Here is a 57,671-nt window from a genome sequence, read left to right on the forward strand (position 1 = left end):
AGTTTTCTGGCGAGATCAACGCCACCATATCAGCATCGACAGTGCACAACCTGCCCCGCTCAGCTCGATTAACTGGACCAGATATCACCATCACGATTCAAGAAAAATGGTGGAACCCGGCCTCCATTGAAGTCGAATATCAGAATGAAACCTTCACCATCGAGCACCCAATTCAAGGCAATGGGTTCGAATATCAAATCGAACACTTCTCACAGCTGGTGCTAGAGGGAAAAACGTACTCTGATATCCTAAGCTCAAATGTAAGTGCTCAGGTACTGGATACCATGGAACAAGCACTCATTGACTCTGGCTATCCACATTTAACTCAACCTCATCGTTAGGAAAAGAAAATTGGGCAACCTTAAGCGCAAGCTTGAACTGTATGAAAAGATATTTCAGGCTTTTGGGCCTGGAGTATCGCATTGTCAGGTCAATCAACTGGCCACACTGCTGCACGTGAGTGAACGTCACGTTCAGACCTTACTCAAAGCGATGACAGCGCAAGGTTGGATTGAGTGGCAAGCTAGTTCAGGCCGCAGCAAGAAGGCACAACTCACGTGTCTGGTTGAACCCATTAAGGCGTGTTACCAATACGCACAAAGCCAAGCAGATTCAGGCAATATTGAGCAGGTGTTTAACACCTTAAGCTTCAATGGCCGAAACGCTGGCACTGAGCTGCAAGCCTTTCTGAGCAGCAACAATCATTCAACACAGAACGTAGCATTCATTCCCTTTCACCGAGAACTTGAAGCACTCCATCCTCAGCGTGTGCTAAGGCGTACTGAACGTTTCTTAGTGATGCAGATTTGCCAACGCCTCACTGCAATTCGACAAGAAAAGCTGAGCGGTGATTTAGCTTATCATTGGCAGCATAATGAAGATGCTACCGTTTGGCATTTCCAAGTTCGTAATGGCGCTCAATTCCATAACGGTCGATCGCTTGAAACCCAAGACATAGTGCGCTGTCTCTCCTCACTCTCTAGGAGCAAATTCTGGCGTCGTTGCTATCAACATATTGTTGACGTGTCGGCTGTCACTGGCGATGTGATCAAAGTGACTCTGAGTGAGCCTGATTGGCATTTGCCTCGATTACTGGCTAGACCTGAGGCTTCGATATTTAAGCACACATCAGACTATAAGCTAATTGGCTCAGGCGCTTTCGCGTTGGAGATTTTCTCAAGCAAGATGCTGAGGTTAAACCGCAATAATGCCTATTCACACAGCACACCGGTTCTCAATCGAGTTGAGCTTTGGGTTTACCCTGACTGGTCGCAAACTAAGGCATGTGCGCAAAACCAAGTGTGCGTCAAAATGCCAGAGAAAACGGTCACGGTGAATGGAGCGAGCGATTCAGCTCTACAGAATTTCGGTTCAACCTTCTTCAAGGTTCAAAACCCGAAGTTGTCGAAAGCCGCTCGTGAGTTCACCATTGAAGACACCTCAGAATGCCAAGCGCTTTTCGAGCAATTATCAGTATCTGACGATCAAAAAACCAATATCGAATATGGACACTACACAGTGACCAAAGACATCGCGCTGTGCAGCATTATTGATGAAAACGATACCTTCTCCTCATGGTTAAGTTTCTTTACTCGTTTCCCTTTTGAAGACTTATCGCTAGCCGCAAAGATGCTAAATAGGATTGAGCAAGGGATAGCCTCAATTCGACGCGAGCCAAACCTCGACCTGGCAATGAATAAGCTGTTAGAACTTAGACATTGGCTCGATGAAACTGGGATTGTGGTTGAGCTCAAGCAAGAAGCGTTCAACTTAGAGGTTTCTCAAAAGATACACGGCGCGCAAGTGAATGGCTTCGGTTGGTGTGAGCTCGACAAGCTATGGATTAGCCATTTGTAAGCAAATTTCGTAGCTGAACTGTATTTCACAACCTAGCCCAACCAAGCTGCAACCAATCATAATGTTCAGTCACAGCGTAGGTCGAATAGGCTAAGGGTTAGCTCACTAGCGATAACTCAGATTCTTTATAGATACGGTTAGCCACTTTGAATGCCGCTGGAGATAAGAGTGTCTCTTTACATCGAGTCTTAAACTGCTCTGCTTCAATCACCTGCTCTTCCAATAAGTATTTCAGCTCACTTAGGTAGTTAGCTTCAAACACAGCTTGACCAAGTGGTGTGCATTCGTATCGACTAGACTCTTGGTAACCAAGTGCAGTCAACACAGATTCTGGCAGTTCCCAGAACTTAGCAATGGTGTAAGTCAGGCGAATAGAGTAACTGTTCATCAGGCGCTTCAATGCTAACGAGTTAGGCGGAACAGAGGGATCTACATGCTTGAAGGCTTCTACCATCATTTGGAAAATAATCATCTTGCCTAAGTTGCGAATCAACCCAACAAAGTACGCCGCTGCCTGATCTTCTTGGGATGAAGAGTCTTTCATCAACTCCTTAGAAAAAGACGCGGTTTGAACACTGTGATTCCAAATTTTCTCACCGAAGTGACGCCAGTAAATATTGTTCCCCGGCGTGAAGTTCTTCATGTAGCTATTCACTACTCCTTCAACAAGCCCTTGAGAACCCATATTTAAGAATGCTGTTTTTAGGTCAGTAACCTGTTTTTCACCACGCTTATAAAAAGCACTGTTAGCCAGTTTAATCACATCGGCAGCCATACTCGGCTCGCGCTCAATCACTCTTAACAATGCATCGATATCAAACTCGTCGATCTGCAATTCAGCCATTAACGTGGTCACAGAGGCTGGCATCACTGGCAGTTCATTAAGCAAAGCTTTTGGAGAGCGAATCAAACGTTCTATCTGACAAGCGCCAAAATCGCTAAATGGATCTGACTCCGTTCGAAGGCGAGACTCTCCAAACAAATAATCAAGGAATTCACCATCGTGAAGGCTAAACGTCTTGTCGACGATTAATGATGATGGCTGAGCGGGCGACGGCGGAACAAAGATTGAAGGCTGAACAGAATCAGTAGCAACGGTTTGTTGTTGCTCCTGTTGGACAGGCTCTGCAGAGGGTTTGTTTTTTGAATCAACAAAAGGTGAGAATAGTGCCTGCAATACCCTTTTAAACATCAATACGGCTCCTAGATGAATACAACATAGATAGGGATATATAACGGCGGTGATTATCGCACAGGCAACTCATAAACCATACAGTGATAAATGAATCATTAATTTTTCTGCTGTATAGGATATGTTACTTAGCCGTTTGCTAGGCCAAGCCTCCGGTATTCGCCAGAAACAAAAAAGCGAGCAAATAACACTTGCTCGCTCTTCCATCAATCTGAATCCTGAAGCTGACTAAATTAGCGCTCTGCTACTTCTAACACAATCTTGCCCATAAACCTCAGTCAAACAAGGCTCAATCAGAACACGTTCGCCAATACGCTCAGCCGATACTTCGTTACCAACGGTTACGAATCAATAAAATGAAAAATTCCGCACCCAATAGAATGCGGAATTTATAGATATAGATGAGAGACTTACCGTTAAATCTAGAGTCGGCTGCGTATCGTCACCAACACAGATAACGCACCACAAAGCACCAACACCACACCTAAATCTTGAATCATTCCCGCTAAAGCTAGCCCTGAACCAATCAAGGTGTAATACATCAAACCAAACAGTGCTCCTGCACTTCCTGCTTGAGATTGGTAACGCACCAACGCACGGCTCAATACATTAGGAATCGCAATGCCAAACGCCATAACCACCAACATCATCGGAAGCAAGAACCAGATCGTGTGTTGTGAAAAATACACACCCACCGCGCCTAATGTTTGAAGCCCTGCCGCTAAGCCAATCAGAGAGATAGATGACACTTGTCGCTTCAATAACGCTTTATTAACCAAGCTTCCCAACAAGGTTCCGAACCCAAGCACGACGCCGCTATAACCAAACTGCTCGATGCTGAATCCAAGCTGTAAGAAGGTGAATGAACCCAGTTGGTAATACGAAAACAGCGCAATGTTGAACGAGGCGACAAGCAGTGCCGATACCCAAATACCACCGTCTTTGATCATGTGGATACTGAGCGATTTTAATTGCAACGGCTGCTTAGACTGCTGTGTTTCAGGCAAAGACCATAAGCTATGTGCCAGCAGCGCTAACACCATAATAAACAAAGCAATAAACACATATTGATGCCCGCCTGCTTGGCTTAATTGACCACCAAGTAGCAACCCGATAATTGGGCTAATAGACAATCCCATGCCCATGTAACTAAATACCTTAGCTAGCTCAGTACCGCTAAAGGCATCTCGAAGCATGGTTTGAGTGACGACAGAGCCAACAGCAAGTCCGAAAGCGCCCATCGCTCTTGCTATCATCAACCACGTAAAACTGTCGGTTTGCATGGCAATAAGTGAAGAACAGGCGAATAACCCCATCCCCAATAACATGGTGGGACGACGTCCCCATTTATCCGCGAATACACCCCATACCACCACACCCACAGCAAATGCAGAGAAGTAAATCGATAGGGTTTGAGCAGCTTGTGTGTAGCTGACATCAAAGGATTTCGATATTGAATCCAGAGTCGGGCTATAGATGGTTTCTGCGATTTGAGGGAACATCAACAGCAGCACCATTTGCCATAAAGAAGGTTTTGTTTTCATCATTTTTCCAAGACCAGTGAACTTGACGCGAAGTCTAGAGGAAACTAACCTTGGCTCGTTAACAACATTAAAACCAAAAACAACAAGATTGGGACAAATGGCATTAATTAGTGAAACCATTGAGTTTGATGCAGACAGCTTACCTGCGCCTGTAATTGGAATTGCCGCAGAGCTAGGTCAGCATGACTCAGGAATACATCACCATGTAAAAGGACAGCTACTGTATGCTCCGCAGGGCTGCATCACCTTGACCTTAGAAAACGCCCTTTGCATTTTACCGCCGACCAAAGCCGTGTGGATCCCGCCCTATACCAAACATCGCGCGCAGATGACCAATGTGGTTGCTTATCGGTCGCTCTATTTTGATAGCAGTATTTACACCTGCCCAGAAGCGGTTGAAATTGTGGAAGTGAATGATCTTTTAAAAGCCCTGATCAATAAGATGGCCTTTTGGGATTGGAACATTGCGCCAGAGCAAATCACCAATACCGCCAACCTATTCTGGGAAGAGTTTTACAGCGCTAACCAGCACTCGTTTATCTTGCCGCTACCCACAGATCGCCGCTTTAAAAGCTTTTGCAAACAAGTCCGAACCGCCTCTTTTATTGCCCCTGCATTATCGACATTAGCGAATTCGGTTGGCGCAAGTACCAAGACGATTACTCGATTATTCAAAGCCGAAACAGGCATGACTTATCAAGAGTGGCGACAACAATGGCGCTTGTTTAAAGCGATTGAACTGCTCTCAGAAAACCGACAAGTCGGTGATGTGGCTCATCTGTTAGAGTTCTCATCCAACAGTGCGTTTATCGCTTTTTTCAAACAGCAAACCGGACAAACCCCGTTGGCGTTTACCAAGTTAGGGACGTGATCGTAGTAATCCAAACTCTTAGGTTGTACTTAGTTCAGATAAAAAAAACCAGAACATGAGTTCTGGTTTTTAGAAGTATTTTAAAGCTAGATACCGTCATTACTTGGTATAGAAAGCGCGCTTCAATGCCATTTCTAGACCACGAACTTCAGCTAAACCTTTCAAGCGACCAATCGCCGAATAACCTGGGTTAGTGGTTTTCTTCAGGTCATCCAGCATTTGATGACCGTGATCTGGACGCATTGGAATTAAGCGGTGATCGCCCACTTCTGAACGACGATTTTCTTCATCCAAAATGGCCATCACAACGTTGTACATGTCCACATCACCATCTAAGTGCGCTGCTTCGTGGAATGTCATTGGGTTACTCTCTTCACGCTTAGTTGAACGCAGGTGCGTAAAGTAAATTCGGTCACCGTGCTTTTTGATCATGTTAACCAGATCATTGTCGCCACGAACACCGTATGACCCCGTACACATCGTCAAACCATTCATTTTGCTCGGTACATGTTCGGTCAACCAATCAATGTCTTCGATCGTTGAAACGATGCGAGGCAAGCCTAGAATTGGACGCGGTGGATCGTCTGGGTGAACCGCCATCTTCAAGCCATTCGCATCACAGATAGGCATCAGCTCAGCGAGGAAGTAAGACATGTGCTCACGTAGCTTGTCTTTGTCGATGCCCGCATAGCGATCTAGCTGTGCTTGAAACGCTTCTAGCGTGTAACCTTCTTCAGCGCCTGGCAGGCCAGCGATGATGTTATTAGTCAGTTGCTGAATTTGCTCTGGCGTCATGTTGTTGAAGTAATCCAACGCTTGCGCTTGCTCTGATTCTGAATAGTCCGATTCTGCACCCGGGCGCTTCAAGATATGCAGCTCAAATGCTGCAAATGCGATTTGGTCAAAACGCAGTGCGCGAGAACCATCAGGCATTTCAAATTCTAAATCGGTACGCGTCCAATCCAACACGGGCATGAAGTTATAACAAACTGTATCGATGCCACACTCAGCAAGGTTAGACAGAGTTTGCTTATAGTTATCAATCCACAGCTGGTAGTTGCCAGTTTGAGTTTTGATCTCTTCGTGCACAGGCACGCTTTCTACGACCGACCACGTTAAACCTTTCTCTTCGATAATGGCTTTACGCTTCAGGATTTCTTCTTTCGTCCAAACTTCACCATTTGGAATATGGTGCAGTGCATTCACAATACCAGTTGCACCCGCTTGACGAATATCGTCTAGCGAAACTTGATCATTAGGGCCGTACCAACGCCACGTTTGTTCCATGAGACTTACCTTTCTTTAAGACGCACTTAGCCGGCTCGAATTAATCAAGCTAAATGCAATAACGACTTCTTAATGGCAGCAATGACAATTACTGCCCGAGATAGCACCGGTCTACGCCGGTCTAAAGACGATTACCTATCTACAACCTAGTGAATGAATCAGCTTTCAAGAGGAGCCTTGTCGCTGAATTCAACATTAGCTTTCAGGACTAACTTTCCGTGCTAAGTAGCACCACTGGGTTTGAGCTAAATAAGTAACCATCAAAGTTTGGGTCATCAATGTCTGACAGCGCTAATAAACGCTGTTTAACATTCTCAAGGTGTTGCCACATTGCGTTCTTAGCAGCGACAGGGTCTTTGCGCTGTAAGGCGGCGAGGATACGAGCGTGATCATCTAACCATTCTTCACGGTAATCTTGACCACTGATGTGAGAGTGGAGTTTATTCCACATTGGACTCTTTTCGCGTCGATCCCAGGATTGTTTCAACATATCTACCAATACAGAGTTTTGAGTGGCCTCTGCAATACACATGTGAAATCTTTCATCTCCGCTGCAATCGGTAGTGCCGCTTGCAAGCTCTTCGCGCTCGAGTTCGAGTGCAGAGCGCATCTTAATAATGTCGCCCGGAGTGACCTGAGTTGCCGCAAACTCCGCGATATTACTTTCCAGTAATTGGCGGGCCTGCAGCATCTCGAATGGACCAGCGTCATCGCTGACCACATTCTCGCGAGAATGAGTTGGAATGTTCAGGACATAAACACCCGACCCTTTTTTCACCTCAACCAAGTTTTCAAGCTCCAGCATGATGATTGCTTCACGCACTACCGTGCGACTGACGTCTAAACGTTCAGCAATATCGCGTTCTGGTGGCAACCTATCTCCGACCTTATACAGACCTTCAATCAGTTCTCTTCTTAGTACTAACCCTATCTCCTGATAAGGTCTTTTCGGCTCGAAAGGCATCATGATGATATTGTCACTTCTTTCCATTGTATTTCTCTCGCCATCATAATGACCAAATATAATTGGTCAACCTCTATATCCTAAAATGCAGTAACACCTTGTTTTTGTATTACTATTTTTTCTATATTTGCTAGTTATTCAACAGCCTGAATGCGGTCAATCAATGCGCTCAATTCTGGGTCCGCTTTATCTAGCGCGTCATACATAGGTTGAACCGCTAGTGCGAACGCAGCCTTGTCTGGTTCCACAAAAGTCACGCCCATTTTCTCGGCTTTAGCACGCTCTTTTGCTTCCGATTCAGCCCACAATTTTTTCATCAATTCAGATGAATCACTTGCCGCTTTCATTAGCGCATCTTGTTGTTCTGTAGTCAGTTTATCGTATGCTTTGGTTGAGATAACCAACACATCCGGAACCATCGTGTGCTCATCTAAGCTGAAGTATTTAGACACTTCACTGTGACGGCTCAAGCTGAATGAAGGAATGTTATTTTCAGCCGCATCCACCACACCTTGCTGCAGTGCTGTGTACAACTCACCGTAAGCTAGTGGCGTTGGGTTACCGCCTAACGCTTTCACCATCGCAATTGCTGTTGGGCTTGGTTGAACACGAACTTTCAAACCTTTCAGATCTTCTGGCGTGTTAATTGGCTTATTGGTATAGAAGCTACGCGCACCAGCGTCGTAGTAAGTAACACCAATAAAGCCGCTATCACGAGAAGAGTTAAGAATGTCACGGCCTACTTCACCATCAGTCACACTGTAGTAGTGTGCTTGATCGCGGAATAAGTAAGGCATGTTGAATGATGAATAAGCAGGAGAAAAAGCTTCTAGCTCAGCAGCATTACTTTTCACCATATCTAAAGCGCCGTTCTGCATCAGCTCCATAGATTCACGCTGTGTACCCAATTGAGCATCAGGGTAAATACGAATACGCACCTCACCGTCAGTCAATTCACGTACTTCTTTAGCCATAAACGTCATCGCTTCATGTACTGCATGGTCACGAGGGTGGTTATGGCTCAGTTTCAATGTTGTCGCTGCATAAGCAGAAGCTGTTGCTCCAAAAGTGAAAGCAGCACCGACAACCGCACTAATCAAAGTTTTACGCGTCATCATCATTCTTATTCTCCGTGGATTGGTTATCCAAAATGTAGGGTGTTTTTTGTTATGGGCTCATATTGGGGTTCAAAAAAGGAACCGTCAAAGCTGAAATTAAAATTGATTGACCAATATCACAATAAAAACCCATGAATTGGTTAACCAAAATCATTTGTGAAGTTGCTCACGCCAACCAAAAAATGAATAGCTTATGATTCAGCCAGATTTTTGAACATCCCATCCCTACATAGAAACAGTTTCTTACATTGGTAAACCAATTGTTATGAGATACGCAATTTTGTTGAAAGGAAATAAACATGAATAAACTGGTCAGTTACATAAATAGAGGGTTGGCCGCCTTTACAGTGTCTCTATCGTCTTTCTTAGTACTGTGTGTGATATGGCAGGTTTTATCCCGCTATGTTATTGGCAAGCCAAGTACTGTTACCGACGAGCTCGCGCGTTATCTCTTTATGTGGGTAGCCTTAATTGGTGCTGCTTACACTACAGGTTTGAAACGCCACCTTGCCATCGACCTGCTTACGATGAAGCTGACTGGCAAACGCAAATTAATCAACGAAATCGTTATCCAAATAGCCATCGCCTCTTTCTCTTATATCGTTCTGGTACACGGTGGAAGCCAACTTGCAGCTAAAACACTTGCGATGGGACAACTGACTCCCGCTCTAGGTTTAGAAATGGGCTACATCTACTTCTGCTTACCGATTAGTGGCGCTTTGATGATTTTTTACTCCGTCGTATTTACCTACGAACGCGTTAAACAATTAATGTCAGGTGACGATTTGATCACCGACTCACAACTTGATTGATAGAAGGATTTCACAATGGAATGGCAAGTAATACTGACCTTATTCGGTAGTTTCGCTGTACTGCTTACAATCGGTGTACCGGTCTCTTTTGCGATTGGTTTATCGTCACTAGCAACCATTTTAATGAGCTTACCGCTTGAGCCTGCAATCGCTGTAGTTGCTCAACGTATGGCCGCTGGCCTTGATAACTTTGCACTATTGGCAATCCCGTTCTTCATTTTGGCGGGCAACATCATGAACCAAGGCGGCATCGCGCTGCGTTTGATCAACTTCGCGAAAGTGTTGGGTGGTCGTCTACCGGGTTCATTGGCACACGTAAACGTGATGGCAAACATGATGTTTGGTTCTATCTCAGGCTCAGCGGTTGCATCGGCGGCTGCAGTTGGTGGCACCATGTCTCCTCTGCAAAAGAAAGATGGCTACGACGAAAACTTCTCTGCTGCAGTAAACATTACTTCGTGCCCTACTGGTCTATTGATTCCGCCAAGCAATACGCTGATCGTTTTCTCATTGGTTTCGGGTGGTACTTCAATTGCGGCGCTGTTCTTGGCGGGCTACATCCCAGGTATTTTGATGGGGTTAAGTATCATGATTGTGGCGGGTATCATTGCGAAACGTCGCGGTTACCCAGTGGCAGCGCGTCCTTCATTATCAATGGTTTGGGATACCTTCTTAAAAGCGGCACCTTCTTTAGCACTGATCGGCATCATCATGGGCGGCATCATTGGCGGTATCTTTACTGCAACTGAGGCTTCTGCAATTGCTGTGGTATACACCTTCGTTCTCGCGGTACTTGTCTACCGTGAAGTGAAATGGGGTGATATTCCAAAGATCATCCTTGAGTCTGCAGTAACAACATCTATCGTTCTATTACTTGTTGGCGCATCAATGGGGATGTCTTGGGCAATGGCGAACGCCGATGTGCCTTACATGATTGCTGATGCATTATTGGCGGTTTCTGATAACCCGCTAATGATTCTACTGATTATCAACGTGATTCTGCTGATTGTGGGTATCTTCATGGATATGACACCAGCGGTACTGATCTTCACACCAATCTTCCTACCAATCGCGCTAGACCTAGGCATCGACCCTGTGCACTTCGGCATCATGATGACCTTCAACCTAGCTATCGGTATCTGTACGCCGCCAGTGGGTAGTGCTCTATTCATCGGTTGCTCGGTTGCCAACATTGCCATCGACAAAGTCATCAAACCTTTGTTGCCATTCTATGCTGCGCTGATTGCAGCCCTAATGGCCGTTACTTTTATCCCAGAGCTGAGCTTGTTCCTACCTGAATTAGTACTGGGCTACGGTTCGTAATTAGGTCGCAGATACATTCTAAGACTGCTAAACACTCAAACGCTTTATCAAATAATAAAATCCCGCTGGTTCGCTGGCGGGAAAAGGAACTGAATAATGAAGACTGTTGCTAACTCTACGCTGCCAAACACTGTATTACGACCTGACTACGACCGTTCAACACTCCAGAGCCGTATCGTGCACCTTGGTTTTGGTGCCTTTCATCGTGCGCACCAAGCGCTGTTCACCAATGAAATGCTCAGCAAGAGCAACACTGATTGGGGCATTTGTGAAATAAACCTATTCGGCGGCGAAGACTTGATTGAATCACTTCGCGCGCAAGACCACCTTTACACCGTTGCTGAAAAAGGCGCTGAGTCCACAGACGTGAAAGTGATCGGTTCAGTGACCGAATCTCTTCATCCAAGCTTAGACGGCATCGAAACCGTATTAGAAAAAATGGCTGAGCCTCAAGTGGCTATCGTTTCTATGACCATCACAGAGAAAGGCTACTGCGCTGATCCAGCGACAGGAAAGCTCGACAAAAATAACCCATTAGTCATCGCTGACCTAGCTAACCCAAGCGAACCTAAATCAGCATTAGGTTACATTGTCCAAGCCCTCAAAATTCGACGAGAACGTGGCTTAACACCATTCACGGTCATGTCTTGCGATAACGTGCAAGAAAACGGTCATGTAGCAAAAGCAGCGATCATTGAGTTTGCTCAACTGCTTGACCCAGAATTACGTGATTGGATTGAAACCAATGTCACTTTCCCATGCACCATGGTTGACCGCATCGTACCTGCAGCAACAGAAGAAACACTAACAGAAATTGCAGAACTGCTAGGTTGTGAAGACCCATGTGGCATCGCCTGTGAACCCTTCCGCCAATGGGTAATTGAAGATAATTTTGTTGCGGGTCGTCCAGACTGGAATGTTGCTGGTGCAGAGTTCGTAGAAGATGTAGTGCCTTACGAAGAAATGAAACTGCGCATGCTCAATGGCAGTCACTCTTTCCTTGCTTACCTTGGATATCTTGGTGGCTACGACCATATTTCCGACACCATGACAGATGCAGGCTACCGAAAAGCCGCTTTTGACATGATGATGAAATCACAAGCACCTTCGCTAACGATGCCTGAAGGGACTGATTTGGAAGGTTACGCGACCTTGCTGATCAACCGCTTCACCAACCCAAGCTTGAAACATAAAACCTGGCAAATCGCGATGGATGGCAGCCAGAAGATCCCTCAACGTATGGGTGGCAGCTTACGATTCCATTTAGAGCAAGGCTCAGATTTCTCGTGGCTTGCAACCGCCATCGCTGGCTGGATGCGTTATGTATCTGGCATTGATGAGCAAGGCAATGAGATCGATGTGCGCGACCCAATGGTAGATACACTTCGCCAGATCTGCGACCAGCATGGGCTCAATGTTTCCGTAGTTCCGGCATTGCTTGCTGTTGAAGCGATTTTCCCTGCCGAGCTAGGTCAAAACCCGCAGGTCATTGATGCAGTAAGTTCAGCGTACCAATCACTAATTGAACACGGTGCCGTTGCGACCGTGGCTGCGTTATAAGGAGTACTAACAATGAAGAATTTCTTATGTGAAGACTTTTTACTGTCGAATGAGACTGCACGCCGTTTGTACCACGAACATGCAAGCCACCAGCCGATTTATGACTATCACTGCCATCTAAACCCGGCAGAAGTGGCTCAAGATCGTCAGTTCGAAAACATGTCTAAGATTTGGCTTGAAGGTGACCACTACAAATGGCGTGGTATGCGTTCAGCAGGGATTGATGAGCGTCTGATTACTGGAGGGGCAAGCGATTATGATAAGTTCATGGCATGGGCTAGAACCGTCCCTCAAACCTTAGGTAACCCACTCTACCACTGGACTCATTTAGAACTACGCCGCCCATTTGGTATTACTGGCACTCTATTTGGCCCAGAGACAGCCGACCAAATTTGGCATGAAGGCAACGAGCTATTAGCGACACCGGAATTTAGTGCTCGTGGCATCATGAAGCAAATGAATGTGGTGATGGCAGGTACGACAGACGATCCGATTGATTCTCTTGAACACCATAAAACGATCGCTCAAGACAGTTCATTTGATGTGAAGGTTCTACCAAGCTGGCGCCCAGATAAAGCGTTCAAAATTGAACTTGATGGCTTTGCTGATTACCTACAAAAATTAAGCATGGTTGCTGACGTTGAAATCACTCGCTTCCATCATCTATTGAGTGCTTTAGACAGCCGCCTAGCGCATTTCAACGACCATGGTTGCCGTGCAGCAGACCATGGTATCGAAGTGGTTCGCTACGCGCCGATTCCATCAGAATCCGATTTAGATGCTCTGTTAGCTAGACGCCTCAATGGCGAAACGCTCACCGATTTAGAATGTGCACAGTTCTCAACAGCGGTTCAAGTGTGGTTAGGCAAGCGTTACGCTGCAATGGGTTGGGTAATGCAGCTTCATATTGGTGCTCAGCGCAATAACAACACGCGTATGTTCCAACTGTTAGGCGCTGATGCCGGGTTTGACTCGATTAGCGACAAGACGTTTGCATTCGAATTGGCTCACCTATTAGACGAGATGGATCAAAGCAATGAGTTACCTCGCACCATCCTTTATTGCTTAAACCCTCGCGATAACGAGATGATGGCAACCATGATTGGTAACTTCCAAGGTGGCGGCATCGCGGGCAAAGTTCAGTTTGGTTCTGGTTGGTGGTTCAACGATCAGAAAGACGGCATGCAACGCCAAATGGAGCAACTATCTCAGCTTGGTCTGCTTAGCCAGTTTGTCGGAATGCTGACTGACTCTCGCAGCTTCTTGTCTTACACACGCCACGAATACTTCCGCAGAATTCTGTGTGACATGCTTGGTCGTTGGGCTGAAAACGGCGAGGTGCCAAACGACATGTCACTGCTTGGCCCTATGGTCGAAGACATCTGCTTTGGTAACGCAAAACGCTACTTCGAAGAGAGGGCGTAACCCATGAAACATATCGCCATCATTGGTGAGTGCATGATCGAGCTTAACGGCAAACCGTTCGGCTCAATGCACCAAACGTTTGGCGGAGACACTCTCAATGCTGCGGTTTATTTAAGCCGCGGCTGTGAAGCCAACCTCAATCAAGATAACATCAAAGTGTCCTACGTCACGGCTTTAGGCGCAGACCCGATTAGCAAGGAAATGTTAGAACGCTGGCAACAAGAAGGGGTGTCGACGGACCTAGTTCTACAAGACAACCAACGTACGCCAGGCCTATACCTAATTCAGCTTGATGACGCAGGTGAACGTACCTTTCTGTATTGGAGAAATCAGTCGGCTGCACGCTACCTACTGCAGCACCCAGATTTCAATCAGATAAAGCAGGCACTGCGCAATGTCGATATGGTCTTTCTCAGCGGTATCACATTAGCGATTCTGCCTGAACAAGATCGTATCGAGCTATTAACCATCTTGGTTGAGTTGAAAACACAAGGTGTTGAGATCGCCTTCGATAGTAACTTCCGCCCTGCACTTTGGCCACAGGACGAAAACCAAACCGTCAAAAATAGCTACCAAGCCATGTATACATTGACGGATTTAGCCTTGGTTACATTCGATGATGAACAGTTAATTTGGGGAGATACTTCACCTGAACAAACCATTGAACGTCTAACTTCACTGGGTGTTAAGCGATGCATCGTCAAATTGGGGGCAGATGGTTGTCTCATTCAAGGTGCCACAATTCAAAGTGACATAAATTCAGATTCTGGTACCGCTTCGGCTCCACGGGCGGTGCCGACCCTACCTGTTGAACACGTCGTTGATACGACCTCAGCAGGAGACTCATTCAATGGCGGATTTTTATCTGCTTACCTTGCAGGCGAAGACTTAATTACGTCATGCCAGCGCGGTAACACCATGGCAGGCGTCGTTATCCAACATCATGGTGCCATTATTGCAAAAGAACTAACTCAAGCGGCCATCACAGCCATTTAAGGAATACCAATGTCTAACATCAAACAACAACTGAAAACACTGAAAGTTATCCCTGTGATCGCTATCGACAACGCTGAAGACATCATCCCTCTGGGAAAAGTGTTAGCTGAAAATGGTTTACCTGCAGCAGAGATTACGTTCCGCTCTGAGGCTGCAGTGGAAGCTATTCGTCTACTTCGTGAATCACAACCTGAGATGTTGATCGGCGCCGGCACTGTGCTCAATCGTGAGCAAGCTATCGCGGCCAAAGAAGCGGGCGCAACGTTCGTCGTCTCTCCTGGCTTTAACCCAAACACAGTAAGAGCTTGCCAAGAGATTGGTATTGACATCATTCCTGGGGTCAACAACCCAAGTACAGTAGAAGCCGCTCTAGAAATGGGCTTAACCACATTGAAGTTCTTCCCAGCTGAAGCATCGGGTGGCATCAACATGGTTAAGTCACTTCTCGCGCCTTACACGGATATTGAGATCATGCCGACAGGTGGCATTAACCCAAATAACATTAAAGACTACCTAGCGATACCTCGAGTACTCGCATGTGGTGGTACTTGGATGGTGGATAAGAAGCTGATTGAAGAAGGTAATTGGGAAGAACTGGCTCATTTAACTCGTGAAGCCGTTGCTTTAGTGAATCAATAATCACATTCATCGAACAATAATAAGCTTTACGTAGTCAATTAAAGCATTAACCAGCCCTCTAATTAGAGGGCTGAATTTTTGTTCATAAACTTAAATTGACTGATGGAACGAGTATGGAAAACGCAATAGCACAAGGTATTGGCGGAATTGCATTCCTAGTTGGCGTGATGGCCTTTTGGCAAAAAGACGACATGCGATTTCGTTATCAGATGATGATGTTCTGTCTGATCATGGGAATTCACTTCACCTTAATGGGAGCTACAGTTGCTGCCATTGGCGTGATGATTAACGCACTTCGTAGTTATGCTTCCATCAAAACTCAATCACGCAAAGTGATGTGGTTTTTCATTGGTTTAATGTGGGTAATGACATTACCTAACATCACACACTTCTTTGAATTCATAACCGTTTTAGGTTCTTCAGTTGCCACTTGGGCATTATTTACCAAACAAGGTGTAACACTGAGATCCTTTATTCTGTTCAACTCACTTTGTTGGATTAGCCACAATATTTGGCTTGGTTCTATCGGTGGATCTTTGGTCGAAGGAGCATTTATTACCACCAATCTATTCACAATCTACCGTTTACACAAACGCAGCTTGTTAATTGAAAATAGGACATAATTACTGGAATAAAATCTATGATTTAAACCTAGAACTAATTAATTCATTGCACTCTAAAGACCATAAAGGCCAACGTTCACGCGCTGGCCTTGCTGCTATCTGTCACGGTTCAAAATTAAGCACTAATCAATCAACACCAGCGAATCGAGAATCCCTTTTCCACTGTGGATCCCGCCTTCGTTTTCGCTGGCTGGCTTACTGCGGATTAAGTAGCCAGCATAACCGTCCAGCTCTGTTACTGGTTCTCCTTGATAGTAAGCGGTGAATAAACCTACTTCGCTGACTAAGTCTGTCACGAGCGTTTGTTGTGTATCGCGCACTGCGATGGTCGGTACGTCACGTTCATGAGGGTACAAGCGCTGCATCAGTGCCCACGCGTCGTACTCTTCTGGCTCAAGTTGGCTCAGCTGTTCACTGATATCGTCACCAAAGACGCAGTGGCCACCGCCCTCTCCTTGGTTTTTCAGCACCCATTCTTGCTTATCAGCTTGTGTATTAAACCATTCAATTTCTTCACTGCCGATGGGCTTCATGTCAGCTAATACACTCTTGACCAGTTCGGCTTCTTGTAACGTTAAACCCCAACGTGCGTATTCAGCTGCTGGCATCATGGTCAGCAACATTTGCATGGTTTTACTGGTCGCTAATTGCTGGTTGATGGTCGCGTTCATTGCGACATGGTGTTGCTCCATAAACAAGCGAGTCTGACTTAACGTATGGCAACAAACCGATTCGTTGAGTTCTGGAGCCCAGTAATCTGAATACTGATAGCCAGCTCTTAGGTACACCACATCGACAGCGCCCACATCTTTCAATAACAAGCGTTGATTATCGCCCGATGAAAGCTGGCAGCTCAATTGTTCAAAGGTACGACGAACCGTGCGAATGCCCTGTTTTTGCAGCTCAACTTCAAGCAAATGTTGGTCATATACGTTGTCTTCGTTCTTCTGCACCACCATCAAGAAAACCGGTTTATCTTGCTCGTTGAAGTCGGCTTTTACTTGCCTTGCAGCATTAGCGATACCATAAGCCAACTGGGTTAAACCTTGGTTTTCAGCCGGTGTTGCTGACGGGTCTTCCAACCAATTGTTATAAACGTTTGCCCATTGGTTTTGCATGAACGAGTGGAACTCTGTAGCGCGTTGACCAAACGGGGCCATCCCTGCCGCAATGCCATTAAACTCAATCACTTTTGCACCGTGTCGGCGATCGTCCATAAAATCAGTACGCATCAACAACAAAGGTTGTCGAGCTGGATTCAAGCGCTCATCGGCACTGCCATGAGCCTGTTGATGAAGCTCCATCAAGCGACCAAAAAACGGATCGGCTTTCGCCATATCGCTCAATGATGACTGTAAAAAGTCATGGTCTTCCGAAACATTGTTGATGAGCTTGGTGATAAGCGGTGTCACCCTCAACAGGTGTTCAAATACCTTACGCTCAATACTCATTGGAGCAAGGCTAAAAGGGCAATGTCTCGCGGTATTGTCAGACTGACGAAAAGCGACACCATGCATAATGGCCCACTCACAAGCATCTTCAATGACTTGTTGCGGAATCGATGGCATTGGATTCATTTAGATATCTCATTCTTGGCGGGCATTTGGCACCCGTAGTAAGACGATGCTCATTCGAAAAAGACGAAATAAATTTTAAAAAAGTTATTTCGCCGTTTTGATCATCGTAGCTCGCAGTTTACAGCTGAGGTTCTTGGGTCTTATTGACGATTAGGTCGCGAAGCCATTTGTGACTTGGTTCAGAGTCAAAATAACGATGCCAAAGCAAAAACAAACCACCGGGAACCAACTCAATGGGAATCGGTTTCATCACCAGTTCGCCACTCTCAATATAGTCACAAACCGAGTTGTACGGATAACACATTAACAAATCGCTTTGCTTGCACAGCTTTACTGCGCTGGTGATGTCCGACACGTTGGCGGCTTTGTTAATTTGAAGCTGTTTGGCTTGCAAGATCTCCAGAAGCAACCAGTCGCCAACGCCACCAGTGACTAACTGAATATGACGGTATTTAAGGAAGGCTTGCAGGTTCCAATCTTCCTGAAGCACCGGGTGATCATTACGCATCAAACACACAGAGTAATCTTGCAGCAATTCGACATGGTTTAACTCAGCAGGGATATTTTGAATGTGAGTACTCGCTCTTTCATCGAGCTCAAAAATTCCAATCCCAAAATCGACCTCACGCTTTAGTAGGCGCTTAAAGGTTTCGCTACTCCAAGTAGTACTGTTTACCGTAATGTTCGGCGCATCTGCCAACGCGTTAGGCATAAATTTAGGGTAGATCGCGGTATAAGCGGTTTCAACAAGATCGATATTAAAAGTGCGCTCGCTGTCTTTCGGCTCAAAAATGTCCGGCACGGTTAGCTGTTCAACTTGCAAAAGGATCTGATGAATCTTAGGCGCTAAAGAAGTAGCTTTCGGGGTTGGAAACAGACCTTTAGATTCGCGCTCAAATAGCGGGTCATCAAACAAAGTTCGCAGCTTGGTGAGTTGCTTACTCACCGCGGACTGACTAAGGAATAATCGCTCTGCTGTTTTGCTCACACTGCGCTCTTCAAGCAAAACGTGTAAACACAGCAGTAAATTCATATCACATTTGAGTAAGCTCTTAACATCTACCATGATATTCCTTAGATTCAGATTAATGATGACTTTATGTCACTTTAAATCATATCACAAACTTGTTAATTTAAGCCCATGTAACCTATGAGTTAATAACTCAAAAAATAATAGACCTAAGGAATACTCATGAATTTTCTAGCACTCCCTAAGATTGATCTGCACTGCCACCTTGACGGAAGTGTTCGTCCAGACACCATTATTGATTTGGCGAAACAGTACGGAATCGAACTGCCTGAAGATCGCGATGCGGTTGTTCAATCTCTAACTGTGCCAGAAGATTGTAAAAACCTAGATGAGTATTTGTCTTGTTTCAGCCTGCCGCTACAAGTGATGCAGACTGAAGAAGCAATTGAGCGTATCTCTTTTGAGCTTTACGAAGACGCTGCACTAGAAAACGTTAAGTACCTAGAAGTTCGTTTTGCACCGATTCTTCACGTAAACAAGGGCTTGTCTCTTGATGCGATCATCGCAAGTGCGGTGAAAGGCATGAAACGTGCGGAAGAGAAGTACGACATCAAAGGCAACTACATCATGTCTGTACTGCGTATGTTCCCGAAAGATTCAATCAAAGATGTTATCGACGCTGGTAAGCCATACCTTGGTAAAGGTGTAGTTGCGTTTGATATCGCAGGTGGTGAAAAGCCAGGCTTCTGTGTTGAATTCCCTGAATACACGCAATACGCTATCGAGCAAGGCTACCGTGTGACAGTTCACGCTGGTGAGCAATGGCATGGTCAGAACGTTTACGATGCAGTAACACTGCTTGACGCTGAACGTATCGGCCACGGTGTTCACATCCAAGGTAATGAAGACGCATACAACATCGTTAAAGAGAAGCAAGTTGCGCTTGAAACTTGCCCAACAAGTAACGTTCAAACTAAGTGTATTCACAAATTCGGCGACCACCCAATTGCTGAATTCAAAAAAGACGGCATCGTTGTAACGATCAACACAGATAACCGCACTGTGTCGAACACAACCATGACCAACGAAGTGAAACGTGTGTGTGAAACGTTCGGTCTAACAAAAGAAGATTACGCAGAGATCTACAAGTACTCTGTCGAAAGCGCTTTTGCTTCAGACGAGGTAAAACAGCACCTAATGGGTTTCGTTGAGCAAATCTAATTTGCCACCAAAGTAAGTCTTTTGCTGAATAGCTGGGCTCACTTAACGTCAGAGCTTAACGGTACAAAATAGGAAGAGAAAGGCTGAGGCTTTTCTCTTTTTTTATGTCCAAAAATCGCTAATCTTACAGTATTCGTCATTTATACCAATCACAGTAAGTAAGTGATCATAAATAGCGCAGGAAAAAGGCTTAAGAACAAGGCAGAAATTTTCGATAAGTAGTTATTCTACAATCAAAATTTCTAACGCAGTTATTGAGCGTTTTAACCAGCTAGGATGACCAGTTATTTACTACGATTGGTATTAAACCGAGACTCTCGGAAAGTAGGCAAGCATGAGTAATACAAACGATAAAACTGAACTAGAAAAGATGCTATCTGGGCAAGTATATGATGGTGCAGACCAAGAAATTGATACTATGCGTTCCAATGCCAGAAAAGCGCTAATGGCTTTCAACAACCATCAAGACCCAGACCAGCAACACACATTGCAAGAGCAACTATTTGGGAAGGTCGGGAGTAGCAGCTTAATCCAGCCCCCTTTTCATTGTGAGTTTGGCAAAACCATCGAGATTGGCGACGACACCTTCATTAATATGAACGTAGTAATGCTAGACGGTGCGAGAATCAAAGTCGGCAAAAATGTTTTAATTGGACCAAGCGTTCAATTCTATACGCCATCACACTCCCTTGATTATCGTAGCCGCCGTAAATGGGAAACCTTCTGTTTACCCATAACAATCGAAGATGATGTGTGGGTTGGTGGCAACTCAGTGATCAACCAAGGTGTAACGATTGGCGCTCGCTCGGTTATCGCAGCGAACTCAGTAGTCAACAATGATGTACCACCAGATTGCCTATACGGTGGTACGCCGGCAAAATTGATTAGATATTTGAATACTGAACAGCCAACTGACGACAGCAAGTAAACGCGAACTAAAAGTAAATGACAAAAGAGGTGATATTTTTAATTAAACATCACCTCTTTTTTGATTAGTTTACCGTGTCTCTTCTATCGAATGGGCTTCGTTCCATGGCTTTTTCATACTCACTTTTCGGGCCACTCAAATACGTAGTTTTGACGAATTTTTCCCAATCATAAAACAGCGATTCTATTGGCTGATCGGTAAGCTGTGAGGGGTCACCATTGCTCTTAATAAGATCAACAAACGCCCCTTCTCCCCATGAACGTTCAATAAACTCACCGACCGTATACCCAAGCTCATAAACCGCCGAGCTACTGTTCGGCTTATTGTATAAGTCCTGAACAAGCCCATCAAAGCGGCCTTTGATGGCGCTCCTGTTATTCATGTGGAACCAATAATCTTCAGATTTATAGATGGCTACGGCTTCCCACAACCAACGAGGGTTGTTCGCGAAATTGGGGTTGATTTGAAGTGTCAGTAAATGCACAAATTCATGCAATGCCGTTCGTTGGATTTCACCACCAAAATAAAGCAGCCTGATTTCATTACTTTTAGGCTCGATGTAGCCTGTAGAAAACGCATATCGCTGTCCAATGCTACGCTCTTGCTCATCTAAGTACGCCTTTTGGCTTTGCCATACTCTCACCGTTATGACCGGTATTGAGTCCAGGCCGAAGCTCTTCATCAAAGGCGCCTGTTTAAGTAATAGCTCGTTATAAATACTGGGAATTATCGCAGGTGAAGTTCCATCATAAAGGACAAACTTGAACTGTCCTTTATCTGATTCATAGCAACTATCACATGCTTGCTCACCGCGAATTTGAAGCACGAAAGCCACGACTAAAACCAGCACCGACATAGTCAAAAACAAGAATGTAACGATAGACTTAGGTGGGTATCTTTTCATTTTCTACATCCTCAAATTTAACTCATTCGCCAAGGTGTCAATCTATTAAATTAACGCCAAGCGCCTGCAAGCTGTTTTCACACTGAGCGGCATCGGTAAACTGAATACCAGCTATGCCTACAGCCTTTGCCCCTTCAACGTTATAGGGCATATCATCGATGAAGACGGTTTCTGAAGCTTCAAGCCCATTATTAGATAACAGCGCTTGGTAGATTTCAGGTTGTGGCTTAAGCATGCCCAATTCAGCAGATACTGCCGCACCATCAAACAACGCCCAAAACTGATAGGTATTTTTTAAATATTCAACAATTTCGACCACATTGTCAGTAAGCGCGTACACATCATAGCCCGATCGCTTTACTCGCTCGATGAGTTCAACTGAACCGTGCAGTAAGATCTGCGTTTGCTTAACGTAATAGAACAGGCGATCGCACTCTAACGGGGACAAGTTGAGTTCTTGTTGATAACGAAGCTTGGCCTCACTTTCGGTCAAGAATCCTTTGTTCAAATCCAACCAAATCGTACTTTGAAAAATAGAACGAGCTCGAGACTCCAATTCTTCAGTATCACCAAAAGTAAGCCGGGCAATTTCCAGAGGTGCCCAACGCACAATGACATTGCCTACATCAAACACCACATTTTTGATTTCATTAGAACTCATACACACTCCCGTTATCACCATGTCATTGATGGAAAAGCGACACAAAGTGCCGCACATCAAGATTCATAGCGAACGTTTATAAATTAAAAGCCTTGGGTAGAATATACAATCAATAGAGTACAAAAAAGGCCATCATTACGACGGCCTTCTCAATATCAATAAACTAAGAAATAACTAACACAAATCGGCTTCTGAAGAGAATATGGTTGGTGCTTTAGAAGCGCTATACACCTATACCTTTATTGATCTTTTTCCATTGAAGTGGTGTTATTCCGTTCGCTCGCTTAAACGCTCTTATAAATTGTGAGGCATCTGCGTATCCCAAGTGAAGCGCAATATCTGAGATCGAATAGTCTTGCTCAGTCATAACGCGCTTGGCGAACTTAAAAGACAGGGCCATCTAAAAGCACTCACCAAGTTAAGAAATGAAAACTTAGCTATGTAGCTTGCAACTAACAAAGCTCAAACACTCAAAGCACATCCTATTGGGCGTGCTTTTTTATTCTCAGCTTGCAGACAATTTCGCCCTTCCACCCTTCCGCCTATCAAGCCAAGAGAGAGCAAGGTGAGATACCAAGTAAATTAAAGATCGAGTAATAAATAGGACAAATATATAGGAAGTTTAAGAAATAACTATATAATATGATTACGCTTCAATAATTACACTCCCCATTTAACTAACCTCCTTACTCCTTATAACAATATTTTCACTGGTCACCTCCTCAATAAAATACCAGTCAATCACGAATACTTTGTGATATCAATCTAAACTAAATTCCCAAGTACAACTTATTGATACTGCCCACCCAACAAATTAATCTCTCGTAAGAAAATTTTTACTAAAAACCACCATTAACTTAATTTTACGCATCAAAACAATTATACTCCCCCCATACTGATAATGAGTTAAACGTTAGTAACATTGAGTAAAACTTGTTCAATAAACAACAAGTAAAATTCTCAAATTTGCAAAACTCAACTCATAGTTAATATTGAAAATATTTGGAACCAAAATCACAAGAGTAGGATTCTCTTGAATTTATTATCAAGGATACTGACGAAAATAGAACAGGCATTGTTAGATGAATAATTCTGCAACGTATTTACTTGCTGCTTTACGAGAAAAAATCAAAGAGAAAGGGATTTGTTATTCCGATCTCTCTGCCGGGATGGGAATTCCTCTCTCAACCATTAAAAGACAACTACACAACACGTCTTTAGGGCTGGATAAAATACTCTCGTACGCAACTCATTTAGATACTGACTTAGTAGAATTATCTATGCGAGGCAAACAGTTACAGCAAGAGAACGAACAGTTTATTACGGATATAAATAGTGAAATATTCCATCAATATCCGTACTTGTTTGATTTTTTGTATCTATTGCGACGAAAAAAATGGTCACCACAAGATATTGCCAATAAATATCAACTGAGTCATACGTCAGTAGCCATATATTTTCGAGCATTAGAAATGATGGACTACGTTGAATTAAAAGGCGAAGACCAATACCGCTTCAAAGATCAAGGCCGTTTTATTTTTGAAGAAGGATCTAAGCTTGATACGTTGTTTGCTAAGCGCTTTAGAGATGAAGTATTCAGCCATGACGTGCGCCCTCCGATCTGTATAGGACGCATTGCTATTACTGAAGAACAAGAAGAGAAGCTGGCTAACGAAGTGTACAACAAACTGATTGAATTTGATGTACAAAACAAGAATGGAGAAGGCAGTGAACGACTCAGAAATGTGTTAATGACCTACACTCCAGGCAATCAGATATTTCTTTCTGATACGATCCCAAATATTGACGGTGAATTATTAAAATCCATATCGATGGCAAACGAATAATGATTAACACGCACTAATAATAATTTATATTTGATTGATAAGGAATCTAGTCGTAATCCATCAAGGCACAATATTGTTCAATAATTAATAACTTGTTATTTAAACAAGTTGAATAAAGAAAGAATAGACGCAAATAGCGCTCTTTTCTCATACCAATAAGTGAAATAAATAAGGTTGAATCTTCTTCACGAAACTCGGCAGGGCATGTCTCGACCTTTTTTCGCCTGATCAGATTCAAAAATCAATAAAGAAGGATATAACATGCAGTTTAAAACGTCTTTATGTGCGGTTGCTGTCGGGGTTGCTCTAACACTAAGCGGGTGCAACAGTAGTGATAATAGCTCGAATGTGGATGCTCCACTTAAAGCAACCGAATTCCACAACACCATCGATCGTGCAGGTGTACCTGTGGCATTGCGTGATTTACACGGCGGCCACCTGCGCTACATTCCAATGTTCGATAACGGCTCATGGCATGGCCACACGTTAGACACCAAAGGTGGTGAAATCACACTAGGTGGTACAGCGCTATTGACCGAAGAATACGTATCATTCATGGCTGCACGTTTCGACCGTTTGACTCTGGCTGTCGACGGCCAGCCAATGCCGCTAGAATTGACAAACGCATACTCACAACCAGGTGCGTTGATTCAAACGTATACAGGCGAGAACGGTATCGAAGCCGAGCTAGAAATGCGTTTTGTGACTAATCGTACTTCTCTTGCAAAAACCACCATCAAAAACCCCAATAAGCTAGATATTCAAGGTGAATGGGATGGTGAGTTGATGCAAAACTATCGTGCGGATGATGGCACGGCATACAAGAATGAAGACAGCACAGTCCGTAGTGTTGAAGAAGCTTACCCAACTTACTCCCGTGAAATTACAGCGACAGACAGTGGTGTAGAAGTCTCTTTTGGCGCAGTTCGTGATTCATGGTCATTGTTGACATCTGGCGATTCAAAGTTCGAAGTGACGCGTTCTATCAAACCAGAAACTTCTACCATCAATGATGACAAGAAAGGTTTCGTGCAAACAGCCTCTCTAGGTGATGGCGAAGAGATCACGTTATACACGGCTTACACTCACGTTCAAAACACCAAAGAACAAGCGTCTGAGTTTGCAAAACTAGATAAAGTAATGGCCGATCCAAAAGGTTACATGCACGATTCAGCAATGCGTTGGGAAGAGTACCTAGAAAACGGTCTCACCAACGATGCGGCTTCAAAAGAGCATGAGTTCGTTGCAGTAAAAGCAATGGAAACATTGAACGCGAACTGGCGTGGAGCTGCGGGTGCGATTGACCACGACACGGTAACCCCTTCCGTTACGGCTCCTTACTTCTCAGGCAACATGACATGGCCGTGGGATACATGGAAGCAAGCTTACGCAATGTCACACTTCAACCCAGATGTAGCGATGGAAAACATTCGTACTGTATTCCAATACCAAGTGCAGTCTGATGATCCAGTGCGCCCTTGGGATGAAGGTTACCTGCTTGATGTTGTGACTTACAACCTGCCAGCAGAACGCTGGGAAGGCATGTCTACTGAATACAAAAAAGTGTTCCCTCAAGCGACAGATGGCTTGAACTGGAACGAGCGTAATACTAAGCCATCACTGGCAGCATGGGCGGTATGGGAAGTGTATACCGCACTGAAAGATGAGCATAACCGTCCAGAAGAAGCGCAAAAGTGGTTAGAAGAAATGTATCCGAAGCTAGTGGCATTCCACGATTGGTGGTTACGCGCTCGTGATACCAACAAGAACGGAATACCGGAATATGGCGCAGCGAAAGATCCAATCCATACCGTTTTCGAAGATGATGTGAATAACGGTTCTTGGGGACCAGACGCGTCTGTAGACGACATGAAGTTCCAATATAAAGACGAAGCGAATGGCGATACGTGGATCAAAGAAACGAGTATCGAGAAGTACAATGAATTGCTGACTTCTGGTGATTACACAGCAATGAGTATCCCAGCGAAAGTCGCAGCCGGTTGGGAATCGGGTCGTGATAACGCGGGCGTGTTCGGTTTTATCGACACCATCGACAACCTACAAGGATTAACTGAACAACCGACTCAAGAAAAAGCGGAAGTGATAGACCAAATGGGTCGTTACGCTCATGACACTAATGGTTTCGACAATACGTATGACATCACTATGGACACAGACAGTTCAGTGGTGACTTACCTCGATGATTCAGTTGAGAACATGAACAAATTGGCTCAAGCGAAGAAAGATTGGGAAGTGAAGTTCAACGAGAACACTGACGATTCAAGCAACCTCTCAGGTTACTCATTGATGCAAGAGTCGGTAGACCAAGCATCTTACTGGTACTCAGATAACCTATACCTATCGCAAATCGCCGACGTACTGGGTAAAGCAGACAAAGCGGCCGAGTTTGCAGAAAAAGCAGCGGACACCAAAGAGTACATCAACCGTTGTATGTACGATGAGTCAACAGGCTTCTACTACGATATCGAAGTGGTACCAAATGGACTCCCTAACCAATGTGCAGGGCCGGTGTTGGTGAAACGCGGTATGGGCCCTGAAGGTTGGTCACCGCTATTCAACAATGCAGCGACGCAAGAACACGCGGACAAAGTCGTGGAGAACATGCTGAATACCAGCAAGTTTAACTCACCTAAGATTCCGCTAGGTACGGCATCAATGGACAACCCGGCTTACGGCCCAGACATTTACTGGCGTGGTCGCGTGTGGCTAGATCAGTTCTACTTTGGTGTGCGCGGTATGGACAACTATGGCTACGGTGTAGAAGCGCGTCAAATGGTCGACAAGCTATTCCAAAATGCACAAGGCCTAACAGAATCTACCCCGATTCAGGAAAACTACAACCCAGAAACGGGTGAGGTTCAGGGCGCGAATAACTTCTCTTGGAGTGCAGCGCACCTTTACATGTTGTACAACGGTTTCGTGGGTAAATAGCAGCCACACTCATTAGATATTAGGCGTAGCGGATGACCCCCCTAGCATCTGCAACCGCTTAAACCTCTTAAACCTCTTAAACCTCTTCAAATCAGGTTAGATTCAAAAGTCACAGTAAATGCTGTGGCTTTTTTATTGTCTGCTTGCATGTAACCTCGCCTTCACGCTTATCTAATCAAGAAAGAGAATAAAGTCACCTCCCCAGAAGTAACCCTCTAATTCACCCTCCAAAACACCCTATTTCCCATCATCTAATTGGCCTTCTATGTTAGAATTACCGGCTAGCTCGGAATGCGCTGAGTATCTGATTTAGTTAACTATAATTTAATCACCATGAGTGCTTTTTTAAGTTTTTAGAATGAAAAAATATGAATTAGTTGTTCAAGATATTGTGAGCAAAATTTGCCAAAACAGTATCAGCCATAAGCTTCCTGCTGAAAGAGAACTGTCTGAAATATATGGATTATCTCGTTTCACGATTCGTAAAGCACTAGCCAAGCTAGAGGCTATTGGCATGGTGAAATCTAAAGTGGGTTCTGGTTACTTCGTCAACACTTCTCTCATTGGTACACCACTGGTGTACAACTCCATCACTGAAAACAGTTTTGAAGAGATCTCTTATAAAAAACTCCAGCTGAATAAAGCGCTACCCGATAACCACGAACAGCAGATTTTTTCTTTAGACGACAATGACTACATTTGGAAAATTAGACGGCTTCGATTGATTAACAACAAAGTAGTTCAGATAGAAGAAGCCAAGATACCTGTCAGCGTCTTCCCAGAGATGAATGCCGAGATCATTGAAAGCTCAATCCAGAAGCATGCGCTAGCGAAAGGTCTTCAGATCGATAGCTACTTAACAACGTACCAAGCGATCAACGTATCTAAAGAAGATGCAGAGTTGCTCGGCTGCAAAAAAAATGCGGCAGCGATGAATATCACCAACCGAGGTTTCTTAGCATCGGGGGAACTGTTCATCGTCAGTGATATCATCGACATCAACTACCAATGCACCTACCACACGCCTTTTAACAGTGAGAGCATGAGCTTCCGAGATAAGAAGTAACCTTTAAATTCGATTTAATATGGTTAATTTTTATAGATATAAGTTAATTACGCTATAGATTAGCCACTAATACTATTTCACATCTAGTATCATTAATTTAGTGATACTAGAAATATAATTTTTGATAATACGTAATATCTGGTAAATATATTAAATAAGAAAATGGCCGCTTATAGCGACCATTTGATATTAAAAATACGAGTTAAGGGGTATGAATCGCGCCATCAGGAAGGCGACTTTGAGTCCACTCATGGGGGCGATACATAACAGGGAACTCTGCTGCAACTTCTCGGTCGATTTCAACACCAATACCTGCGATTTCAGAAGCGTATAAGTAGCCATTGATTGGCTCTGCAGCGTTCGGGAATACCTTGTTCGTATTCTCGTTGTACTCGACATGTTCTTGAATGGCGGCATTGTGTAAATGCACATTCAAATGCGTGTTTACCGCTGCGCCAATTGGCGTCATATCTGGTGGGCAATGCCATGCAATACGAACACCGAAGTTCTGACATAGATGACCTAGTTTCAGAGCTGGCGTAATACCACCGATTTGTGAAACATGACAACGGATGAAGTCGATTCGACGATTCGCGATTAGAGACTTCCACTCTTCAGGGTTATTAAATAACTCCCCTAAACCTAATGAAACTGAGCTTTGGCTACGAATATTATCCAACCATTCCGTTTGATTTGGCGGCAGAATATCTTCAATGAAGTAAGGCTTATATTGCTCGACTTCTTTGGCAAATTGTATCGCTTGGTTCGGGAATAGGCGCTCATGAACATCATGAAGAATATGGAATTGGTTACCATATTTCTCTCTCAGCGACTTAAACATCGTTAGAGTATTATCCATGTACTGATCTTGATCGTAGTACGAACCTTCCGTCGGGTTTTGAGTAGTATGTAAATCGGTTGGAACGCCGCCATAGAAACCAAGCTGACAACGAATGTGCTTGTAGCCTTTGTCTAAGAAAGATTCCACCAGTTCATAAATACCTTCCATTGTGTCGCTAGTCGCGTGTGTGTATACAGGAATAGCATCACGAGACTTACCACCAAATACCTGGTGTAACGGCATACCCGCCAATTTGGCTTTAATATCCCACAGTGCCATATCAACACCGGAAATTGCATTATTGATAACAGGGCCATTTCGCCAATAAGCGTTGACCATCATCATTTGCCATAAGTCTTCAATATTGTTGGCGTTTTTACCAATAAGAATAGGTTTTAAATATTCATCGACCATTGTTTTTACAGCAAGCGGTCTTTGTTGGAATGTCGCACAACCAAACCCAGTCACTCCTTTATTCGTTTCAACTACCACAGTAATGAGATTGTGCCTGTCTGGTTTAGTAATAATACAATGGATATCAGATATAATAGTTTCTTTCACAATTAAATAACCTAAACTTAAGTCAACTCCTATTATCTAACCGCTTTAAAAATCACATTTCAAGCGCTAATTTTCGCCTAAAAATAATTGGTACGTTAAGTGTTTTTTTTTGATAAACAAAACATACCAATTGGCCAAAAACGGTGAAAAATTAATTTTTCAGATTTTAAATGTGATTGAGATCTCTTTTTACTCCGTTGGATTTAAATTGGTTGTCGTTATGATTTCTCGAGTTAAATATATTCCAATAACAGGTGTAGTATGCAAATGGTAGAAAAGAGTGATGCCGTTATTAATAACTCGAAGTCATCATCGAAGAAGAAAAGTTTCAAAGAAAATATACAGTTATTAATCACTGCACTTGGTGGTGAAGACAATATCGTGAGTATCACGCACTGTATGACAAGGCTGAGATTCAAATTATCAGACGAGTCACTGGTAGACGAAGAAGCGATCAAGCAGATCGCAGATGTGAAAGGTGTGGTACTTCAACAAGGTCAAACTCAAGTCATCATCGGTGTTGAGGTAGAGAAGTGGTTCAACGCGCTATCAAACACTCAACAAGCTGACGCTAATCCGGCTGATGAGCTAGAGAAAGGCAAGCTGTTCCAAGGCGTGATGCGCATTGTCGCGGGCATCTTTGGTCCAGTTGTACCCGCAATCGCTGGCGCTGGTATGTTGATGGGCCTGTTGTCTGGCCTTATTGCAACCAATGTTATCTCTGAAACCTCAGACACGGTTTATTTCTTCCGCTCTATCTCTGTTGCTGTGTTCTTCTTCTTACCTATGCTGGTCTCTTTCTCTGCAGCCAAAGTATTTAAGGTGAACGAATACATTGCGCTTGCTGTTTCCTCTGCAATGTTAGCCCCCAAGCTAGTAGATAAAGCGGTGATGCTAAAAGACGCTGGCGCTGCACCTGAGCTGACGGTGCTAGGCGTGGTTCCTATTGAACTGCTTAACTACGGCGGCGCGATTGTTCCTGCGATTCTCGCTATCTGGTTATTGTCTAAGGTGACTCCGTTAGTTGACCGTCTAGTTCCTTCTTCTGCGAAGCCTGTATTTACACCACTGCTTGCCTTTACGGTGACTTCAACCATCACACTATCATTTGTTGGCCCTGCGGGTATCTGGCTAAGTAATGGCGCGGGTTGGGTAATGAGTTCACTACTGGAAATATCTCCGACGTTAACAGGCTTTGTTTTCGGTCTGACTCGCCCGATTACCATCGTATTTGGTATTCACCACAGCATGACACCAATCAGCCTCAACAACTTTGCACTGTATGGTAAGGATTTACTTATGCCGATCATGTGCTTAGGTAACATAGCAATTGCTGGTGCGACAATGGCAATCTGGCACAAGCAACGCAAGACAGTTTCTAAAGAGCAATCTTCAATCACGATGGGCTCAAGCGTTACCGCTATCTTAGGCATCACAGAACCAGCTCTATTTGGTGTCCTAACAAAATACACCAAAGCGATGATGACCGCGAGTTTAGCAGCAGGTGTGTTCGGTGCTATCTCGGTAACGATCGATACCCATTTAACCAGCTACATTCTTTCTTCTGTATTCAGCTTACCGGCTTACCTTGCAGGCGGTACGCAAAACTTCATTCAAGCACTAATGGGCGTGGTTGGTGTGTTCGCACTGTCTTATGTTCTAACGCTGTTGTTCGTGAAACTAGACAACAAGTAATCGGCTAGTCTCACTCCCGTAAGATTAGAATCGAAAAAGCATGACCGTATCTCGTTATGGTCATGCTTTCTTCATACGAACCAATCCAACCTTTCCTTTCTAAGGCTATATTATGACCCACATCGCAATCATCGGTGAGTGCATGATTGAACTGAATGGCGCGCCATTTGGCAACATGCAACAAAGCTATGGTGGAGACACATTAAACGCGGCAATCTACTTGAACCGCAGCGCTGCGGTTAGCAATCCCATGAGTAGCAATAATACTGCGAATCCAGCGATACAAACAAGCTATGTCACGGCGCTTGGCTCAGACGCTATCAGCCAAGAGATGCTTAACCGATGGCAGGATGAAGGGCTATCAACTGATTTCGTGCTGATTGACGAGCAGCGCTCGCCAGGCCTGTATCTGATTCAATTAGATGACGTTGGTGAACGCACATTTCTGTATTGGCGTAATGACTCGGCTGCTCGCTACATGGTACAGCACCCAGATTTCGACAAAATAACCGCCCAACTTGAAGATGTCGATATGGTGTTTTTGAGTGGAATCTCTCTGGCGATCTTGCCTCATGGCGATCAGCTAAAGTTGCTCACTATCATCCAAGGTCTACGTGAACGTGGCGTGGCCATCGCCTTTGACAGTAACTACCGACCAAAGTTGTGGGACTCACAAGACGCAACCAAAGAAGCTTATCAGCTTGCCTATAAAGCGACAGATATCGCCTTGGTCACCTTCGACGATGAGCAACTTTTATGGCAAGACGCCCAGCCACAAGACACCATAAAAAGACTGCATGCACTCGGCGTCAAAACTGTTGTTGTAAAGCTTGGTGCTGAAGGCTGCTTGATCAGTGAAAGCCCCAAAGATGTGCCAATAAAAGTCACAACAACACCTGTCGAAACTGTGGTTGATAGCACCTCTGCAGGCGACTCTTTTAACGGTGGTTTCTTATCTTGTTACCTCGCTGGAGGTTCTGTTTCAGAAGCCTGCCACCAAGGGAATGCATTAGCCGGATTGGTGATTCAACATCATGGCGCAATCATCCCAAAATACATCACCGACACCCTTTCAAACTGATATTAAGAAGCAAACATGTCTACAATTAACGAACAACTAAAAGCACTTAAAGTTATCCCTGTTATCGCCATTGATAACGCAGAGGATATTATCCCTCTAGGCAAAGTATTGGCTGAGAATGGGTTGCCAGCGGCTGAGATTACGTTCCGTTCAGACGCCGCTGTTGAAGCTATCCGACTGCTTCGCCAAGCACAGCCTGACATGCTAATCGGCGCGGGCACCATCTTGAACCATGAGCAAGCACTTGCAGCAAAAGAAGCGGGCGCGACCTTTGTGGTATCACCGGGCTTTAATCCGAACACAGTTAAAGCATGCCAAGAGATCGGCATCGATATCATTCCAGGTGTGAACAATCCAAGCACCGTTGAAGCAGCACTTGAGATGGGACTAACGACTCTCAAGTTTTTCCCTGCCGAAGCTTCAGGTGGAATCAGGATGGTTAAGTCACTCGTTGGTCCATACGGCGACATTAGACTCATGCCTACAGGCGGTATCACGCCATCAAACATCGATAACTACTTAGCGGTGCCTCAAGTATTAGCCTGTGGTGGCACTTGGATGGTGGATAAGAAGCTCGTTGAAAACGGAGAGTGGGATGAGATTGCCCGCCTAACACGCGAGATTGTTGAACAGGTGAATCGCTAAGCACATAAGTAGCTAATCTAAACTGTTCGCAGATTTGGAAATTCGTTACATACAAAAAGAGCGAGAGGCTGGCCTCTCGCTCTTTTTTGTTCAAATCCAGAAATTATCCACCAGCCCCTTAATTAAGTAACCAATAGCTCACCGGATTATCCGGGCACTGATAAGGACCACATTCGACAAATGTAGCAATAGCATTCAATGCCACGACGACAATCGCCAGTAGACACACAATGCGCCCGAAATTGCTCATTTTATAGGGTTCATGGGACTCGGCCTTATTGGTCAGCATCAAGATCACGGCAACACCCAATATGGTTGCAGCGAACAACACGAAGGCCCAAGTGTAATAATGCATCCCAAATATCGGGCTACCGTAACCAGGAGTACCCGGAATCACGTGTAGGGAAACTTGTCTTAACGATGTGGCGACACCATACAAAGCGCCAATTAGCACAACCCCATAGTGACGAGGTTGAGGCCCATAAACCACATTCAGCATGAAGCCAAACGCGACCATCACAAAGCCAATTCGTTGCAGTAAACACAATGGGCAAGGAAGCTCATTGAGGACAAACTGAAGAATAAAGCCGATCAACAAAACAGCTGTCATACCCAGTAAGCCAAGCGTATTCAGAAGAGTTAACTGATTTCGATTCATGCTAGGTCCTTACAATAAGATTGATAGAGGGTCAGTCGCATGGTGATTAAACCAATACAAACCAAGGATCACTGAGCCAGCGAAAAAGCCATACGCGGCGGTCTTATTGCCGAAAAACCCGCACACCATCGCCACAAGTAACAACAAAAATAATAAAGACATCATAAGAGGCATCCTCTCCTTATTTATCGAGTTCACTCAAGGTGAACGTCATAAAAATATCCACACGTACGCCCTTAATCATGCAACTTCGGTAAATCTATGGATTACGGATTTAAAATCATCAACTTAATAGTTGTTAGTAACCTCTAAGCTGTCAAGTTAGAGACGATAAGTTCTTTGACAGGGTTTGCTACGCTTATATTGCTCAGAGAACATTTTGTTATTTTTGCTTTAGCGAGTCCCCGGTATTTATTGACCACTACAAGGTGGCTCCCATCGTAGCTAGGAAGCTTCATGAAAAAACACTGTACCTCGTTATTGTCACTCCTATCCTTTATCAGCCTCGCACTTCCAAATGCCAGTTTAGCCAACTACGCCATTGTGCTGCCCGGCCAGCATGAGCAAGGGAACAACTTGCAAGGCTCTGCTGTATCAGCAGACAACGTGATTGATTGGGAGATAGATAACAGTGATTTAGTATTTGGGGCTTACGGCAATAAAAGTGACAACGAAAAAGCCAATAGCATCGGTTATATGTACAACCAAAAGTTAGAACTAAATTCGGGAGCGTTGGAAGACGAAATTAGAAACACGGCAGAGAAAAACAACATTGATTACGAAGACTTCTTCTTACACTTTTCAGAAGATACTATTCTTGCAGAGCTGGATACAACGCACGGTGAAAATACGCTTTTAAACCGCAAGCCTATGATCGTTGGCTATACCGCAGACGAAAAACATGCGGGCTATGCACTTTATCAGCAGCCGCCTTGGGATGCTGATGTGTTTGAACATTTCGAACGTGGCGGAGCACTCTACGTTTACCATTCGGAGAAGTTCGATAGCTTAACATTCGAATTTTCACGCTTTGCACAAGGCGGAGAATTCCATATTGAATATCCAACATCGACGAATGTTCTAGGCCAATCTACGGCATGGGCTCGCTTAGAAATAATAAACGATCACACACAGAATATGACTCAAAACCAAGCGGTAAACTGGCGATTGCCCTCGAATTGGGTCAGAGCAACGACTCACGATGGCAGCGGCCAGAGCTACGGTGGCGGGCAGTATTTTGGTTCTACATTTGTGCGAGGTGGCGGCCGTTTATACGTTATCAGAATCCGCTGGCAAGGTAGTTCAAGCGATATTCGACCTCGCTTAAATCAAGTTCAATTAAAAGACAGTTTCCCTAAGTTCGATATCAAGAACCTACCGTTTCCCATTTCAAGTACAGATCCGAAGTCATCCGGCAAAGCCAAACATTGGCGGAAAATTCACGGCTTTGACCAAGCCGCGGATCTAAATAGAGATAACTACTTATCACCTTCTGAGTATCAGAATCGAACCAACAAATCGGCCAAGGCGCGCTTTCGTTGGGAATCTCGCGTCATTCCTTTTGGACGAATGTGGAACCAAAATTCATCATGGGCGCTGACCAACCTAACTAATCCACAGTTATTAAGTGCAATACAAGCTTACTATTCCAAACATTGGGCTCAGCAAGGCCTGCGCGGGGCGTATAACGACGACACCAATAAGCTCATGGGCAACAATCAGTTTGAGGTGTATATGGGTGGAAAAATCAGTGAAATGGAGCTTATTGTAGGCTCAGATGACGCCGACCAAGTTTACCAAACTCAATTCACCTCTTTCCTACAGAACCTAACAGCGCACGACAGTAATCCGATCGTTGGGCTCAATATTGGAACGGCCAACCTTTATGGTCGGCATGGCCAATCACACCTAATCAAAGCAGGAAATGTCTATCTGAGAGAGCATTATTTATTCCCGTCGACAGGATTCAGTGGTTATGCAGGGCTGTCTAAATTTTGGGATAATTCTGCGCTGGCACACGGCAAGAAAAATGTGATATTTCAAGCAACCACGCATTTTGGCCGAGTTGAATATTTTGGAAACAACGAAGAAAACTGGAAACAAGACCAGTACTCAACACTCGCTATTTTTTACCTCAACTACCACCCCAAACACAGTTACTTCAACCAGTGGAACAGCGGCTACGTATATGGGAGCAACAATACAACCAAAGACAACTTCTGGAAAAGTGGTATACCAAAGAACATAGCTTATCGGCCAACCGCATTACTCGCCGTTGATTTAGGATCCCCTACTCATTCGATACCTCAAGGTTTTGAAGCCATCCCTTTGATGCTTTCAACGAGTAGCCCACAACCAGCCGATTACACGATTGTTGGAAACGCAGCCCAAGACCACATTGAACATGCTGATCTGCCGAACGGTAAGGTTCAATTACTGCCAACTCATAGTTACTTTGTTTATCAATCGGATCACTACGCGGTAGAAGGTGGCCCAGAAGAGATGGTGCTCGCGAGAGAGTTTGAGCATGGCCGTGTCCTTTATCGCACCGACTTTCATGGACAGAACTCAGACTTTTACTCGGCACCGAAACTCAGCATTCCATTAAAAAAACCAATGAGGCCAGTCGATGCAAACGGCGATATTGGCGACTATGTAAACGAAGTTAAGCTTGGGGGATATCAAGGGCTATTTCTGCTTTATTAACTCCTTAACCCCTTAACCCCTTAACCCCTAGTTCAGGGTATTAGCCATCTTTACGCAACGGAATAAACACTTACCACTTTTCCTTTAAATTATCGGTGACCGTTAGCGGCCTTTTACCATCACACGCGCCTTTCTCAAGGTCGTAGACAGGACTGGCTCCATGACTACTCCACCGGTGATCTTCCCTCGCTATTTTTCGATATTGCGTCGGCGTGGCGCCAATGTACGTTTGGAAGGTTTCATAGAATCGGCTACTCGAATTGAAGCCCACCGTGAGTGAGATATCGAGAATGGTTCTGTCCGTATCACTCAGTAAAGCGCGAGCATGATTAATACGCATCGCAGTAATATACTGCTTAATGGTCATCTGCATCGTTCGTTGAAATACGTTCATTGCATAGTTGGCATGTAATCCAATATGTTCTGCGATATCTTTCACGGTTAATGGCTGGTTATGATGCGAGGCGATGTATTCCAACATTTGGCTGACATAGAATTGAGAGTGTTTCGACACCCCTTTTGAAGTCGATTTGTCCTGTCGATTTACGAGCAGTTGTTGCCAACCATCAAGGCAGATTCGCTTAAGCATCAAGCCAATTTCATCGATGGCCAACTGCTGGCGACTTTCTGACGAATGCTTGATCTCTTGTACCCATCGGGCAATTTCAAATTCACTCACTAACGAACAAGAATTCGATTGCAACACACTGCCGTGAGTTATCTGATTGACTAAATCCCGACTGAGAGTCCACGACATAAAATGATGAATCGGTATGTTGATGATCCCCATATTATGGCTCTGGCCGGGATTGGTGAGTCGATGAGGTACCGATGCCCAAAACAAGCCAATCGATCCGCTCTTAACCACGATTGGACTGCCGTTAATGATGTATTCCACATCGTCCCCAAAAGGAATATTCACCTCAATTTGACCATGCCAATGATAGCCGGGCATGGAGTGAGGAGCTCTAAGCTCGATATCGATTTTCTCATAGGAAGAATAGAGAGAAAGCGGGCTTACCGACACTGTCTCGGACGAGTACTTATCTAAAGTGATAATTCTCAGCGTATCAGGGGTTGATTGCGGCATATCTCGTTCCTTAGGAAATCGTATAAATGACTTTTAGCAGTTCCTCGACAATAAAACTCTGAAGGCGATCATAGTGCCAAAATACCCCATTTCATAAGATCAGCACAATGTGATTAGAGTCAGCATCTTAAGTACAAAACTCGCTTCGTTACACAATGCCTCTCCTCAAAAGCCAGCAAGTTATCCCATTTCCTAAGATTTTCATTCAGTGATTTTAAAATATTAGTAAACGGGAGAGCTATTTGATTATCTGAGACGAATCGACGTGGGTTCTAGGTGTAATTTATCTGTATCAACAAAGAACTCAGAGAGATAAAGGATCCCACTATGCAAAGCCCTAAAATCACATTCATCGGTGCAGGCTCAACCATTTTTGTTAAGAACATTCTTGGCGACGTTTTCCACCGTTCAGCACTACAAAATGCTCATGTCGCATTGATGGATATTGATGAGAATCGATTAGAAGAGTCTCACCTTGTCGTCAGTAAGTTGATGGAATCATCCGGTGCGACTGGCTCTATCTCATGCCATTTAGATCAAAAAGAGGCACTACAAGGTGCAGATTTTGTTGTCATAGCCTTTCAAATCGGTGGCTACGAGCCATGTACCGTCACAGATTTCGAAGTGTGTAAGCGCCATGGTCTGGAACAAACCATCGCAGACACACTAGGCCCAGGCGGTATTATGCGTTCGCTACGCACAGTCCCGCATCTTTGGAGTGTCTGTGAAGATATGACTGAGGTTTGCCCGAACGCGACCATGCTTAACTACGTCAACCCAATGGCAATGAACACATGGGCAATGTACGAGAAGTATCCACACATTAAACAAGTCGGTTTGTGTCACTCAGTACAAGGTACCGCAGAAGAACTAGCACGCGACCTAGACTTAGATTACGCAGATCTTCGCTATACCTGCGCAGGCATTAACCACATGGCTTACTACCTAACCCTCGAGAAAAAAACAGAAAGCGGTGAGTACGTCGACATTTATCCAGACCTACTTGAAGCCTTTGAGAGTGGCCAAGCGCCTAAGCCGGGTATTTATCACAATGGTCGCTGCACCAACTTAGTCCGCTATGAGATGTTTAAGAAGCTTGGCTACTTCGTGACAGAGTCTTCTGAACATTTTTCTGAATACACCCCCTACTTTATCAAGCCAAATCGTCCAGATTTAATCGAACGTTATAAAGTGCCACTTGATGAATACCCTAAACGTTGTGTCGAACAAATTGCCGATTGGAAAAAAGACCTTCAAGAGTTCAAAACGGCCGATAAGATCACCGTTGAGGAATCTCACGAATACGCTAGCACCATCATGAATTCTATCTGGACGGGTACACCTAGCGTCATCTATGGCAACGTTAAAAACGAAGCCTTAATCGATAACCTGCCGCACGGTTGCTGTGTTGAAGTCGCCTGTTTAGTCGATGCCAATGGTGTGCAACCAATCAAAGCTGGCCGCCTACCAAATCACTTGGCCGCATTGATGCAAACTAACATCAACGTCCAAACTCTATTAACAGAAGCCATTCTCACTGAAAACCGCGACCGTATTTATCATGCTGCGATGCTTGACCCTCATACTGCCGCCGTACTTGGAATAGAAGAGATATACGCGCTGGTTGATGACTTGATTGAAGCCCATCAGGGTTGGTTACCAGAGTGGGTTAACAAGTAACTTCATACTAAAAAAACATACAACAACGTGAATATCAACGCCTTCTCACCGAGGAGGCGTAAGGAGTGGCAATGAGTATCTCTATGAATACCAAGCTAAGTTATGGCTTTGGCGCATTTGGTAAAGACTTCGCAATCACCATCGTCTACATGTACCTAATGTTTTACTACACGGATGTAGTCGGTATTTCTGCCGCTACAGTCGGCACCATTTTCCTCGTCGCACGCATCTGGGATGCCGTCAATAACCCTATTATGGGGTGGTTAGTCAACAATACTCGCACTCGATGGGGCAAGTTCAAACCTTGGATTTTAATTGGCACACTGGCTAACTCCGTGGTTCTTCTGATGGTGTTTAGTGCGCATTACATCGAAGGTCCTTGGTTAATCGCATACGCCGCTGTCACCTATATCTTGTGGGGCATGACTTACACACTAATGGATATCCCTTTTTGGTCATTGGTCCCAACACTCACCTTAGATAAGCGTGAACGTGAAGAGCTCGTCCCATACCCTCGCTTCTTTGCGAGCCTAGCTTGGATTGTAACTGCGGCTATCGCAATGCCTTTCGTGAACTACGTAGGTGGGGACGATAAAGGGTTCGGCTTCCAGATTTTTACTCTCTTGTTGATCGCTTGTTTCTTGGTATCAACTTTCATTACTTTACGTAATGTGAAAGAACGCTATTCAACGGCTAACCTAGACACAACACAACCCGAAGAAAAGGTTTCACTGAAAAAGCTTCTAGCGCTTATCTACAAAAACGACCAACTGACCAGTGTTCTGTGTATGGCGCTGTCTTATAACCTCGCGACCAACATCATTACAGCGTTCGCGGTTTACTACTTCACTTATGTGGTGGGTAATGAAGAACTTTTCCCTTACTACATGGCTTATGCAGGTATTGCTAACCTCATCACACTGGTGCTGTTCCCTAAACTTGCCCAGATGTTTTCACGCCGAGTTCTGTGGGCATGTGCGTCCTCTTTCCCTATTTTAGGCAGTGCAGTACTCATCTACGTTGGCATGTACGACAAACAGAGCATTCTACTGATATCAACAGCCGGCGTTTTTCTACAAATTGGTACAGCGCTATTCTGGGTACTTAACGTCATCATGGTGGCAGACACGGTCGATTACGGTGAGTTTAAACTGGGTTCTCGTTGCGAAAGCATCGCTTACTCAGTGCAAACCTTGGTCGTAAAAGCAGGTTCGGCATTTGCCGCTTTCTTTATCGGTATCGCGCTCACCGCTGTTGATTATGTACCTAACGTAACGCAAAGCCCTGAAACCGTATTCGGCATGCAATGCATCATGGTTGGTCTACCAGCTTTCTTCTTTGCCATTGCACTAATCATCTACTTCCGCTTTTACAAGCTGAACGGCGCATATCACCAAAAGATCCAAGACCACCTCACTGAAAAATATGACCACATTACAAACGAAGGCTCAGATAAAGGGGAAACCGCAAAACCGACAGAACCGGCACAAGTCGTATAGCATGAAATCACATCGAACAGTTTACATATACAATTAAAAGCGCAAACACAAACAACAAAGCCACAGCGTATGCTGTGGCTTTGTTGTTAGTTAATAGGCTCTAACCAACACCTTGATTAAGCAACCAATAACTCACTGGGTTATCAGGGCATTGATAAGGCCCACACTCAGCAAACGTAGCAATAGCATTGAGCGCAACCACAACGATTGCCAGTAAGCACGCAATACGCCCTAGATTGCTCATTTTGTATGGTTCTTGAGTTTCTATCTTATTCGTTAGTATCAAGATCACAGCAACCGCAAAGATAGTGGCCGTGAACAAAACAAAAGCCCAAGTATAATAATGCATCCCGAGGATGGGGCTACCGTAGCCAGGCGTACCGGGAATTACATGTAACGAGACCTGTCTTAGCGAGGTAGCAACACCATATAAAGCGCCAATTAGGACGATGCCATAGTGGCGAGATTGAGGCCCATAAACCACATTCAACATGAAGCCAAACGCCACCATCACAAAGCCAATACGTTGTAATAAGCATAACGGACAAGGCAACTCATTAAGAACAAACTGAAGAATAAAGCCGATCAACAAAACGGCTGTCATACCTAGCAAGCCAAGTGTATTCAAGAGAGTTAACTGATTTCGATTCATGCTAGCTCCTTACAGTAAGATCGATAATGGGTCGGTGGCATGGTGGTTAAACCAATACAAACCTAGGATCACTGAGCTAGCAAAAAAGCCATAAGCAGCGGTCTTCTTATCGAAAAAGGCGCATAGCATCGCCACTAGTAACAACAAAAACAGTAAAGACATCATAAGAGGTTTTTCCTTTCTATTTATCCTGTTCAGTCAGACTAAACGTCATAACGAATATCCACACCGATGCTCTTAATCATTCAAGTTCGGTAAATCGATGGATTACGAATTGAAGATCATCAACTTAATAGTTGTTAGTAAGATCCAAGCTGTCAAGTTTGGGGCCTCGTACTGAGTAATCACAAGTACGTTGAGGCAACTAATGAACAGATGATGCGCGTTAATGTTGATGGCAGGTAAGGTTGGCGAATATATGAATGAAGTTAGGCTTGGGGGAATATTAGGGGCTACTTTTACTGTACCCAAAAGCAAAAAACCTAGCGAAAGGTCGCTAGGTTTTAAATACAAAATGAGGTAATACAAGCTTACTTCAGCGGGTCATTGTCCGGCAGTGCCTTATGAAGCCATAGTGCTAAACGCTTCTTGATGTTCGCGCCATCAAGCTTATCGTCAGGTAACGGTGTGATCTGATTGACTTCAACAAGGAACAAGTACACCGCTTTAACCTTTATCGGTTGGGATGAATTTGGCAAATCAAAACCTTGTAGTTTTGCCATCTTAAAACCGACTTCAACTGCTTTTTTTACCAGCTTATCTTCATTAATGATCTTCGCGGTTTTCGACATATCATCTCCATCATCTTTATCGAACGAGTACTGAGTATATCAAACAGAAAAACTCACAAGATTACCTCGCTCTCAATTTGAGGAGTCGCTTTGATAAATAAAACAAATCATAGGCTCTAAGCTGATTCTAATTCGATTAATATTTACGACATCAACATCCATACGCAAACGAGCTCTTAATAAAATACTCAGTAAATGAGATCTTAAGTCAAAAACTGAAAATCGAACAATATTTAACTTACCATCCTAAAGAATACGGAATACTATGATTATCATTTAGGTGATATACATTCTATGGAATACAAATAAACCTATGTTATTTAACCAGTTTTATAGTAAAACGACTTAGGTCATATTTACAGGTTCCTGTAACAGAATGTTATTTACAAAACACTCATTAAGAAAATAGAATAAACCCACTAATATTATACTGGTGTTAAAAATGCGTTACCTATGGGCTTCATTCTGTCATAAAAACCCGATCATCGGACGAATCGTTCATATCCTTGTTATGTTGGTAGCGTTAGCTTCTATCGTCGTTCCATTGATATCAAAAGACGCAACAACCATCTTGGTTTCATTGGGTGTTGCTCTGGTCTCTTTTGTGTTGTTTGTGTTCTTTGCCCTGGCCGACAAAATGCGTTCAGGCATGCACTAATCAGCCAATCAGTTCTCTATTCACCAAGCGTTCTCTTTTTAAAAAATCATTATAAAATGCTGGTTACCAGATACGGAAAAGCCCAAAGTTATTAGCTTTGGGCTTTTCTTCTAGCGACTGTGGTTGGCTACAACCGAATGAAAAAATCAGTCAGGCATTACAACAATACCCATACTTTCAAGCAGCTGCTCTTGCTGCCAAGCGACGATTTTAATCCCCGATGTGTCAACCTTTCGAGGATCTAACCCTTCCAATTCAGCGTGGCATAAGTTTGCTCCCTGCATACTGAACTGCCCCCATACATCTTCCGAGAACACGCCTCGGCTCAGATCAGACTCTTTCAGTGACGCGCCACCAAGGTACGTTCCTATCCAACGGTTCTCAAACAGCTCGCACTTCTCTAAACAAGCCTGTTCAAAATTGGCGTATGACAGGTTACAGCCCGTAATATACGCAGAGCAAAAATACATTCTATTGCTTACCTGATTGGCAAAATTTGTTCGAGTAAAGTTCGCGCCTTTCAGATCGCATTCGCGCAGTTCGATCCCATAGCAGTTTGCATTACTAAAGTTCGCCATCGCCAACTGGCAATTCTGGAAGCTTGCATCTCGTAAGTCGGCAACATCAAAGTGGCACCCCTCAATATCGCCTTGTTCAATAAACTTACAGTTAATAAACGTTGCGTCGCGTAAGTTCGAACGTCTGAAATCACAACGGATAAACGTGCAGGCTGTAAATGTAAGCTCTGATAAATCTTGCTGAGCAAAACTGTGGTGATGATAAGTGCTGTTATTAGTATCCATTTAGCCCCCTAAAGAAATTAAACTAAGACTATCATTACGATCTTAAGAAAACACCAAATTAAAAAGCAATAAAAACAGTAACTTAAAACACCAAGATTTAGCCATTTTAAGGTGCCAAACAAGCTCTTTAAGGCTGTTATTTTCGTTTTATAGCATGCGCTTATCTTGAAAAAAGTTTTGTCGCTTAGAAGGGGTATATAAGATGAGACACAACGAGAAGATAATCATCATATGTCAGTATGAACTTGATGCAATACCCTATACAGATGCACTCGCTGATAATCGGTCTTTCTCAGGCCCAATTTGTATCGACAGGCCACAACTAAAAGGTGATTTGTACCAGTAAAATCTGAGAAGTAGGGAGGCCAAGATCAAAAATGGCCGCTTAATGCGACCATTTGATAATAATTTAAGTTTTTGTTTTAAATGAACAATTTAAAAATGACGTTAGCTCTTGGCTACGTTTGCAATGCCTTCAAGCTGTAGAACTGGGGCTGCGTCGATGTCTTCTGCGTTCATCATTGATGATACGCGTTGCATCGAGGAAAGCAGTAGGCTCTGCTCCCACGGTTCTAGGTTTTGGAATTTTTTAACGAAGTTATCTTGCAGCGGCGGTGGCGCATTGTTTAGCAGCTCTTGGCCTTTTTCCGTCAAGTTCGCATGCACTTTACGACGGTCTGCAACACTACGGATACGTTGTACGTAACCATTCAACTCTAGGCGATCGATGATCGTCGTGGTTGTGGCTTGGCTTACATTGGTCTGATTCGACAATTCTTTGATCGTCACATTACCCATTTCTTGGATTGCTCTCATTAGAATTAATTGAGGGCCAGTCAAACCATACTCTTTACTCAGCTTTTTCGAGTGTAAATCGATAGCGCGAATAATTTGTCGAATAGCGACCAGGATTTCGTCATGTTTGTCCAAGATGCAGACCTTTGTACTAATATACTGTGAGTGGTTTTACAGTATCGAAGCGAAGAACTCTCATGAAATCGGAGTCAGGACCGCTCAAATTACACTGTAAATTGATAAATTACGTCATTAATTTTTCCGCATTGTACTGATGTTCATACTATTCTCAATCTTTTCTATGCCTCTGAATTTGCGCAGGGCAACACTTTTGCTCAATGAGTCACGATTTTCGCTCTTATATCGGCTAACAAGGTAACAAAAAGCCAGAAGTCGTTAACAAATAAAAAAGCAGAGCCGTCAAATAGGTAGGGAGATTGTGATGGCCCCACTACCTATTAAATGTTTCGATATCTGACTATTTTAGTTCAAAAGACTAAGCAGCACTGTTTAGTTGAAAATTACCTGTCAGCGCGTTGTAGAACTCGCTGTTATCCAAGATCCCAACCAATTGATTGTCTTCAACCAGCAAAATCGGATGGTTACTTATCTGCTTGAGCTTAATCGCATCACGCATGCCAATTTCAGGGCTTGTGACCACGACACTCGACGCGCTGATCGCCGCTAAGTCATCTGACTCGCTCCACTCGACAAGCGCCAAAGTAGATTCACCTTTGACCGATAAAGCACCTTCACTCTGTTCAATCCAGAGGTCTTTAGAATCGCAGATCTTCCAGCTTTCATTCTCTTGCGTCAGCGAATCAAGAGGCTGCATCAAAGAACGACCTTTAAGCACATTCAATGGATTGGTGTGAGCAACGAAGTCCTTCACATATTCTGTTTTCGGCGTCAGAACGATCTCTTCAGGTTTACCGTGTTGAATCAGTTTGCCTGACTCCATGATCGCAATGTTGTTACCAATCTTCAGTGCTTCATCTAGGTCGTGACTCACGAACAGAATCGTTTTGTTTAGTTTGTTTTGCAACGTGATCAGTTCATCCTGCAGTTGAGCACGAATCAATGGGTCAAGCGCCGAGAACGGTTCATCCATCAATAGAATGTCAGTATCCATTGCAAACGCACGTGCCAAACCAACACGTTGCTGCATGCCGCCAGAAAGCTCATGCGGGAATTTGGTTTCCCATTCGGCTAGGCCGACCATTTCTAATTGTTCACGCGCCTTAGCACGACGAACATCTTTGGCGACACCCTGCATTTCAAGACCAAATGCCACGTTGTCTAATACGTTAAGCCATGGCATCAAAGCAAACTTTTGGAACACCATAGAAACGCGGTGAGTACGAAGGTGACGCAAGGTCGCTTCGTCGCATTGTTCACCTAAATCAACCAGCTTGTCTCCATCTTTGATCGCCAATGAGCCACGGCTGATCTCATTCAAGCCGTTAACTGCGCGAAGCAAAGATGATTTACCAGAACCAGACAAACCCATCAGTACACAAATCTCGCCTTCTTCCACCGTCAGCGACACATTATCTACGCCAACAACTTGGCCAGTCTCATCAATGATCTCTTGGCGAGTTTTACCTTGATCGAGTAGATCCAGCGCTTGATTGGCTTTGTTACCAAACACAACATCAAGGTTTTTGATGGTAATCGCGTCCATTGCCTTCTGTTCCTGAGAGATAGACATGATTAAGCTTCCTTCTGGTTTGGTGTTTTGCACAAGCGGTCAAGGATGATTGCGACTAAAACAATCGCTAATCCGGCTTCAAAACCTTGTGAGATGTTCACTGTGTTCAATGCACGAACAACAGGTTTACCAAGTCCGTCAGCGCCAACAAGAGCGGCGATAACCACCATCGAAAGCGACAACATAATACATTGGGTGACACCGGCCATGATGCTTGGCAGAGCGGCAGGTAATTCAACTTTGAGCAGTAACTTCATGCGACTTGCACCAAAGGCTTTACCCGCTTCAATCAGCTCTTCAGGGACTTTCGTTACCCCTAAGTAGGTCAAACGAATCGGAGCAGCTATCGCGAAAATAATGGTCGAGATTAAGCCAGGCACGATGCCCAAGCCAAATAGAACAAGAGTTGGAATCAAATACACAAACGTCGGAACGGTCTGCATTAAATCGAGAATTGGGCGCAACATCGTATAGAGCCAAGGACGGTGAGCAGCCATGATGCCAACCGGTACGCCAATTAATACGGAAATCGTTGTCGCCGCAAAGACGAGAACAAAGGTTTCCAGCATTTCTTGCCAGTAGCCGAGGTTAAGAATAGTCAGCAGTGCCGCGACCACAAAGATCACCAGCGAGAGTTTACGGTGTAAGTACCATGCAATCGCAGCGGTAATCACGATTGGCAGAGCAGGCGGCATCCACTTAAATACATCGACTAAAAACATAATGACGGTTTCTAGAAAAATCGAAATAGCGTCAAAGAATCCTGCTGCATTGATTGTTAGCCAATCAACACCCGCTTCCATCCATTGTCCGACAGGGATTTTGTTTTCCGTAATAAAATTCACAATATTGCCTTTTATTATGGGCGGGCTACTTCAAACCAATCGATAAATTGGTAAGCCCACCTTTATTATTTATGTAGCTGTTGAGATAGGTAGAACTAAGCTTTAACTTGTTTTAGGTATTCAGTAACCGCTTGAGTCGCTGATTCACCTTTATGCGTTTTTACGTTGTCTAACCAAGCTTCAACTTGTTGAGGGTTATTGTTCAACCATTGTTGAGCCGCTTTTTCTGGCTTCACTTTTTGGTTCAGAATCTCTTCCATCAACTGGTTTTCCATCTCTAGAGTGAATTCTAGGTTTTGTAGAAGTTGACCGACGTTTGCACACTCAGACAGGTAGTTTGAACGAACGTTGGTGTAAACATTCGCGCCACCGTAGTTAGGGCCGAAGAAGTCGTCACCGCCTGAAAGATATTCCATTTCAACATTGCTGTTCATCGGGTGCGGAGCCCAACCAAGGTAAACAATCCATTGGCTACGGCGTGCTGCGCGTGATACTTGCGACACCATGCCGGCTTCGCTTGATTCAACTAGGCTGAAATCTTTTAGACCGAATGCGTCAGAGTCGATCATCGATTGGATTAGACGGTTACCATCGTTACCAGGCTCGATGCCGTAGATGCGGTCTTTAAATTTGTCGGCATGTTTTGCTAGGTCTGCGAAACTTTTAACACCGGCGTCGTACACGTACTTAGGTACAGCTAGCGTGTATTTCGCACCTTCAAGGTTGGCGCGAACAGTTTCAACGGTGCCCGCTTCACGGTATTTAGCAATATCGCCTTCCATGGTTGGCATCCAGTTCCCTAGGAATACATCAATGTCGCCGTTTGCCATTGAAGAGTAAGTCACCGGTACTGAAAGTAGGTCGGTTTTGGTTTTGTAACCAAGGCCTTTTAATAGTTCAGAAGTAATGGCGGTTGTTGCGGTAATGTCAGTCCAGCCTACATCAGCGAAGCGAACGTTTTCACATTGCTGTGGTTCTACTGAAGCGTTAGCACCAAATGCAAATGAGCTGATGGCTAGTGCTGTTAACGTTTTTGTCGTCACGTTCTGAATATTTAGAGTCGTCATAATGGTTCCTTTTTATCTTTCCTTTTGCTGCTCGATATCAACGCCGATAGAGAGCAGTTCTTCTGACTTTTGACTAATTAGTTTTGTTATTCTTTGCTTGTTACTTGTTGTTTTTATTCTTTACTACTTTTGCTATTTTTTACCCAATAACAGACGCTTACGCTTCTCGTACTGGCTTATTGATTCTTTGTGTCTCTTCCCATTCCGGTGCTATCCATACCGGAACGTTTTGCTCTTTTAGAACGGGCTTGCCCAGAATCAAATCCGAGGCACGCTCAGCCACCATGATGGTTGGCGCGTTCAAGTTTCCGTTTGGAATAGTTGGGAATACAGACGAATCAACAACACGCAGATTATCAATGCCGCGAACACGACACTCTTCATCAAGCACCGCCATTGGGTCGTTATCAGCGCCCATTTTGCAGCCACAAGAAGGGTGATAAGCACTTTCAACATTCTGCTTAACCCATTCATCGATTGCTTCATCGGAGGTAATGCTTAGACCCGGCTGAATCTCTTCACCACGGTAAACATCCATCGCAGGTTGCGACAAAATCTCACGGGTTAAGCGAATACAATCGCGCCAATCTTGGCGGTCTTGTTCGGTTGAGATGTAGTTGAAAATGATCTCTGGCTTGGCATGCGGATCAGCAGAGGTGATCGCAACCGTACCGCGACTCTCTGGCTTGTTAGGTCCAACGTGTACTTGGAAGCCGTGGCCATCAAAGGCCGCTTGGCCGTCATAACGCATCGCAGCTGGTAGGAAGTGATATTGAATATTTGGCCACTTCAATCCTTTACGAGAGCGAATGAACGCGCACGATTCAAAGTGGTTAGTGGCACCAAGGCCCTTACGAGTCAGAATCCACTCGGCACCAATCATGCCCTTGCTTACCAAGCCAAGCTTGCTGTTGAGCGTGATGGGTTCGTTACAGTGATATTGGAAGTACACTTCTAAGTGATCTTGAAGGTTTTCACCGACGCCACTGAGTTCGTGTTTCAGCTCAACACCCGCCTTTTCAAGCACGGCTTTCGGGCCGATACCAGAAAGCTGAAGCAGTTGAACAGAACCAATAGAACCCGCAGAAGAGATCACCTCTTTGTTCGCTACCGCAACTTGGGTATTGCCTGACTTTTCAAACTCAACACCAACCGCTTTCAAGCCCGATTGACCATTTGAGTCTTGTGCTTCAAGTAAGAAACGACGCGCCACGATGCCCTTCTTCAAGGTTAGGTTTGAACGCTTCAATGCACGGCGTAGATAAGCGTTAGAGGTAGAGGCTCTAACACCCTTGTCTACCGTCATATGCATAGTGCCGAATCCTTCTTGCTGGTAGCCGTTGTAATCGTTTGTTTCTGGGTAACCGGCATCTTTACCTGCATCGATGAACGCTTGGTAAAGCGGGTTGAGCTCCATATCGTTACCGTTACAAGTGCCGACAGGGCCATTGTCACCACGGTATTCATCACCGCCTTTGTTCCATGATTCAGCACGGCGGAAGTAAGGTAAGCATGCTTGGTAGTTCCAACCCGCTGCGCCCTCTTCTTCCCATTGGTCAAAATCACACGCGTGGCCACGAACATAAACCATCCCGTTGATCGATGAGCTGCCGCCTAACACTTTGCCACGTGGGCAGTGCAGTTCACGTCCATCAAGACCCGGTTCTTTCTCTGTTTCAAATTGCCAAGCGTACTTTTCAGTATTCATTGGGTAAGAAAGCGCGGTTGGCATCTGGATAAAAATGCTCTTATCCGTGCCACCAGCTTCCAGTAATAAAACGCTATGTTCACCGCTTTCCGTTAGCCTATCCGCTAACACACAGCCGGCCGAACCCGCGCCGACGATAATATAATCGTAGCGTTGTTCCATGTTTTGATTTCCCTGAGATGAGTCAGTAGGGCTAGCTCTGTTAAGCTAACCCATAAAATTGAGTGTTACGCTTTAGGCATAAGGGCTGGCGTAGTCGCCAAGTTCAATAAGAATGCTCTTAGTCTGCGTATAATGAAGTAGGGTTTCTGGTCCATTTTCACGGCCAATCCCCGAAAGCTTGTAACCACCAACAGGCATTTCTGCCGGTGAGTCGCCCCACGTGTTCACCCAACAAATACCTGCCTGCATTTGATGAATAACACGGTGCGCACGAGAAAGGTTTTGCGTGAACACACCAGCCGCAAGGCCGTATTTGGTGTCGTTGGCGCGGCGAATCACATCGTCTTCATCCGTAAACTTCAACACTGACATTACAGGACCGAAGATCTCTTGTTGAACATGAGGCATGTTGTCTTCGCAATCCACAAACACCGTTGGAATAACAAAGTTGCCGTTTTCGAGACCGTTGTCTGTCACTTGATAGCCGCCCGTCAACAGGGTTGCACCCGACTGCTTAGCTAGCTCAATTGCTTCAAGGACTTTTGACAGGTGTTCTTTAGAAATCAACGCGCCGATCTGAGTCTCCATGTCCATTGGGTTACCAATGATCAGCTTCTCAGTGCGTGTTTTAAGTTGATCGATGAATGCGTTGTAGATGTTTTCGTGTACATAAACACGAGTACCGTTGGTGCACACTTCGCCTTGGGTGTAGAAGTTAGCAACCATCGAAGCGGAAACCGCATCATCCAATTTCGCATCATCAAACACGATCATTGGTGACTTGCCGCCAAGTTCCATGGTGACTGATTTCAGCGTCTTAGCGCTATCTGCCATTACCGCTTTACCGGTACCGGTTTCGCCCGTGAACGACACTTTCGCGACGTCTGGGTGCGCCGTTAGCATTTGACCAACACGGTAATCGCCCTGAACCACGTTAAACACGCCATCAGGAAGACCAGCTTCAGTAAAGATTTCTGCAAGCTTGAGCGCCGTTAGCGGCGTTTCTTCTGAAGGTTTGAAAATCATCGCGTTACCCGCGGCCAATGCCGGAGCTGATTTCCACATCGCGATTTGAATTGGGTAGTTCCATGCGCCAATGCCAGCACAGATGCCCAGCGGTTCACGGCGTGTGTAGAAAAATTGAGATTCGCTCAGCGGCTGTTGGTCGCCTTGTAGCATGGGAGCCAAGCCAGCAAAGTATTCAATAACATCAGCGCCAGACGCCACATCCACTTCAATTGCTTCTTGCAGCGGCTTGCCCGTATCAACAACCTCAAGGTTTGCAAGGTCATCATTTCGAGCTCTAAGTATTTCCACAGCCTTCAAAAGAATACGGCTGCGTTCCACAGCGGTCATTGCTGACCATACCGCAAATCCGCGCTTCGCAGATTCAATAGCGCTGTCGACATCCGCGGAAGATGCTTGGCCTAACGTCGCGATAGGTTCACCGTTTGCAGGGTTAATGCTATCAAAGGTTTCACCAGAGGTTGCTTTAACCGCTGCGCCATCGATGTATAACGAGTTCATTTCCATTTGAGATTCTGACTTAATTATTGTTATTAGACTCTACTGGTCTATATGTGAGTATTAGGTGTAAATAGTGGTCGTTCTAGCTCTTGCTCTAGGTCTAGCTCAAGGTCTAACGCTACCACTGCGATCTATTTGCTGTGACACGAGTAGAACGTAAGTTGTTTATCTAGATAATCATTGATGATAGCTCGCGCCTTTTGAGCATCGATACCATCTGGGTTTAGTGTGCCTCTCAGCCACAAACCATCAATCAGAGACGCAATCCCGTGAGCAACGAGATCCGCTTGTTCATGATTCAAAATACCTTTCAACTCAAGACGTAAGTGTGAAATCAAACGTTTTTCATTCACACGCTGCAGTCTTTTCAGCTGCTCGTCATGCATTGAATATGACCAAAATGCCAACCACGCCTTCGCGACCTTATTTTCTGCTTGGTAACCTTCGAAGTTACCATCGATGATTGCGTTAATTCTCTGTTGGTGAGCATCAACAGGAAGCGCTTTTAGTGAAGTCGTGATGGTGTTGGAGAGTTGGCGAAGGATTTCACGCATGGTCTCTTCGAGCAGGCCGTGCTTACCACCAAAATAGTGATTAATGATGCCGGTAGAGACTCCCGCTTCTTTGCTGATCAACGCAATACTCGCGGCATGCAAACCGACTCGATCAATCACCGTCATGGTCGCTTGAACAAGCTGTGGTTTACGTATGTCAGGCATCCCAACCTTCGGCATTTCTTAGTCCTTTTATTTTTTATTGAACGTTCAGTTAAATATAAAATGACAGAAATTTAGTTAGGGTTCAAATGATTATTTAAAACAAACTCGTAACAATACAGCGTTCAAAATCACAAAAATCATTATAAAACAATAAATTAAATATCATTTAGAGCACTAACGAAAAGAATTAAAGATTTGAGGTGTGATAGTTAATGGTCAAATGTTTTTACTCAATAAGAACAAAACTTAACCACTTATCTTCTGAGCCGAAATGGGTGATATGCAAAGAATAGGCATCGTTATTTGTGGTTAAGAAGGGAGAAGCGATGGCGTAATTGATCGAGAGCAAGAATGAAAATCAGATACGACGAGAGCACCTTTATCAAGTTAGGTGCTCTCATTTTTTTATCACCAATATCGAGGTAATAAAGCGTGGTTAGTTCAACTAAAAAGCTAAGTGGTAACTATTGCTCGACTGATCCAGTGAAATCACCCAACTTTGCTCTTTCTCACTGCTGCTCATCGGCACCCAACGAGCGTAAATTTGCTCCCAGTTCCCATTCACTTCTAATTCCACAACATCGATTTGAGTTGGGTACACCGTGGTGATTCTCGATAAAGGGTCAGCGACAACATCACCGTTACTCATCACAAATGCCGACTCGGAATACAAGTGCAGCGCTCCCGAAGTCGTTCCCGTGTAATCCATCGACAAGCTGATCTTCTCCCCAATATCAAATGAGAAACCGACAGGCGCCACGATATCAGACGTACTGATCGCTGCTGGCTGGATTACTAACGCAGGCAATTGAGCGGGCGTCGGTGTTGGTGTCGCAGCTGGAGTCTGCGCAGGTGATGCACTGGTGTTACCACCGCCACCTCCTCCACCGCCACAAGCACTTATTATGAGTGAGAAGGATGTCATGGTAATTAATTTGCTTATCTTATTCATGGTGCTCTCCTACTCATCCGTCGCTGATATAACTTTGTTCGTGGTCGATGCTTTGTACCATTCACCATCGGTCTCACCGCTGCTGGTTACCCATGTAGGGAATGACGTATACGCATCACTGATATCAACCAGTTCTACAGGATGATCCCATTCGTCTCGAATGTTGATGACCCACGGCATATTATTACTGGTTTTGAACGACTCAGAGCCTGAAGAGCTGTCATCATGACTATTGAACAAGGCGTTATTCATATCACTGGTACCTGTAAACTCTTTTAAGTGAGTTTGCCACGTCATACCCGGAGGGGTCGCGACGAAGTCACCATGATAAGTACCATCAGCCCCAAAGATAAATGAGTCATAAGGTGGGTACCCTATGTCATCACGTGATACTGCTGTAGTAAATTCCACGTACAGTTGGTAGTTAAGCACGTCAGCGTTTTGTACCCCAGAACATGCACTTTGGGTTCGGTAGAAAACACAGCTTTCCGATAGTTCACCAAGATTCTCTAGGTCTACTCTCAAATCCTCAGAGACCATCAATATCGTTTCACTATCACCTGCTTGCAAAATCGTATGACCGACGGCAACACCGTTACGAGTTAATGTTGTCGACGCTACGTTAGCAGGTAAAACGTTAGGTAGCTTCACAGCATAACCATTTGAGTAGCCCGCTCCCATTGCTTGAAGGGTGTAATCTACGGTCAAGTTCTTGAGTTCTCGTTGACCATTAAGCTGCTCTGTCACTTTGTAGCGCCACACCACGTCATTGAAGTCGTAGTCACCTTTCAATGGCCAATTATCTTCGAATGCGATCGTTGCGTAGCTGTTCGAGCTCGGGTAAACCGTTGTTACGGTCACATCTTCATTATTCTCTTGAACAAGCACTTCATATTTGGAATCTGTCGTGCCATCTTCATTAACCCCATCAACGGCGGTAAATGGCGTCACTTCGACCGTGAAAATCAGATCATTAAAGTCGTTGTCTCCAGTTGGACGATAAATATCCTCAAAGCCAAGTACCAAAAACTCATTCTCTGTATCTAGAAAGGCAACATTGTGTCTTCTATTTTCAGCTGACGCCTCAGGGTTAAGTGATGGATAGCTGTAGAAAGGTGTGCCCCAGCCACCAAGCCACGGGATGTTGTTATAAGAGCCTTCCCAGCCCCAACCATTCGAGATGATAAAAAAGGCTAATGTTTGACCTGCCGTAAGTTGGACACTGAGATCAATAGAGTCCCCTTCTTGCATTTCCCCAACATCAGCAACCGACGTATTAGGAAACACCACGACATGTGCGTTGATATCGTCTTTAGTTGCTGGAGGGTTATCAGTATCAAAAACGAAGTAGCCAAGGGTGTTGCGGTAACCCGCCCCTTCGTTCAGGAAAGTGATTGTGGCTGTGGCGTACTCTGCACCGTCCAACTCATCATCAATATCAATACTCGAATAACGCTCAGGTGCAATAAAGGCACTGTTCACGGTAGTGCCTTCTGGCAACATCGAATAGACGTTAGTTAAAACATCTTGAGGAAGTGACCCCGCGATCGAATAAGTATTATTGGGTTTACCTTTTGCAGAATAGTTAGAAGCATCCGAGCCTGATTCAAATGTAAGGTCTGCGGTTGTCAACGCCATCGCGACACATGGCACCAAGCAACTCGGCAATATGACTGAATTCCAATTTCTCATTCTGTTCCCTCTTTCACTAGCCTTAAACGTGTATAGAGGAATGGAGCAAGTATAGTGCCGAAAAATAAAACTATATTTAACAGAAGGTTATGATTATCTAGTTGAAAATTCTCATTTTGAGAATAAAGTTGAATGTAAAAACCGCTATTCAAATAGCGGTCTTAATTTGGGATGAATAGAAGGGTTAACAAAGTAACTAACTGTGGTTTATTCGCCGATAATCGGCATAGACTGCCAGGCTCTTTGGTGCAACATTTCACAACCAGATTCGGTAATAACGATGTTCTCCTCGTGCACCATCATGCGGTTCTTCGCAAATGCCATACCGGGCTCTAACGTTAACACCATGCCGGGTTTTAATATCACGTCACCATTTGGTACATGTGATGGCCACTCTGTTAGCTGCATGCCTAATCCATGCCCCATACGACCCACATCGTTGCCAAGCGCGCCGTTCTTTTCGAGTACCGACCACATGGCTTGCCACACGTCTCCAGTGGTGCGTCCCGGCTCAGCAATCGCGAGCCCCGCTTCTGTCGATTGATAAACGGCATCGTAAGCCGCAATGGTGTCAGGTGCTGCGTGACCAAAGGCATAATTACGGTCAAAGTCGCTAAAGTAGCCATCAAAGTTAGCCCCCGTATCGATGATCAACACGTCACCTTCACTGAGTACACGGTCGGTTGGTCCCATAATGATGTTGTCATACCCACCTTGGCCGGACGCGGAAATAAGATAAGGACACGCATCGGCACCCAAACGTAACATCTCTAAATGCATCGCTTTACACGCCTGTCGTTCTGTCATGCCTATCGCTAAACGGTGACGAAGATATTCAAAGCCCGCCGCCGTCACTTGACAAGCAAAGCGTACTTTATCGATCTCAGCTTGAGACTTAACACTACGCAAGTCTCGAACCATCAATGACACATCAACCACACAGTGTTGGCTCAACTTCTGCTGTAACAATGCATAATTAGTGGCTGGCATACGCAAATGTGTTTCAGGGCCAATCATCGAACCGATTCTACGAGAACCCTTGGAGACCTCAGATAGCGAAGAAGCTAACAAAGAGATACCGTCGTCTTCTGGTCTTGGTGACGGCCAACTGCGCACGTCGTCAATCCATGTATCGTCGAAACCAGCGACACCAATCTCTGGCACTAGCGCTATGGGCTTACCAACCGCAGGCACCACCAAAAACCAAGGTCGAGTTGGGCTTTCCCAGAACTGCGATTTGAAGCCACTGAAATAGCGAAATTCAGGTTCGGTCGTAAAAAATGCAGCATCGATGTTTTGAGCACGTAGACGTTGTTGTAACTCGACAGTACGTTGCTCTAGCTCTGCTGATTCAACCCCTCTCTGCGGAGGTGTTAACGGCAATATACTCATATTTCTATCCTTGATTGAAGAAAGGTAACCCTAGAATTAATTGAATAAAACATCTCTTGGTAGCAGAGCGATACTTGGAAAGAAAATCAGCAAAGCAGACATCAATATCAAAATAAGGAAAAACGGTAATGCCCCACGGATCACTTCCATGTAAGGTCGCTCGAAAATCGCTATGGCTGTAAAGATGTCACAGCCAAATGGAGGTGTTGCCGACCCAATCGCCATTTGCAGCGTTACCATCACACCGACCAAGATTGGATCGATACCTGCGGCATTAACAATCGGCATGAAAATCGGCGTCAAGATCAGCAAGACCACTAACGAATCCACAAACATACAGCCGACAAAGAAAGTCAGTGCGATGACAAACAGAATGTATTCAGGTGAGGCGTCCTCTAGATTAAGAGGAGCTAGCAACTCCTGAGGAATTTGTTCAAACGAGATATACCAAGAGAACGCCTGACCGACACCCACAAGCACAAAGACAACCGCGGTAATCAAGCCGGTATTTAACGCCGCATCGCAGATGTCTTTTACGCCAAGTTTGCGATAGAAAATGCACTCAACGATGATCGCATACAGCACTGCGAATGAAGCCGCTTCGGTAGGCGTGACCACGCCAGAGTAAATACCACCGATAATCAAAGCAGGGAAACCAAGAGGAAGGATCGCTTTCTTGATCGCTTCAATACGCTCGGCAGTGTTGGCTTTTTCAACCAAAGAGATGGTGTCGCTGTGTTTCACGCTGTAGGCATAGCTGTATAACGAGAACAGGCTAGCGAGCACTAAGCCCGGACCAATACCAGCAATAAACAACTCCCCTACACTGGCGTTGGCTAAGGTGCCGTAAAGAATCAAGCCGATACTCGGCGGAATAAGAAACGCGATGTCACTGGCATTGATGATCAACGCCATCACAAAACTATCTTTGTACCCTGCTTGCAGCAACTTAGGACGCATGATTTGCCCAACCGACACCACGGTCGCTTGGGTCGAACCGGAAACTGAACCAAACAAGGTACAGCTGATACACGTAGTAATCGGTAACCCGCCACGCAGGTGTCCAACAAAAGCTTGAATCAGGCCAAGTAAATTATAGGCCGTGTGCCCACGCGTCATAATATCCGCAGCCAAGATGAACATCGGCACCGCGATTAGAGCGTTCGGCGAAATACCTGTCACCATCTGCTGAATCAGCACTCCCGGCTCAACCTGAGAGAAATGAATCAAGCCAATCAACGCCCCAACCGCTAATGGCACAATCATAGGGAAGCTCAAAAACAGCAAAATCACCATCACAGAGACAAGAGTAAATGTGATGACATAAATATCTAATTCGCCGGCAATAATGTCCGAGAAAAACTGTGCAACATCGCTCATTCGAACTCACCTACTTTTGTATTT

General features: G+C 44.7%; 51 protein-coding genes and 1 pseudogene (2 of these 52 cut by a window edge). 22 read left to right on the top strand and 30 right to left on the bottom strand.

From position 1 onward, the window contains the following. Together CWO08_RS01910 and CWO08_RS01915 are read left to right on the top strand one after the other, a co-directional pair. On the top strand, positions 1-341 hold the end of the coding sequence (locus tag CWO08_RS01910) for a Gfo/Idh/MocA family protein (protein WP_108019663.1). The gene continues 670 nt to the left of window position 1, outside the view; the window shows 341 of its 1,011 coding nt (coding positions 671-1,011); its start codon lies off the left edge, out of view; it ends in the stop codon at positions 339-341. A gap of 10 nt (positions 342-351) precedes the next feature. Continuing rightward, positions 352-1,857, top strand: coding sequence for an SgrR family transcriptional regulator (locus tag CWO08_RS01915; RefSeq protein ID WP_108019665.1), 1,506 nt, complete (start codon positions 352-354; stop codon positions 1,855-1,857). A gap of 97 nt (positions 1,858-1,954) precedes the next feature. Here the strand turns inward: CWO08_RS01915 and CWO08_RS01920 are convergent, their stop codons facing one another. Beyond that, positions 1,955-3,049: an HDOD domain-containing protein gene (locus CWO08_RS01920; protein ID WP_108019667.1), complete on the bottom strand. Its 1,095-nt coding sequence runs from the start codon at positions 3,047-3,049 to the stop codon at positions 1,955-1,957. A 422-nt stretch (positions 3,050-3,471) separates the two neighbouring features. Further along, positions 3,472-4,593, bottom strand: a complete 1,122-nt coding sequence (locus tag CWO08_RS01925; RefSeq protein WP_108019669.1) for a multidrug effflux MFS transporter — start codon at positions 4,591-4,593, stop codon at positions 3,472-3,474. A gap of 97 nt (positions 4,594-4,690) precedes the next feature. Here CWO08_RS01925 and CWO08_RS01930 point away from each other — a divergent pair, with 97 nt between their 5' ends. Further along, on the top strand, positions 4,691-5,464 hold the full coding sequence (locus CWO08_RS01930; protein ID WP_108019671.1) for a helix-turn-helix domain-containing protein: 774 nt from the start codon (positions 4,691-4,693) through the stop codon (positions 5,462-5,464). Between the two features lie 99 nt (positions 5,465-5,563). Here CWO08_RS01930 and uxuA read toward each other — a convergent pair whose 3' ends face one another. From uxuA to CWO08_RS01945, 3 genes are all read right to left on the bottom strand, one after another. Further along, positions 5,564-6,751, bottom strand: coding sequence for a mannonate dehydratase (gene uxuA, locus CWO08_RS01935; RefSeq protein WP_108019673.1), 1,188 nt, complete (start codon positions 6,749-6,751; stop codon positions 5,564-5,566). A 208-nt stretch (positions 6,752-6,959) separates the two neighbouring features. Continuing rightward, positions 6,960-7,742 (bottom strand): FCD domain-containing protein, encoded by a 783-nt coding sequence (locus CWO08_RS01940; RefSeq protein ID WP_048660902.1) that lies wholly within the window; start codon positions 7,740-7,742, stop codon positions 6,960-6,962. Positions 7,743-7,849: 107 nt separating this feature from the next. Then, the gene (locus CWO08_RS01945; RefSeq protein ID WP_108019786.1) at positions 7,850-8,833 is read right to left on the bottom strand and encodes a TRAP transporter substrate-binding protein; all 984 of its coding nucleotides are present in this window, start codon (positions 8,831-8,833) and stop codon (positions 7,850-7,852) included. Between the two features lie 299 nt (positions 8,834-9,132). Between CWO08_RS01945 and CWO08_RS01950 the strand changes: the two genes are divergently transcribed. From CWO08_RS01950 to CWO08_RS01980, 7 genes are all read left to right on the top strand, one after another. Next, a complete protein-coding gene (locus CWO08_RS01950; RefSeq protein WP_048609952.1) occupies positions 9,133-9,645 on the top strand; it encodes a TRAP transporter small permease in 513 nt (170 codons plus the stop codon). A 15-nt stretch (positions 9,646-9,660) separates the two neighbouring features. Continuing rightward, positions 9,661-10,968, top strand: a complete 1,308-nt coding sequence (locus CWO08_RS01955; protein WP_048660901.1) for a TRAP transporter large permease — start codon at positions 9,661-9,663, stop codon at positions 10,966-10,968. 96 nt (positions 10,969-11,064) lie between these two features. Beyond that, the gene (locus CWO08_RS01960) at positions 11,065-12,528 is read left to right on the top strand and encodes a fructuronate reductase (protein ID WP_108019675.1); all 1,464 of its coding nucleotides are present in this window, start codon (positions 11,065-11,067) and stop codon (positions 12,526-12,528) included. A 12-nt stretch (positions 12,529-12,540) separates the two neighbouring features. Further along, positions 12,541-13,953, top strand: a complete 1,413-nt coding sequence (uxaC, locus tag CWO08_RS01965) for a glucuronate isomerase (protein WP_107899354.1) — start codon at positions 12,541-12,543, stop codon at positions 13,951-13,953. A gap of 3 nt (positions 13,954-13,956) precedes the next feature. After that, on the top strand, positions 13,957-14,949 hold the full coding sequence (locus CWO08_RS01970) for a sugar kinase (protein ID WP_108019677.1): 993 nt from the start codon (positions 13,957-13,959) through the stop codon (positions 14,947-14,949). A gap of 9 nt (positions 14,950-14,958) precedes the next feature. After that, on the top strand, positions 14,959-15,588 hold the full coding sequence (locus CWO08_RS01975; RefSeq protein WP_108019679.1) for a bifunctional 4-hydroxy-2-oxoglutarate aldolase/2-dehydro-3-deoxy-phosphogluconate aldolase: 630 nt from the start codon (positions 14,959-14,961) through the stop codon (positions 15,586-15,588). 113 nt (positions 15,589-15,701) lie between these two features. After that, on the top strand, positions 15,702-16,211 hold the full coding sequence (locus tag CWO08_RS01980; protein WP_108019681.1) for a YgjV family protein: 510 nt from the start codon (positions 15,702-15,704) through the stop codon (positions 16,209-16,211). 122 nt (positions 16,212-16,333) lie between these two features. Here CWO08_RS01980 and CWO08_RS01985 read toward each other — a convergent pair whose 3' ends face one another. Together CWO08_RS01985 and CWO08_RS01990 are read right to left on the bottom strand one after the other, a co-directional pair. Next, positions 16,334-17,788: a glutathione synthase gene (locus tag CWO08_RS01985; RefSeq protein WP_102480609.1), complete on the bottom strand. Its 1,455-nt coding sequence runs from the start codon at positions 17,786-17,788 to the stop codon at positions 16,334-16,336. 118 nt (positions 17,789-17,906) lie between these two features. Next, positions 17,907-18,854, bottom strand: a complete 948-nt coding sequence (locus CWO08_RS01990; RefSeq protein ID WP_048662505.1) for a LysR family transcriptional regulator — start codon at positions 18,852-18,854, stop codon at positions 17,907-17,909. Between the two features lie 126 nt (positions 18,855-18,980). Between CWO08_RS01990 and add the strand changes: the two genes are divergently transcribed. Further along, positions 18,981-19,979, top strand: a complete 999-nt coding sequence (add, locus tag CWO08_RS01995) for an adenosine deaminase (RefSeq protein ID WP_108019683.1) — start codon at positions 18,981-18,983, stop codon at positions 19,977-19,979. A 334-nt stretch (positions 19,980-20,313) separates the two neighbouring features. Next, positions 20,314-20,907: a sugar O-acetyltransferase gene (locus CWO08_RS02000; RefSeq protein ID WP_048609964.1), complete on the top strand. Its 594-nt coding sequence runs from the start codon at positions 20,314-20,316 to the stop codon at positions 20,905-20,907. A gap of 64 nt (positions 20,908-20,971) precedes the next feature. Here the strand turns inward: CWO08_RS02000 and CWO08_RS02005 are convergent, their stop codons facing one another. From CWO08_RS02005 to CWO08_RS02015, 3 genes and pseudogenes are all read right to left on the bottom strand, one after another. Then, positions 20,972-21,811, bottom strand: a complete 840-nt coding sequence (locus CWO08_RS02005; RefSeq protein ID WP_102432565.1) for a hypothetical protein — start codon at positions 21,809-21,811, stop codon at positions 20,972-20,974. 37 nt (positions 21,812-21,848) lie between these two features. After that, on the bottom strand, positions 21,849-22,472 hold the full coding sequence (locus CWO08_RS02010; RefSeq protein WP_108019685.1) for an HAD family phosphatase: 624 nt from the start codon (positions 22,470-22,472) through the stop codon (positions 21,849-21,851). A gap of 223 nt (positions 22,473-22,695) precedes the next feature. Continuing rightward, positions 22,696-22,866 (bottom strand): annotated as a pseudogene (locus CWO08_RS02015) (helix-turn-helix domain-containing protein); the annotation flags it as partial. 688 nt (positions 22,867-23,554) lie between these two features. Between CWO08_RS02015 and CWO08_RS02020 the strand changes: the two are divergent. The 3 genes from CWO08_RS02020 to CWO08_RS02030 all read left to right on the top strand — a co-directional run bounded on the left by CWO08_RS02020 (position 23,555) and on the right by CWO08_RS02030 (position 28,337). Then, positions 23,555-24,319, top strand: a complete 765-nt coding sequence (locus CWO08_RS02020) for a transcriptional regulator (protein WP_048660889.1) — start codon at positions 23,555-23,557, stop codon at positions 24,317-24,319. Between the two features lie 261 nt (positions 24,320-24,580). Then, positions 24,581-27,271 carry an alpha-glucosidase gene (ygjK, locus tag CWO08_RS02025; protein ID WP_108019688.1) on the top strand — a complete coding sequence of 897 codons (2,691 nt, stop codon included), beginning with the start codon at positions 24,581-24,583 and terminating at the stop codon, positions 27,269-27,271. Positions 27,272-27,629: 358 nt separating this feature from the next. Then, a complete protein-coding gene (locus CWO08_RS02030) occupies positions 27,630-28,337 on the top strand; it encodes a GntR family transcriptional regulator (protein WP_017078485.1) in 708 nt (235 codons plus the stop codon). A 202-nt stretch (positions 28,338-28,539) separates the two neighbouring features. Here CWO08_RS02030 and CWO08_RS02035 read toward each other — a convergent pair whose 3' ends face one another. Then, on the bottom strand, positions 28,540-29,739 hold the full coding sequence (locus CWO08_RS02035) for an enolase C-terminal domain-like protein (protein ID WP_108019690.1): 1,200 nt from the start codon (positions 29,737-29,739) through the stop codon (positions 28,540-28,542). 261 nt (positions 29,740-30,000) lie between these two features. Here CWO08_RS02035 and CWO08_RS02040 point away from each other — a divergent pair, with 261 nt between their 5' ends. The 3 genes from CWO08_RS02040 (at position 30,001) to CWO08_RS02050 (ending at position 33,160) form a co-directional block, all read left to right on the top strand. Beyond that, entirely contained in the window at positions 30,001-31,434 is a 1,434-nt protein-coding gene (locus tag CWO08_RS02040) for a PTS transporter subunit EIIC (protein ID WP_108019692.1), read from the top strand. 112 nt (positions 31,435-31,546) lie between these two features. Next, complete coding sequence (locus CWO08_RS02045; RefSeq protein ID WP_108019694.1) at positions 31,547-32,515, top strand: sugar kinase; 969 nt, start codon at positions 31,547-31,549, stop codon at positions 32,513-32,515. Positions 32,516-32,530: 15 nt separating this feature from the next. Next, positions 32,531-33,160: a bifunctional 4-hydroxy-2-oxoglutarate aldolase/2-dehydro-3-deoxy-phosphogluconate aldolase gene (locus CWO08_RS02050; RefSeq protein ID WP_108019695.1), complete on the top strand. Its 630-nt coding sequence runs from the start codon at positions 32,531-32,533 to the stop codon at positions 33,158-33,160. A 118-nt stretch (positions 33,161-33,278) separates the two neighbouring features. Here the strand turns inward: CWO08_RS02050 and CWO08_RS02055 are convergent, their stop codons facing one another. Together CWO08_RS02055 and CWO08_RS23900 are read right to left on the bottom strand one after the other, a co-directional pair. Then, positions 33,279-33,818, bottom strand: coding sequence for a disulfide bond formation protein B (locus tag CWO08_RS02055; RefSeq protein WP_102433566.1), 540 nt, complete (start codon positions 33,816-33,818; stop codon positions 33,279-33,281). 9 nt (positions 33,819-33,827) lie between these two features. Then, positions 33,828-33,983 carry a DUF5993 family protein gene (locus tag CWO08_RS23900; protein WP_029223582.1) on the bottom strand — a complete coding sequence of 52 codons (156 nt, stop codon included), beginning with the start codon at positions 33,981-33,983 and terminating at the stop codon, positions 33,828-33,830. 291 nt (positions 33,984-34,274) lie between these two features. On the opposite strand from CWO08_RS23900, the gene CWO08_RS02060 reads away from it, so the two are divergent. Beyond that, positions 34,275-36,524: a hypothetical protein gene (locus CWO08_RS02060; protein WP_108019697.1), complete on the top strand. Its 2,250-nt coding sequence runs from the start codon at positions 34,275-34,277 to the stop codon at positions 36,522-36,524. A 70-nt stretch (positions 36,525-36,594) separates the two neighbouring features. On the opposite strand, the gene melR is transcribed toward CWO08_RS02060, so the two are convergent. After that, positions 36,595-37,614: a transcriptional regulator MelR gene (gene melR, locus CWO08_RS02065; protein WP_102433564.1), complete on the bottom strand. Its 1,020-nt coding sequence runs from the start codon at positions 37,612-37,614 to the stop codon at positions 36,595-36,597. A 327-nt stretch (positions 37,615-37,941) separates the two neighbouring features. On the opposite strand from melR, the gene CWO08_RS02070 reads away from it, so the two are divergent. Both CWO08_RS02070 and melB read left to right on the top strand, forming a co-directional pair. After that, positions 37,942-39,294: an alpha-glucosidase/alpha-galactosidase gene (locus tag CWO08_RS02070; protein ID WP_108019699.1), complete on the top strand. Its 1,353-nt coding sequence runs from the start codon at positions 37,942-37,944 to the stop codon at positions 39,292-39,294. Between the two features lie 71 nt (positions 39,295-39,365). Then, positions 39,366-40,793, top strand: coding sequence for a melibiose:sodium transporter MelB (gene melB / locus CWO08_RS02075; RefSeq protein ID WP_108019701.1), 1,428 nt, complete (start codon positions 39,366-39,368; stop codon positions 40,791-40,793). Positions 40,794-40,893: 100 nt separating this feature from the next. On the opposite strand, the gene CWO08_RS02080 is transcribed toward melB, so the two are convergent. The 3 genes from CWO08_RS02080 to CWO08_RS02085 all read right to left on the bottom strand — a co-directional run bounded on the left by CWO08_RS02080 (position 40,894) and on the right by CWO08_RS02085 (position 42,236). After that, positions 40,894-41,445 (bottom strand): disulfide bond formation protein B, encoded by a 552-nt coding sequence (locus CWO08_RS02080; RefSeq protein ID WP_102433561.1) that lies wholly within the window; start codon positions 41,443-41,445, stop codon positions 40,894-40,896. A gap of 9 nt (positions 41,446-41,454) precedes the next feature. Next, positions 41,455-41,610, bottom strand: a complete 156-nt coding sequence (locus tag CWO08_RS23905; RefSeq protein WP_017061085.1) for a DUF5993 family protein — start codon at positions 41,608-41,610, stop codon at positions 41,455-41,457. 365 nt (positions 41,611-41,975) lie between these two features. Continuing rightward, the gene (locus CWO08_RS02085) at positions 41,976-42,236 is read right to left on the bottom strand and encodes a DUF5062 family protein (protein WP_017061084.1); all 261 of its coding nucleotides are present in this window, start codon (positions 42,234-42,236) and stop codon (positions 41,976-41,978) included. Between the two features lie 442 nt (positions 42,237-42,678). On the opposite strand from CWO08_RS02085, the gene CWO08_RS02090 reads away from it, so the two are divergent. Continuing rightward, complete coding sequence (locus CWO08_RS02090) at positions 42,679-42,894, top strand: hypothetical protein (RefSeq protein ID WP_108019703.1); 216 nt, start codon at positions 42,679-42,681, stop codon at positions 42,892-42,894. A 146-nt stretch (positions 42,895-43,040) separates the two neighbouring features. On the opposite strand, the gene CWO08_RS02095 is transcribed toward CWO08_RS02090, so the two are convergent. From CWO08_RS02095 to CWO08_RS02155, 13 genes are all read right to left on the bottom strand, one after another. After that, the gene (locus tag CWO08_RS02095; protein ID WP_055319277.1) at positions 43,041-43,697 is read right to left on the bottom strand and encodes a QnrS family quinolone resistance pentapeptide repeat protein; all 657 of its coding nucleotides are present in this window, start codon (positions 43,695-43,697) and stop codon (positions 43,041-43,043) included. A gap of 447 nt (positions 43,698-44,144) precedes the next feature. Next, positions 44,145-44,627 (bottom strand): MarR family winged helix-turn-helix transcriptional regulator, encoded by a 483-nt coding sequence (locus CWO08_RS02100; protein ID WP_108019705.1) that lies wholly within the window; start codon positions 44,625-44,627, stop codon positions 44,145-44,147. A 361-nt stretch (positions 44,628-44,988) separates the two neighbouring features. Further along, positions 44,989-46,203 carry a choline ABC transporter ATP-binding protein gene (choV, locus tag CWO08_RS02105; RefSeq protein WP_102432468.1) on the bottom strand — a complete coding sequence of 405 codons (1,215 nt, stop codon included), beginning with the start codon at positions 46,201-46,203 and terminating at the stop codon, positions 44,989-44,991. Positions 46,204-46,205: 2 nt separating this feature from the next. Further along, positions 46,206-47,048 carry a choline ABC transporter permease subunit gene (gene choW, locus CWO08_RS02110; protein WP_102432469.1) on the bottom strand — a complete coding sequence of 281 codons (843 nt, stop codon included), beginning with the start codon at positions 47,046-47,048 and terminating at the stop codon, positions 46,206-46,208. Between the two features lie 95 nt (positions 47,049-47,143). Further along, positions 47,144-48,115, bottom strand: coding sequence for a choline ABC transporter substrate-binding protein (locus tag CWO08_RS02115; RefSeq protein ID WP_108019706.1), 972 nt, complete (start codon positions 48,113-48,115; stop codon positions 47,144-47,146). Between the two features lie 157 nt (positions 48,116-48,272). Next, complete coding sequence (gene betA, locus CWO08_RS02120; protein WP_102432471.1) at positions 48,273-49,985, bottom strand: choline dehydrogenase; 1,713 nt, start codon at positions 49,983-49,985, stop codon at positions 48,273-48,275. A 72-nt stretch (positions 49,986-50,057) separates the two neighbouring features. Beyond that, a complete protein-coding gene (gene betB / locus CWO08_RS02125; RefSeq protein WP_108019708.1) occupies positions 50,058-51,518 on the bottom strand; it encodes a betaine-aldehyde dehydrogenase in 1,461 nt (486 codons plus the stop codon). A 125-nt stretch (positions 51,519-51,643) separates the two neighbouring features. Then, the gene (gene betI / locus CWO08_RS02130; RefSeq protein ID WP_004732441.1) at positions 51,644-52,246 is read right to left on the bottom strand and encodes a transcriptional regulator BetI; all 603 of its coding nucleotides are present in this window, start codon (positions 52,244-52,246) and stop codon (positions 51,644-51,646) included. A 430-nt stretch (positions 52,247-52,676) separates the two neighbouring features. Continuing rightward, positions 52,677-53,183 (bottom strand): hypothetical protein, encoded by a 507-nt coding sequence (locus tag CWO08_RS02135; RefSeq protein ID WP_102432474.1) that lies wholly within the window; start codon positions 53,181-53,183, stop codon positions 52,677-52,679. A gap of 9 nt (positions 53,184-53,192) precedes the next feature. Then, positions 53,193-54,875: an LruC domain-containing protein gene (locus CWO08_RS02140; RefSeq protein WP_108019710.1), complete on the bottom strand. Its 1,683-nt coding sequence runs from the start codon at positions 54,873-54,875 to the stop codon at positions 53,193-53,195. 207 nt (positions 54,876-55,082) lie between these two features. Beyond that, the gene (locus tag CWO08_RS02145; RefSeq protein WP_108019712.1) at positions 55,083-56,267 is read right to left on the bottom strand and encodes a Xaa-Pro peptidase family protein; all 1,185 of its coding nucleotides are present in this window, start codon (positions 56,265-56,267) and stop codon (positions 55,083-55,085) included. A 36-nt stretch (positions 56,268-56,303) separates the two neighbouring features. Further along, positions 56,304-57,647, bottom strand: coding sequence for a TRAP transporter large permease (locus CWO08_RS02150; RefSeq protein WP_102478417.1), 1,344 nt, complete (start codon positions 57,645-57,647; stop codon positions 56,304-56,306). Continuing rightward, a protein-coding gene (locus tag CWO08_RS02155; protein WP_108019714.1) for a TRAP transporter small permease crosses the window boundary here: on the bottom strand, positions 57,644-57,671 show its end. It continues 515 nt past the right edge of the window; only the last 28 of its 543 coding nucleotides appear in the window; the start codon falls outside the window, past its right edge; the stop codon is at positions 57,644-57,646. Before CWO08_RS02155 ends, CWO08_RS02150 begins: the two co-directional genes overlap by 4 nt.

Source organism: Vibrio sp. 10N.286.48.B8 (assembly GCF_003050085.1).
In the GTDB taxonomy this organism is placed as follows: Bacteria; Pseudomonadota; Gammaproteobacteria; order Enterobacterales; family Vibrionaceae; genus Vibrio; species Vibrio crassostreae.

Coding starts and splice junctions, on each gene's coding strand:
- CWO08_RS01920 (WP_108019667.1), bottom strand. CDS start 3,049: ATGTTTAAAAGGGTATTGCAGGCACTATTCTCACCTTTTGTTGATTCA.
- CWO08_RS01925 (WP_108019669.1), bottom strand. CDS start 4,593: ATGAAAACAAAACCTTCTTTATGGCAAATGGTGCTGCTGTTGATGTTC.
- CWO08_RS01930 (WP_108019671.1), top strand. CDS start 4,691: ATGGCATTAATTAGTGAAACCATTGAGTTTGATGCAGACAGCTTACCT.
- uxuA (WP_108019673.1), bottom strand. CDS start 6,751: ATGGAACAAACGTGGCGTTGGTACGGCCCTAATGATCAAGTTTCGCTA.
- CWO08_RS01940 (WP_048660902.1), bottom strand. CDS start 7,742: ATGGAAAGAAGTGACAATATCATCATGATGCCTTTCGAGCCGAAAAGA.
- CWO08_RS01945 (WP_108019786.1), bottom strand. CDS start 8,833: ATGATGACGCGTAAAACTTTGATTAGTGCGGTTGTCGGTGCTGCTTTC.
- CWO08_RS01950 (WP_048609952.1), top strand. CDS start 9,133: ATGAATAAACTGGTCAGTTACATAAATAGAGGGTTGGCCGCCTTTACA.
- CWO08_RS01955 (WP_048660901.1), top strand. CDS start 9,661: ATGGAATGGCAAGTAATACTGACCTTATTCGGTAGTTTCGCTGTACTG.
- CWO08_RS01960 (WP_108019675.1), top strand. CDS start 11,065: ATGAAGACTGTTGCTAACTCTACGCTGCCAAACACTGTATTACGACCT.
- uxaC (WP_107899354.1), top strand. CDS start 12,541: ATGAAGAATTTCTTATGTGAAGACTTTTTACTGTCGAATGAGACTGCA.
- CWO08_RS01970 (WP_108019677.1), top strand. CDS start 13,957: ATGAAACATATCGCCATCATTGGTGAGTGCATGATCGAGCTTAACGGC.
- CWO08_RS01975 (WP_108019679.1), top strand. CDS start 14,959: ATGTCTAACATCAAACAACAACTGAAAACACTGAAAGTTATCCCTGTG.
- CWO08_RS01980 (WP_108019681.1), top strand. CDS start 15,702: ATGGAAAACGCAATAGCACAAGGTATTGGCGGAATTGCATTCCTAGTT.
- CWO08_RS01985 (WP_102480609.1), bottom strand. CDS start 17,788: ATGAATCCAATGCCATCGATTCCGCAACAAGTCATTGAAGATGCTTGT.
- CWO08_RS01990 (WP_048662505.1), bottom strand. CDS start 18,854: ATGGTAGATGTTAAGAGCTTACTCAAATGTGATATGAATTTACTGCTG.
- add (WP_108019683.1), top strand. CDS start 18,981: ATGAATTTTCTAGCACTCCCTAAGATTGATCTGCACTGCCACCTTGAC.
- CWO08_RS02000 (WP_048609964.1), top strand. CDS start 20,314: ATGAGTAATACAAACGATAAAACTGAACTAGAAAAGATGCTATCTGGG.
- CWO08_RS02005 (WP_102432565.1), bottom strand. CDS start 21,811: ATGAAAAGATACCCACCTAAGTCTATCGTTACATTCTTGTTTTTGACT.
- CWO08_RS02010 (WP_108019685.1), bottom strand. CDS start 22,472: ATGAGTTCTAATGAAATCAAAAATGTGGTGTTTGATGTAGGCAATGTC.
- CWO08_RS02020 (WP_048660889.1), top strand. CDS start 23,555: ATGAATAATTCTGCAACGTATTTACTTGCTGCTTTACGAGAAAAAATC.
- ygjK (WP_108019688.1), top strand. CDS start 24,581: ATGCAGTTTAAAACGTCTTTATGTGCGGTTGCTGTCGGGGTTGCTCTA.
- CWO08_RS02030 (WP_017078485.1), top strand. CDS start 27,630: ATGAAAAAATATGAATTAGTTGTTCAAGATATTGTGAGCAAAATTTGC.
- CWO08_RS02040 (WP_108019692.1), top strand. CDS start 30,001: ATGCAAATGGTAGAAAAGAGTGATGCCGTTATTAATAACTCGAAGTCA.
- CWO08_RS02045 (WP_108019694.1), top strand. CDS start 31,547: ATGACCCACATCGCAATCATCGGTGAGTGCATGATTGAACTGAATGGC.
- CWO08_RS02050 (WP_108019695.1), top strand. CDS start 32,531: ATGTCTACAATTAACGAACAACTAAAAGCACTTAAAGTTATCCCTGTT.
- CWO08_RS02055 (WP_102433566.1), bottom strand. CDS start 33,818: ATGAATCGAAATCAGTTAACTCTTCTGAATACGCTTGGCTTACTGGGT.
- CWO08_RS23900 (WP_029223582.1), bottom strand. CDS start 33,983: ATGATGTCTTTATTATTTTTGTTGTTACTTGTGGCGATGGTGTGCGGG.
- CWO08_RS02060 (WP_108019697.1), top strand. CDS start 34,275: ATGAAAAAACACTGTACCTCGTTATTGTCACTCCTATCCTTTATCAGC.
- melR (WP_102433564.1), bottom strand. CDS start 37,614: ATGCCGCAATCAACCCCTGATACGCTGAGAATTATCACTTTAGATAAG.
- CWO08_RS02070 (WP_108019699.1), top strand. CDS start 37,942: ATGCAAAGCCCTAAAATCACATTCATCGGTGCAGGCTCAACCATTTTT.
- melB (WP_108019701.1), top strand. CDS start 39,366: ATGAGTATCTCTATGAATACCAAGCTAAGTTATGGCTTTGGCGCATTT.
- CWO08_RS02080 (WP_102433561.1), bottom strand. CDS start 41,445: ATGAATCGAAATCAGTTAACTCTCTTGAATACACTTGGCTTGCTAGGT.
- CWO08_RS23905 (WP_017061085.1), bottom strand. CDS start 41,610: ATGATGTCTTTACTGTTTTTGTTGTTACTAGTGGCGATGCTATGCGCC.
- CWO08_RS02085 (WP_017061084.1), bottom strand. CDS start 42,236: ATGTCGAAAACCGCGAAGATCATTAATGAAGATAAGCTGGTAAAAAAA.
- CWO08_RS02090 (WP_108019703.1), top strand. CDS start 42,679: ATGCGTTACCTATGGGCTTCATTCTGTCATAAAAACCCGATCATCGGA.
- CWO08_RS02095 (WP_055319277.1), bottom strand. CDS start 43,697: ATGGATACTAATAACAGCACTTATCATCACCACAGTTTTGCTCAGCAA.
- choV (WP_102432468.1), bottom strand. CDS start 46,203: ATGTCTATCTCTCAGGAACAGAAGGCAATGGACGCGATTACCATCAAA.
- CWO08_RS02115 (WP_108019706.1), bottom strand. CDS start 48,115: ATGACGACTCTAAATATTCAGAACGTGACGACAAAAACGTTAACAGCA.
- betA (WP_102432471.1), bottom strand. CDS start 49,985: ATGGAACAACGCTACGATTATATTATCGTCGGCGCGGGTTCGGCCGGC.
- betB (WP_108019708.1), bottom strand. CDS start 51,518: ATGGAAATGAACTCGTTATACATCGATGGCGCAGCGGTTAAAGCAACC.
- betI (WP_004732441.1), bottom strand. CDS start 52,246: ATGCCGAAGGTTGGGATGCCTGACATACGTAAACCACAGCTTGTTCAA.
- CWO08_RS02135 (WP_102432474.1), bottom strand. CDS start 53,183: ATGAATAAGATAAGCAAATTAATTACCATGACATCCTTCTCACTCATA.
- CWO08_RS02140 (WP_108019710.1), bottom strand. CDS start 54,875: ATGAGAAATTGGAATTCAGTCATATTGCCGAGTTGCTTGGTGCCATGT.
- CWO08_RS02145 (WP_108019712.1), bottom strand. CDS start 56,267: ATGAGTATATTGCCGTTAACACCTCCGCAGAGAGGGGTTGAATCAGCA.
- CWO08_RS02150 (WP_102478417.1), bottom strand. CDS start 57,647: ATGAGCGATGTTGCACAGTTTTTCTCGGACATTATTGCCGGCGAATTA.